The organism is Arthrospiribacter ruber, assembly GCF_019343195.1.
Classification (GTDB): domain Bacteria; phylum Bacteroidota; class Bacteroidia; order Cytophagales; family Cyclobacteriaceae; genus Arthrospiribacter; species Arthrospiribacter ruber.
In genome coordinates this window covers 230,687-288,357 of the sequence record NZ_RPHB01000005.1, presented here as the reverse complement: position 1 = coordinate 288,357, position 57,671 = coordinate 230,687, and the positions used below count along the sequence as shown (strand labels likewise).

Sequence of the window (57,671 nt, the reverse complement as noted above, 5' to 3'; positions counted from 1 at the left end):
TCAGGAGAGTATATCTGGGGCAAAGGTACTGCTTCCAAAAATCTACTTAAAGAAATTTCTTTAGTTGCCCCCACCAATTTTTCAGTAATCATTTATGGTGAAAGTGGAGCGGGTAAGGAAAATATTGCCAGAACCATCCATAACCTCAGTGAGAGAAAGGACATGCCATTTGTCGCCATTGATTGTGGTGCTTTGACACGGGATTTGGCCGGAAGTGAATTGTGGGGACATGAAAAAGGTGCATTTACAGGTGCACTCAGTTCCAAAGAAGGACAATTTGAATTGGCCGATGGAGGAACAATTTTTTTGGATGAAATCGGCAATCTTTCTTATGATATTCAAGTGGGCCTGCTCAGATTGGTCCAGGAGAAAAAACTGAGAAGAATTGGAGGAGTGAAGGATAAAAGTATTGATGTCAGGATTATAGTTGCCTCCAATGAAAACCTTAAAGAAGCAGTGGCAAAAGGTAAATTCCGTGAGGATCTTTTTTACCGATTCAATGAATTTACTATCAATGTGCCTCCATTGAGAAAAAGAGGAAAAGATATCATGCTTTTTGCAGAACACTTTCTCCAACTTGCCAATATTGAATTGAAAAAAGAAGTGAAGGGCTTTTCGCATGAAGTAGCCGAGCTTTTTGTAAAATATGAATGGCCAGGTAACCTCAGGGAAATGAGGAATATCATCAGAAGATCCTTGCTTTTGTCTGATGGGGAAGAGATTCAGATTACTGCCATACCTCATGAAATTGTTCATGCCCACAAATTCGACTTTAGAGAGGATACAAACTCTCTGTATGTGACTGAAAATTCTTCAAATGAAACAGTAGCAGCAGACGATCCGGTAGATCTTAAGCTGATTGCAGCGCAGGCTGAGGCAGAGGCAATCAAGAAGGCATTGCTAGAAAATCAGTACAACAAAACCAAGGCAGCTAAGCAATTGGGGATAGATAGAAAAACACTCTTCAATAAAATCAAGCTCCACAATATTGCCTAACTTGATATAAAAGCATAATAGCCTGACGTATCTTGATATAAATATTACTGATTTTAGATATTCATTCGAATTAATCTATTTTTCTTTGTTTTAGACTAAAAGGCTGTTGTCCAGTATAATGAATAAAAAAGACCGTAGATTTTTTCCACGGTCTTTTTTATATAAAAATGGAGAAAGTTTTAATAATTATACGCCTCTTTACCAGTAGCCTCAATTTCTGATACAAATGGGTGTTCCAAAACAATATCTACAAGTATCTGATTCTGAAGATTCGGGATCGATTTGAGCTGAAAATTCAAGCTTAATTCATCACTTGCAAAGTTCCGTTTATTTATAAATTTTTTTGTTCAAAAGCGCATGTGCAAAATTATTGCTATTCCCCAATACGCTTTCGAAACTTGGAAGGTCTCCTCAAATCAATTATTTTAAGACAAAGATTGATTTTCCCGAGATGCCAGTTCCAGAATTTTGTCGTATTCTTCCGGAGTCAGGTCTTTGAAGAAGTATTGAACCGGGTTTACAAATTTATCGTCTTTGATGACTTCATAGTGTACATGGGGAGCCGTAGAAGAACCTGTATTTCCCACGGTACCGATCTGATCCCCTCTTTTGACTTTCTGACCGGGTCTTACAGAAAAATCATTCATGTGTGCATAACGGGTAATAAAGCCAAAGCCATGGTCTATTTCCACATATTTCCCATAGCCCCCAAATACGGTTTTGACTGCCTTGACAATACCATCACCAGTGGCATAAATCGGGGTGCCTTTTGGAGCGGTAAAGTCCACTCCTGTATGCATTTTTCTCACTTTTAATATAGGGTGAACCCTCATGCCGTATCCTGAAGCAAGAAGATTGAGGTCTTCATTAAGTATAGGCTGGATAGCAGGAACTGATGCCCAATATTCTTCTTTCCTTAATGCCAGGTCAGTGACCTCGTCATAGGATACATGCTGTACGTACATTTGCCTTTTAAGAGCGTCAATTTTGGAATTTAGGGAAATGATCATTTTCTCCTGATTGAGCGCTTTCTCCCTGATTTCGCGGTACCTGTCAGCACCTCCCACACCAGCTTGCCGTATTTCAGGGGCGATAGGTTCGGATTCAAAAATAATGCGGTAAAGGTTGTCGTCCCTTTGCTGAAGATCGGCAAGCATTTCATTCATTTTGCCTACTTCTTCTTCCAAAAGCTTATAGTAGAGCTTAAGTTCTTTATTTTCCCTCTTGAGCAAAAGCTCCTTGGGACTGTCAAAATACATGTGAAATCCAATGATAAATACAATTGCCAAAACAGAGGCCAAAGAGAGAAATCCAAGGCCATTCAGCAGGATATCCCATTTGCTTCTTTTGTATCTTTCGTATTTACAGGTTTTTGTATCGTAGTAATATTTTATTCTACTCATTACAATTTGCAGGCTAATTATTCTAATTTTGTAGCCCTTAAGGGCTTGAGTGGTTAAGCATTGAAGTCCGCAAAGATATACAATAATCAATACAATCCGAACATACTCAAAAGCTTACATGGAAGCCAAACAGATCAGAAGTACTTTTATTGAGTTTTTTAAATCCAAGCAGCACCAATTCGTTCCTTCATCTCCGATCGTTGTCAAAAATGATCCTACCCTGATGTTTACCAATGCAGGTATGAATCAGTTCAAGGATTTCTTCTTAGGCAATGAACAGGCGAAGGTCACGAGAGTAGCTAACAGCCAAAAATGCCTAAGAGTTTCAGGTAAACATAATGACCTGGAAGAAGTAGGGGTGGATACTTACCATCATACCATGTTTGAAATGTTAGGGAACTGGTCATTTGGGGATTATTTTAAGAAGGAAGCCATCGAATGGGCCTGGGAGTTGCTTACGGAGGTTTATGGTCTGCCCAAAGAACGTTTATATGTATCTGTTTTTGGAGGTGATGAAGGGGACGGGCTCCAAAAAGATATGGAGGCCTTTGATATTTGGAAAGCCATTGTACCTGAAGACAGGATTCTTTTTGGCAACAAAAAGGATAATTTTTGGGAAATGGGCGACACAGGTCCCTGTGGACCTTGTTCAGAAATACACATTGACCTGCGCACAGATCAGGAGAGGGAATCCCAGAGCGGCTATGACCTGGTCAACAATGACCATCCACAGGTGATAGAAATCTGGAACCTAGTGTTTATGCAGTTCAATAGACTTTCAGATGGTTCATTGAAGGAACTGCCTGCCAAGCATGTGGATACAGGTATGGGCTTTGAAAGGCTGGTAAGGGCGATCCAACAGAAATCCTCCAATTACGATACCGATATTTTTATGCCGTTTATCGCGCATCTTGAAGAAAGGTCCGGTAAAAAATATGGTCTGGATGAAAAGACTGATATTGCCATGAGAGTGGTGGTGGACCATATTAGAGCCATTTCATTTACTATTGCTGATGGTCAGCTTCCTTCTAACAATAAAGCAGGATATGTCATCAGAAGAATTCTAAGAAGAGCAGTAAGATATGGCTATACATTCTTGGGGTTCAATCAGCCCTTCTTGTTCGAGTTATTGCCTCTACTGGCAGAGAATTTTGGGGAAATATTCCCGGAAGTAGCTGCCCAGCAGGATTTTATTGCCAAAGTGATTATGGAGGAAGAGTCTTCCTTCCTCAGGACTTTGGACAATGGGCTCAAAAAACTGGATCAGATCGTTTTGGAACTTAATAATTCTGGAGAGGATGTAATTCAAGGAAAAACAGCATTTGAATTATATGATACCTATGGTTTTCCTCTGGATCTCACTTCTCTTATTGCCAGGGAAAATGGCAAATCGGTAGATGAAAAGGGTTTTGCTGCTGAAATGGAAGTCCAGAAAAACAGGTCCCGAGCTGCTGCCGAGCAAGAAACCGGTGACTGGGTACTGGTAAGAGAAGAAGAAGGTGTGACCTTTGTAGGCTATGACCAACTCACCTGCACCAGTGCCATTGTCAAGTACCGGACAGTAAAGGACAAAAAGGGTGACCGTTATCAAGTGGTATTGGACAAAACACCTTTCTATGCCGAAAGTGGTGGACAAGTAGGAGATCAAGGTTGGCTTCATTATGGTGGGGAGCACGTCAAAGTGCTGGACACCAAAAAGGAAAATGACCTTATTGTACATTTTGTGGACAAATTGCCCGAGGACCCTGCATTAGAATTCTGGGCCGAAGTGGATGCCGGACTTCGAAGCAAATCGATGAAAAACCATACCGCCACTCATTTGCTACATGCGGCTCTCAAAAAGGTGTTGGGGGATCATGTACAGCAAAAAGGTTCTTTGGTCAACGATCAGTTTTTGAGGTTTGATTTTTCTCATTTTGCGAAAATGACAGATTTGGAAATCGCGGAAGTGGAAACTATTGTCAATGCAAAAATCAGAGAGAATATAACCCTGAACGAACAAAGGAATGTGCCTATAGAAGAAGCCAAAAATCAAGGGGCAACGGCACTGTTTGGTGAGAAATACGGAGACTTTGTAAGGGTAGTCACTTTTGACAGGGATTTCTCTGTGGAACTCTGCGGAGGTACTCACGTAAAGGCCACGGGAGAAATAGGCCTTTTCAAAATCGTTTCGGAAGGTTCTATTTCCGCAGGGGTTAGAAGAATAGAAGCCATCACCGCGCTCAAGGCAGAAGAATTTGTCAATGTCCAGTCCACGCTTCTGAAAGAAGTGCAAGAAATGCTGAAAAATCCAAGAGACCTGAAGAAATCCATAGAATCTCTTCTATCTGAACGAAATGAACTTAAGAAAGAAATAGAGCAGCTTCACGCGCAAAAAGCCGGAGCATTGAAATCTGAGTTGTTGAAGACTGCCAAAGAGGTAAATGGATTCAATTTTATTTCAGCCAAAGTAACACTTCCATCGGCGGATTCATTGAAGAAACTGGCCTTTGAACTTAAAAATGAAGTGCAGAATATTGTAGCTGTACTTGCAGCGGATATAGAGGGTAAGCCACAGATTGCTGTAGTGATTGATGAAGCAATGGTGCAGGAAAAAGGATTCAACGCTGGAAATGCAGTCAGGGAATTGGCAAAAGAAATCCAGGGTGGTGGAGGAGGTCAGCCATTCTTTGCTACTGCTGGAGGGAAAAACCTGTCAGGATTGGATAAAGTGGTGGAAAAAGCCAATGTGATATTCGCCTCCTGATGCCATTTGGATAAATCCATTTGGTTTTAGTGGATTTAGGGCGCATTTTTGAGAATTAAAATGTGAAGTTAAATGACAAGCAACTGAATATTTTGAAAACATCCGTTTTGGGGCAGACTTGATAATGTTGACCAAGATCTAAAATGAGTTGTTAATTTGATTCAAAAGTTAAAGTGCTTAGAAGCTGATAACTGAAAAATATTAAGAAAGAAACAAGTGACTATGCTTTCAGCAAAAATAAAAGATAAATATGAGTTGGTAGTAGGGCTTGAAGTTCACGCCCAGCTACTTACCAAAAGTAAAATGTACGCTACAGATTCCACCGAATTTGGAAATATGCCCAATACACAGGTGTCTGTTCTGACTCTTGGGCATCCAGGTACATTGCCAAAAGTAAATAGAAGAGCAGTAGAGTTTGCCATCAAGATGGGATTGGCCTGCAACTCCACCATTACAAGGAAGAATATTTTTGCAAGAAAAAATTATTTCTACCCAGATCTGCCCAAAGGGTATCAGATTACTCAGGACAAAGGGCCTATCTGCGTAGGAGGTGAGGTACCCGTTACTTTATCTGACGGTTCCAAAAGATCCATCGCACTGACAAGAATCCACATGGAGGAAGATGCCGGGAAATCCATGCACTTGGCTGGAGAAGTCGATACATTGGTAGATTTTAATAGGGCAGGAGTTCCTCTTATAGAAATCGTGTCCGAACCTGATATCAGGTCTTCAGAGGAGGCCTATGCCTATTTGGTAGAAATCAAAAAACTGGTCAAGTACCTGGATATCTGCGATGGCAACATGGAGGAAGGCTCGCTTAGGTGCGATGCCAATATTTCTGTGATGCTGAAGGGTGCCAAAGAGTACGGGAAAAAGGTAGAGGTCAAAAACATGAACTCATTCCGGAATGTAGCCCGCGCCATTGAACATGAATTTGAAAGGCAGGTGGCCATGGTTGAAGAGGGGGTAGAGATCATTTCCGAAACCAGGACTTTTGACGCTGCTACTGGCTTGACTGCGAGCATGAGGACCAAAGAGGACCTGAATGATTACCGGTATTTTCCAGAACCTGATCTTAGCCCAGTGGTGGTTTCTGAAGAATGGCTGGAAAGCATCAAAGTAGCGATGCCTTCTCTGCCGAGAGAGCTTCATCATAAGTTCGTTAATGAATTCGGCCTTCCTGAATATGACGCCGGAGTATTGACAGATAGCAAAGAGATAGCACGTTATTTCGAAAAATTGTGTAAGAAGACTAAAAATTATAAAGCAGCATCCAACTGGATGATGGGACCGGTCAAATCCTATCTTAATGAATTGACCTTGCATATTGAGGATTTTCCGGTTACTCCGGAACAATTAGCAGCATTGATTGCATTAATAGATGAAGGAAAAGTTAATTTCTCAGTAGCCTCACAGAAAATCTATCCTGAATTGCTGAAAAATGCCAACAAGTCACCTTTACAGATAGCCCAAGAACTCAATCTTATCCAGGAAAGTGATGAAGGAAGCTTGAAACCTATTGTAGAAAGTGTTCTAGCTGAGAATGAAGCGAAAGTAGCTGAATATAAATCCGGCAAGAAAGGACTTATGGGGATGTTTATGGGGCAAGTAATGAAAAAGTCTCAAGGCAAAGCTGACCCTAAGGTAGCGACTAAGTTATTATCAGAAATATTAGACAATTAAATATGATGGGAATTGTTAAAAATATACTGCTTTTATCCATAGGTATAGCCATGCTGGCCTGTGAACAAAGCAGTAAAAGAGAATTTGACGGATCGGTAATGATCACGGGGAAATTAGAAAATGTCCCAAATGGATCTGTTGTTCTAGCTTACATCAGTGATGATGCGCCCCAACAGATTGCTGAAATACCCGTATCCGGATCCGGTAAATTCGAGTACAACTTGATCTTAGATGGACCTGGTTTTTACCTACTCAATCTGATGGGCAGCAAAGAGGTGAAATTGGCGCTATATGATCAGGATGTGGATGTTTTCTACAATTTTGCTGATGATACCAGTCTAAAAATTGAAGGCTCTGATGATTCCCAATATGTACAGGAAATCAATGCCCTGATGCAGGAATACCAAGGAACTATCAATTACCTGAACAATGTCTACATGGAAGCCATGAAAGAACGTGATCAGGAAAAAATAAAAAAAGTACAGCAGGATGCCCTGGAACTTGAACAAAATCATGCTGCAAAGGTAAAAGACCTGGTCCGCAGTATGGATGGAAGTTTCGCCGCCTTGCAGTCATTTTCTATGATCAATCCAAAATCGGATTTTGAATTTTTGGATGAGACAGTGACTAAAATGTCCGAAAGGTATCCTGAATACAAAGAAGTACAGCAGCTTATGGCCCAATTGGAAGAAATGAGGGCATTGGCAGTAGGTCAGCCGGCACCTGAAATCTCGCTTCCTGATCCAGATGGAGATATTGTAAACTTGTCAGACTTGAGAGGTAAATATGTCCTGATCGATTTTTGGGCTGCATGGTGCAGGCCTTGTAGAGAAGAAAATCCTAATGTAGTCAGGCTATACAATGAATACAAAGACCAAGGGTTTGAAGTTTTTGGCGTTTCATTGGACAGAACCAAGGATGCTTGGGTAAAAGCCATCGCCGATGACAATCTGACTTGGACACATGTTTCTGATTTAAAATATTTCAATTCCGAGGCAGCTTCCCTGTACCAGATCAATGCCATACCAGCTACATATATGCTTGATCCTGAGGGGAAAATAATCGCAAAAGATTTAAGAGGCCAATCCTTGGAAAACAAATTAAAAGAGATTTTCAATTGATATTTGAGGATTTTCACATAGTCTTAAAAGCCGGCTTTTTGAGTGGTTTTTTTATGTGAAAAAATAATTTTAATTTCCTCAAATTTCAATGATGCAAATAATTGGAATTTTCATTTACATTTGCGCCATTGATCGAGTAGGTGAGCAAAATAACTGACTTTCAGGCCCAGATATTAAAATTCCTTAATTGATCAAAAAAACTGATTCTATGGAATGCTTTTTGCTTTTTGTGGAATCGATCAGCAAAAAACCAAAACACAATAAAGATCAAAAATGAAAAAAAGAACCATCCAATCACCCCTTAGCAGGTTGTTGACCTTAGCTTTGTTTTGCTTGTTAGCAATGGGAGCTTGTAAGAGCAAAAAGAAAGTAGCTGCTACTCCTCCTCCTGCACCTGTTGAGGAACCTGCCCCAGCCCCAGCACCAGCCGAGCCGCAACCTTCCGCTGAGGAAGTAGCAGTTGGCAAATTGGAAAATTATTTCAACAGCATTTCCAATTCATCCAATGTAGACGCTGCAAACAGAACAATTTCAGAAGCTTTGGGAATGTTTTCAAACCAAGACACCCCTGTTTTGATTGTTATTTATGAAGAAGGCGGAATTAAGGATTATGATGAGCCTACTACCATCAACAAATACCTTAATTATCTTAAAGACACCAAAAAGAACCTAAACTTCATCTCTGACATTAGACTTGACAATAACGGTAGGGTCTCTGAGCTTGAACTTCGTAGAAAAAAATAATTCTGAAATCATTTATCACCATGAAAAAATATATCCCTTTATTCCTGTTGTTGTTTTTTGCAACCACAGCTGTATCCTTAGCACAGTCTGATAACATCAGCCCTGCAAGAAAACAGGCAATTGACTCACTTGCTTTGGAAAAAGTAAAAGATTTGTCAAAATACATTTCTATCATAGGAAGCAAAGAAACGCAATTCTCTGAAGCCAATAGAGTGATGGACAGAGCCGAAGAGCTTTTTGCTCCAGGTGCTGAGATGGGCGTTTCTTCTTTGAGCAGAAGAGAAATCGCTTACTACAAAGTAAGAAGATACTTTGAAAGATTGATGGCACTCAACTATGACAGGGTAAACATCACTTGGTATGACATCCACTATATTTCTGACCTGGAAAGACAACCTGACGGTAGATATGTAGGTGTCGTTACTGTTTATCAGAGATTTGAAGGTACTTCCCTAGAGAGTGGTCTCAATTATAGAGACACAACCAAAAAGGATATCACCATTTACGTAGAGAAAAAACAAACTCAAATTACCGGTAGAACCATCGAGTTTTGGGACGTAATGCTAGGTGATATCAGAGTGACTGAAACCTCCGCATGAGAAAATTAATCCTATTAGTATTAGTAACAATATTATCCTATGAGTTGGCACCGGGGCAAGGTTTATACAGCCCCGGCCAACCAAAGGATGATGGAAGATTCGCCGCTTCCACCAAGCAAGTAAATCAATTTTTTAGACGCTTCAATGCTGAAGAATCTGTAGAAGGAGATAAACGCTATTACGAAGGTGATCCCTTATACAGGGACAGAGAATTGAGGGGAAAATTTATAAGTATTCTTTTTGATAACGAAACGTCTTCTATTAATTCTGACACAAAAAGACAGTTTTTAGAAGAAGTTTTATCCGAAAATTATCCTCAATTTATTCATTTCCATAGAGATGGATGGTTTGCAGAAGTAAGTGCCATTTTCACCCATAAAGGCAAGCGTGAAAATGTAACCCTTTTCCTTAAAATCCAACCGGAAGGTTTGGGATATGAGTGGGTGATTGATAAGGTAGTTTTTCAGCCTTTCAAAGATATTTTCAAAAAGCCGGAAGGTGATGCCAAAGGTTTTCTGCATCCATTGAGTCATGAGCTTGGTTTCATGAATCTCCGTAAAGCATTTCAGGACTCTGATACACCGGAGGCTTATACCCCCAAAGAGTATAATCCCGATTATTTGACACTTTTTTTGTACGAGATGAAAAAAGGTAGCATCAAATTTGAAACAATCAATGATGTGAAGTTTCATTTCTTCCAGATCAATAACTGGTACTTTGAGCTGAATCAGTTCAATAGACCGGGAAATAATACAGGTTGGCTAATCGGGAATCTGGTTAGGTTGCAACCTGGAGACAAAGAATCTATACTCAGATACATCTATGACCAGAAATAGTCCTCTATTCCTGCTTTTTATTATTTTTCTTGGCTCTTCTACTCTTGTAGTAGGTCAGGACATAGCCGGCTACAACAAATCCGAAATCAAAGATCTAAGCCAGAAAGTGGAAGATCAGGTCAAATTCCTGGAGTATTTTCTTAATACTGTGGGAAGTAAAGATACACCTGCTAGGGACAAGGATGTCATTATCAGGGAAAGTTACATGAAGATTTTCCGTGATGGCAAAGTTCAAGTAGAAGATGACCTTCTTTTGGATAGAAAAGTGATTACCAACAAAGACATTACTGCTTATCTGAAAGATATTGAGTTTTTTTTCAGAGATGCTAATTTTAAATTTAGAATAAGGGAAGTCAAGCCTTTTGAAAGGGACAATGGAGAACTTTCTTTTTTGGTTTCCATGGACAGAACTTTAGAGGCCATTGGGCTGAATAAGGAAAAAATTACCAATACCAGAGAAAGGTTTATTGAAGTCAACGTGGACAAAAAGTCCAATGAGCTGAAAATTGCCAGTATGTATACCACCAAACTGAGCAGAGATGAGGAGTTGCTCGAATGGTGGAGGACACTTTCCTTTACATGGGAATCTTATTTCAGGTCTAAGGTTGGCCTTAGTGAAGAAGATTCAGTCACTTTGGATCACTTATACAAAATAAGCTCGATTGACAGTATCAATTTGGCTGGAAATCAATTTGTGGTTGATCTTGAGCCTATTGAAGCGCTACGTGACCTAAAGTACATAGATATCAGCAATACCAGAATTACTGAGCTGAATCCTATCAGTAATGTAACATTCCTTACTTATCTGAATATTTCAAATACCGCAACCAAAGACATACAGTTTATCAAATATTCTGATAAACTTACCAGTCTTGATATTTCAAATACTCAGATACAGGATTTGGACGAATTGGGTAACTTAAAGCAACTACATACTCTAAGGGCAGTTAAGACACCAATCATGAGTTTTGGCGTTTTGAACTCATTTGAATCTTTGAGAAATCTCAATTTAAGTGAGAGTGGCTTTAATAATGTCGAGAATATAAGTGAATTGACTGAGCTTAAGTATTTGGATATCAGCAATAATTATCTGATCAACTTTGAAATGCTCAGCCTATTGGAAAATCTGGAAGAAATTAACCTTCAGGAAACCAATATTGCGGATTTGAGCCCTTTGACTAATTTACAGAAGCTAAGGGTGATCAATATCAACCAAACTGAAGTAACTGACATTTCACCTTTAAATGATAAACCATCCTTACAGCGAGTTTATGCTGATAGAACGGGTATCTCAGAAAACAGTGCTGATGTGTTCAGCAGAAGAAACAGAAGAGTGTTGCTTATGCATCACGTGGAAAATCTACAAACTTGGTGGGATGGTCTACCTGAAGGATGGCGGACTGTTTTAAGAGAAATCAATCCTGATCTGAATAGAGAAATACCTACAGTGGAAATTTTGGCTTACACGGTGGGTATGGACTCTTTGGATCTCTCCGGATCCGAAATCAAAACGCTTGGACCTGTATTGAAATTTAGAAAAATCAATTACCTCAAGTTTGATGACACTGAAATACAGGATTTGAACCCACTTGCCGATATGAAAACCCTGAACCATATTTCAGGAAGAAATACCCAAGTGAAATCACTACAGGCTTTGAGTAACTTGAATGAACTTACGCACATTGACTTTTCCAAAACAGAAGTAAACTCTATTGAAGTCTTGCATGGACTTGAAAAACTCGAATACCTGAATGTAGATGCTACAGCCATTGAAGAGGACGAAGTGCCGGTGTTTATGGAAATAAACCCTGATCTCCATTTGATATACAGATCTTCTATTCTGGAGAATTGGTATGACAACCTTGAAGAAAGGTGGAAGGACGTATTGAAATCTTATTTCAACAGTAATGATGATCCAGATATGGAAACCTTGCACGTGTGGACTTCCAGTCCTAGGCTTTCTATAGAAAGATCTTCAATCTCTACGCTGAGGCCTTTACTTATTTTCGTCAATCTTAGGGAATTGAATGTTTTCAATGTGCCGGTGACAGATTTTTCTGTCTTATCTCAAATGACTCTACTAAGGGAGTTGTCCATTGTCCAGTCTCCATTTACAGACCTGTCGGTCTTGCGACCATTAGAGGAACTTAGAGTTTTGGATCTGAGTAGTACAGGAATTGATGACCTAAGGCCTATATCCAATCTGAAAAGTATTGAAGAATTAAAATTGGCAGGAACCAACATAAAGGTTTTGAGAGGGTTGGAGGGCTTTAATAATTTGAAACAGCTCGATATTTCAAATACCAATGTAAGGAACCTGAAGCAGGTACAGGGTCTGGGAAGCTTAGAAAAATTGGTGTGTTTTAATACAAGAATCAATAAGAGGATCATTGATCTTTTCAGAAGGCAGAATCCGGATTGCGAAGTTTTATACTATTAAAGCTTTTTTCGGACTTCTCGATTACGGGAATAATTTAACTTTAAAAATAATGGTGACAGCATCTCAATCAGAGGTGCTGTTTTTTTTCGTAGTAGTACTGATATTTTTTTTACCTTTTAAGGACCTGTTCTAAACTCAATTTCAGAATCTGTCCCATATTTTTGCACTCAAGGAACTGTTTGTTTTTGTAATGACGTGCCAGATCTTGTTTTAAACTATTTATGTTTTCAGAAATGGAAATGGTGTCGTTTTCCATACTGGTCAAAATGTCCTGAATTTCTTTTGGAGAGCTTTTGAGTCGGGTGGCGATCAATGCCCTTTCTTCTCTCTGGTATTGAAGCATAGACTCTGGGGTGATGTGTTTGATACCCAACTGGATCAAGGCATTGTTCTGTTTGAAATATTGGGGCAAGTAAATGGATTTTTTACCTTCGTAGGACTGTTGATCAAAGTCTATGGCACGTATCCTGTAATGTGTCTCTTCGAAGTCAGGTGTGACATCAATGACAAAATTGGATGAATGCATGTCCCCTAAAAGCCTGACAAAACACCTTTCGTTGAATTTGACAAATTCCTTGGCAAGCCTAATAGGATTGATGAGCGGGTCGTGGATTTGCTTGCGCATAAACTGCTCTCCGGGAATCCCTGCTATATGCTCTTCAATCAGTGTGTTTTCATGGACCAAGTAGCTAATCCGGTTGGGGGAAAGCAGGTGTTCCAGTTCCAATCCATATACCCTTGAGGCATCGGCATTTTTTACATAGAAATAATCAAAGTTATCATTGATCCTATTTACAATCCTGACCCTGAAAGGCTGTGTATTGCCGTAAATACAGAGGTCGATACGGTCTACATACAGGTGCTGCATGACAGACATGTCACCTTCAGCTTTGAGTAGGGCGTAAATATTTTTGACATTGTGGTGGATTTCTTCCCTGTCAGATTCCGAATAAAAAACCGTTTCCCATAATGTATCATTGCCCTTATAATCATATAAAGGAATAGAGCTACTGTATCTGAGCAAATCATTATAATGTATGGGAAATCCCACCTCCCTTCCATATTTCCGCAGGTATTCTCTAAGTCCTGCACTTATAGGGAAGATGATTTTTTTCTTGCTGATCAGAGCCATAACAAGACGGATTAAGAGGCAAGTTCTTTTTCTTTTCTTGTCAGGTATCTGTCAAAAATGAATGGACCAAAAGGAAGTACTGAAGCGACTAGGGCAAAAAACGTTTTGGTGAAATCCCAGCCTACTTTTCTCGCAGTGGGAAAGACAACATAGATGTAAATCACAAACAATATACCATGTACCCAGCCTACGTAGGTGACAGCCAAAGGCATGTCCAGTTGGTATTTTAAAGGCATTGCAATGAAGAGCAAAACCAAAAATGAAATTCCTTCTATAATACTGGTGATTTTGAATCTTTTGAGCCACTTGGCTTTCTCGCTTGGATTAGTCATTATTATTTGCGGGTTGTAATATTGAAAAGCACTTGAAGTTCTGACCAAAGTGCTTTTTTCAAAGACACATCATCTGCGATAAGTTTAAGGTCATCTGCAAAAAGGTATTCGGTGTCATTTTCGTGTAAGATGGTATAATTTTTCTTTTTCAGGGACATCAGGTCATGGTGAATGTCTCCAAAAATTATGATTTTATTGGGGCTGAGCTGCTGAAGATAATCTGCATCTACCAAATGAAGACTCATGTCGCTGCACAGGGCGATATCCTTAAGTGAACAGTTTACTGCATTTAGTATTTTCATCAGCAATTCCTGAAGCTGAGGTGCCAGTGATTTGCCTTCATATACTACAAGTATGCCCTTCTCAAAACCACCTTCGTACTCAAGTGTCAGCGACTCTTCCTCTTGCGTATTGAGTTCAGGGGAAGATGCTTCAGCAGAAGCATGGATGGAATGGGAGTTTTCAATAATAAACTTCTTATCCTCAGGCAATAAATAAATGTCCTGTTCCAGAAACATACCCAAATGATGTAAGTTTTGATCTTCCATGTGCCTAAATTCCGTAAAAAAACGGGCTTTGCAAAGTTATGCAAGAGCTTAATCCAAAATTTTAAAAATAGGGATATCGGCAAGGCTTCTGTTAATATTAATCATAGACCCAAAAGTGAAATCAATACTTAATGCTTTTAGGAAAGGAAATTTCAAATGGTTAAGTTGAAAAGAATCCCGGTAAAGAGTTTGTACCGGGATTAGGGTTATTTCTTTTCTACTTTTTCGTCGAGATTGAATATGGATTTCAGTTCTACGGCATCTTTCGGATCCATTCTTTTTGCAAGGACAAGTCTAAGCTGCCTTCTTCTCAAAGCACCTTCGTACAGTTCCACCTCCTCAGGGGTATTTGGAATTACCTCAGGAACTTCTATAGGCCTTCCGTTCTGATCCACAGCCACAAAAGTGAAAAAGGCTCTGTGGGTCTGTATTTTCTTATTGGCAGGAATATCCTCTGCCCAGACTTCTATAAAAACTTCCATGGAAGAGTTGAATGCTCTGGTAACCTGAGCTTTAAGGGTGACAACATTTCCCAAAGCAATAGGGTGCTTGAATGAAATACTGTCGGCAGCTGCGGTGACCACTATCCTGTTGGAGTGCTTTTGAGCGGCAATTGCGGCCACAATATCCATCCAATGCATCAATTTGCCTCCCATGAGATTGTGAAGGGTATTGGTGTCGTTAGGTAGGACCATTTCGGTCATGACTACCTGAGATTGGCTGGCTTGTTTTTTCTTTGTCATAAAAAAGCTATTTTTCGTAAAAATACAGAATAAAAATTAATTCAGTTAATTTTCATCTTCAAAAATCAGTATAAAATTCTGTTATTTCCAGCCTTCTGAGCCAAGAAGGGGTACAAATGCAAAATTGCTGAATTCTTCCTGGGTGATTTTGGTAGCAGATTTCTTGGTCAGCCGAAGCATTTTTTGGGTATTTCTGTCACCTACAGGAATGACCAAAATACCCCCGACTTTCAATTGCTTTAAGAGTGAATTGGGAACTACTGGAGCACCAGCAGTAACCAGTATTTTGTCAAAAGGAGCCTGCGACGGAAGTCCCTGTGATCCATCACCAAAGTAAAAGTGCAGGTGAATCCCAAGTTTGTTCAGGAATTTTTTGGTCCTGTCAAAAAGCTTTTTTTGGTACTCAATGGTATGGACTTCAGCTCCCAAAATATGCAAAATTGAACCTTGATATCCAGACCCAGTCCCGATTTCCAAAACCTTGTCTCCCGGCTTGATCTGCAACAACTCGGTCTGAAAAGCAACGGTATATGGTTGCGAAATGGTCTGACCTTCGCCAATGGGAAAAGCCTTATCTTCATAGGCATGAGATCCAAGCGCAGTATCAAAAAAGAAATGTCGGGGAAGCGTATTGATGGCATCTAAAACTGCTTCGTCCTTGATCCCTTTTTTGCGGATGATTTTGACCAATTCCCGTCTTTGGCCTTTGTGACGGTAACTATCTTCTAACTTCAACATACTGGGTGAGGTACTTTAGAAACTTTCATTCGAAATGCTAAGTTAAGGGATAAATTGGCTTATTTTGAGCCTGGATTCAGCGCTTGGTGTTTAAAGTCTGAATTATTGGAAATTAGAAGAGAAAAAAATGTTTACAGGAATAATCGAATCCTTAGGAAAGGTAGAAAATATCACCCATGATGGAACAAATGTACATTTCGATATCAGGGCTTCCATAACATCTGAGCTTAAAATTGACCAGTCGGTATCCCATAATGGTGTTTGCCTTACGGTGGTGGCCATAGAAGGGGAAGTGTACCGGGTTACTGCAATCGATGAAACTTTGAAGAAAACCAATCTAAAGACTTGGGAAGTAGGGAAAAAAGTGAACCTTGAAAGGTGCATGCCTGCTAATGGGAGATTTGACGGGCATATTGTACAAGGGCATGTGGACCAGACAGGAAAGGTAGAGAAGATCAGTAATCAAGACGGGTCATGGCTTTTTGACTTTTCCTATGATTCAGGCTTGGGCAATGTAACAGTAGAAAAGGGATCCATAACGATAAATGGAACCAGCCTGACCTGTTTCAATTCCAAGAACGGAAGATTTACAGTGGCTATCATTCCTTATACCTATGAGTACTCCAATTTTCATGAACTGAAGGAAGGGGATGAAGTCAATCTTGAGTTTGATATAGTAGGTAAATATATTCAAAGAATAATCAGGGGATATGAGAATTAGAATTAGTCATGTGATTATCTGTTGCATTGCCAGAAATTTCAAATTCTGATAATAAGATTTGCATTTGATCAATCCCGACAAAGCGGGAAAGGTTATACATATATCTAAATCAAAGTGTATCAAGGCATTAATTCCTTATTGGCAAAGGTCCGTATATCCAATTTTTTCAATTATCCTTTTTTACTTCGGGAAAATTATTTCAACTTTGTGCCATTATGAAGGCATAATCTTTTTTTCGGCATTTGTACGAGACGGTTTGCATCAGCAGGATGTAAGCTTTTTAGTCGCATTTCAACCCTTCATTTATGACATTCCGAACATTTATATACCATTTTAAAAAGGCGGTAAAAGGCTTAGAGGAAGACTTTACCCAGATCAGCATCAAGAAAGCCGTGTTTTATCTTTCCATTCCTATGATTTTGGAGATGGTCATGGAGTCCCTATTTGCTGTTGTAGATATTTTCTTTGTGGGCAAATTGGGGATTTATGCAGTAGCTACAGTAGGTCTGACCGAATCAGTTTTAACCATTATTTATTCCATAGCCATAGGTTTAAGTATGGCAGCGACAGCAATTGTAGCCAGAAGGATAGGGGAGAAGAAGCCTAAAGAGGCCTCTAAGGCAGCATTTCAGGCAATTATGGTCTGTTCTGTATTTGCTGTTGCTGTAGCGGTATTGGGAGTATGGCAGGCAAAGACCATGTTGGCGCTGATGGGAGGGGAAGAGGAAGTCATAGCTTCAGGCTACCGCTACACCCAGATCATCTTTGGAGGTAATGTCTGTGTCATGCTCCTGTTTTTGATCAATGGCATTTTCCGGGGTGCCGGCAATGCTGCCATAGCCATGAAAGCGTTGTGGATCGCCAATGGATTCAATATTGTTTTGGATCCTTTGCTGATTTTTGGACTGGGCCCGATTCCTGCCATGGGACTGGAAGGAGCTGCTTGGGCCACTACGACAGGGAGAGGTATCGGTGTTTTATTTCAGCTCTATGTGCTGTTTAATGGCTCTTCCGTGATCAAGTTTTACTGGGAAAGTTTGAAGCTGAAATGGAAAACGGTTTTGACAATTCTCAAAGTTGCCTCCGGGGGGATGGGGCAGTTTTTGATTGAATCTGCTTCTTGGATTTTCTTGATGCGTATTGTATCAGAATCAGGATCTTCTGCTTTGGCAGGGTATACGATAGCCATCAGGTTAATTATTTTCGCGATTCTTCCGGCATTCGGCCTTGCCAATGCCTCAGCGACCTTGGTGGGGCAAAATCTCGGGGCCCTAGCGCCGGCAAGAGCAGAAAAGTCGGCCTGGTTCAGTGCGCATCTGACTGCCATCTTCCTGGGCTTCTGCGCCATAATTTTTATAGCTGGTGCAGGATTCTTCATCGGCATTTTCAATCAGGATTCGGATGTGATTGATGTGGGGAGAAACGGCCTGATCATCATTTGTCTTGGCTATGTATTTTTTGGTTATGGTATGGTCATGAGTCAGTCCCTCAACGGCGCAGGTGATACCCGTACTCCTACCATTATCAATCTTGCCGTTTTGTGGGGATTTCAGATTCCATTTGCTTACCTGATGGCCAAGTACCTAGGTTTAGGAGCTACAGGAGTATTTATTGCCATTGCAGTGAGCCATTCCTTACACGCTGTGGTCAGTACTTGGGTGTTTAACAGGGGTAAATGGAAATTGGTACAGGTCTGATGCTTGAATGGTAAATAGTATTGCCATTGATCATATTATTTTGGAATAAGCCTGTGAAAGGGTTTATATTTCAGTAATGATTTTAGAAGATATAGCTGACAACCTTAGACAATATGTAAACCTAAGCAAAGAGGAGTTGAGGGTTTTTTTTGATTTGGTTACTGTCAAAAGGTTCAAAAAGAATGAAATTCTTGTTCATAAAGGTCAGGAAAACAGTCCTTTTATATTTATCAGGAAGGGCTGCCTAATGACGTTCTTTACGGATGAAAAAGAGTTCAAGCATGTGATCCAGTTTGGATTGGACAAATGGTGGACAGGAGATTTGAATAGTTTTATGAATGGGGAACCTTCGATCTACACCATTAAAGCTATGGCAGATACTGAGGTGCTCATTTTGGAAAAAAAATCCTTTGAGCAACTGTGTCAGGATCATCATGCTTTTGAGAGATATTTTAGGGTTTTGTTTCAAAACTCTCTCGTCAGCCACCAAAAAAGAATCATCAGGAACATTTCCTTTTCAGCGGAAGAGAAGTATCTGACCTTTGCGAAAAACCATCCAAAGCTGGAATTATTGATCCCCCAGAAGTACATTGCTTCGTATTTGGGTATTACTCCTGAGTTTTTGAGCATGCTCAGAAGGAAGCTGGCCAAAAGGAAGTGATTTCTTAAGGTAGTTTAATAAATCCGTGCAAATGCTGTTTTTTGCAGAATGAAGTTAAACCTAGCTTAGTAATTTGGGTTTGAAAATTGAACTTAACAATAATCAAAACCCAAAAAACCATGAATAATCCTGCTGATTACATTACAGGGCTACATCACTTGACTGTCAGTGTAGGCTCTGCCCAAGAAGATATTGACTTTGTGACCCAAGTACTGGGTATGCGCATGATCAAGCAAACGGTACTGTTTGACGGAGCAGCCAGTATCTATCACTTGTACTATGCCAATGCAGACGCTGAAGTAGGCTCTGTATGGACTACTTTTCCATTCAAAAAAGCCGGTGTCTACGGCAGAAAAGGCTCTGGACAAATCGAGACATCTTCCTTCTCCGTACCTACTGCTTCACTAGAATTTTGGGTAAAGCACCTCAACAAACACAATGTCCCTCACTCTGGTATCATCGAAAGATTCGGAGATAAAATGATCACTTTCGAAGACAGATCCGGTATTGGTTTGGCTGTGGTAGGTTGTGATAATGATAACAGAAATGCTTGGGAAACTGAGGAGATTTCCAAAGAAAATGGCATTAGAGGGTTATTTGGTGCGACCATCCGCTCTCGAGATATCATAGAAATGGATTTTTACCTAACCAAAGTACTCAACTTCAGCAAAGTAGGGCAGGACGGAGACTTCCATAGGTACCACATCAAAGATGGAGGCGCTCAGAAAACCATAGAACTACACCATGTGCCTGATATGGAGCAGGGCTCTTGGACTTTTGCTGTTGGGATTCCACATCACATTGCTTTTGCTACTGCCAAAGATGAGCACAACCTTGAGTTGAAAGCTTACATTGAGGGATTTGGCTACACAGATGTGACTGAGCTTAAGGACAGAAACTATTTCCACTCAATTTACAATAGGACTCCTTCCGGAGCTTTGTTTGAATTTGCTACTTCGGATATTGGATTTGCGATAGATGAAGAAGAGAATTTACTTGGACACCAATTGCTACTACCTCCTGTATTTGAACACAGAAGAGAGGAGATTGTAAAGCCATTGGAAGAGATTGTGCTTCCTAAGTATTTGAGGGTTTGAAATTAAAATTGCGATAGCAATTAACAGAAATTACGATTGAACTATAAAAAAACCACCTTTTATAGAGGTGGTTTTTTTAATGGTCATTTGTTATAAACTCAATATTGATTTGATCGCAGCTGGTAATTTTTCCAATTGATCTGGTTGGGCATCATTGGCACGGAATGCCACATGCAGATCAGGCCTGATTAAGAGACAGCCGGATTCTGAAATTTCCCTTTGATCAGCCCATTCTCCATAGAGGTCTTCAAAGTCCAATCCTGTCCCTATCGTTTTGATTTCAATATTTAGCCCATGATTTTCATTGATTCGATTGATTACGTCGATCCATTTTTCTCCACCTATTCCTGTGAGTAAGGTAAATTTACCCTTGCCACAAATATCCAAAGTTGATATTCTGTGTCCATCTTCTCCCAACCATACATGTGGAATCCTTGCTCCAGGCCAAGTGGTAGCCTGATAATATAGTTCCTTACAGCGGCTATAATCAGGTTCGGGTGTTCCATCATTACTGATAGCTTTAGATTGGTAGCGCTGGTTCAACTCCACACCATGACAGTTGAATTCATAAGATTTGAATTGAATTGCCTTTCTTAGTTTTTCCCTTTGCTCGATGGCGGTCAAGTTATTTTCTTTCCTTTTAGCCATATTGTTGAGCATTTCTATGGGGTCATTGGTGTCGGTCAATCCCAAGGACTCGAATATTGGCCCAAATTCAGCAATACTCTTGTTGGCTCTTTGTACAATTTGTTTAGCAATTGGTGTACGCTCTTCACTATAGCTTTCCAGTAACTTTGCTCCAGCTTGGCCTTTTAGTACCATAGCCAATTTCCATGCGATATTAAATGCATCTTGTACTGAAGTGTTGGAACCTAATCCATTGGAAGGCGGATGTCTGTGTATGGCATCACCCATGCAGAAAACCCTACCTTTGGAAATCTCCGTTGCCCAGCAATTGTTGACTGTCCAAGTGGATGTGGATTCTATTTCTATAGGTATGCTGTCGTCACCCACCAGTTTTTGGACAATTTCTTTGGCCTCTTGATCACTTACTTCTCTTTTTCCTTCGGAAATATCATACCCCCATACAATAAGCCATCTGTTCCAAGGCCGTACCATTCTGACCAACCCCATGCCTATTCCTCCTACATTGGACCCTGGTTGTAATACCCAATAAAGAACCGATGGCCTGTGCGCCACATATTTGGTGAGATCCATTTTGAAGACAATATTCATACTACCTGCTACGCCCATTTCACCATCATAAGGTAAGCCTATGTCTTCTGCGACCTTACTTCTGCCGCCATCAGCACCGATAAGATATTTGGCTCGTATTTGATAGGTTTCGCTCGAAAGTCTATCTTGTACTGTAGCAGTTACACCATCTTCATCCTGCTCTAAACTGATGTATTCTGTATCGAATTTGTAATGTGCTCCATTTCTAGCAGCAGATGCCATGATAATCGGCTCCAAAAGGTCTTGAGGAATATCACAGATTTTGGTAGGGCTGGCCATGGTGTAATCTGCCATTCTTTGTGGGTGATTTCCCCAGGAATACAACCTCCCTAATTCCTCACCTGCCAAACTTTCGCAAAAAACATTGTTACCCATTAATTCCTGAGGAACTGCTTTTTCGATAACCTCTTCCTCTATTCCAAGATCTCTAAAAACTTCCATGGCGCGTTGATTGGTAATATGGGCACGTGGAGTGTTGGCCAACCAATTGTATTTGGTTACAACGATGTTTGGGATCCCATAAGAACTGAGTAGGGCAGATGTGGTAGAACCAGCCGGACCACTACCGACTATCAGCACATCGGTATGATATCGGATGTCTTTCATTTTTAAGATAAATTTTGGGTTGTTAATTGATGAAACATTTATTCAATAATTCATGTATAAATATTATATGTATATACAAACAATTTGATTTCACTTTTGTTTTACTTGAAATCACAAATACGATAAACCCATGGAAAAACTTTCTGAAATGAATTTGACCGAGTCTGTTTTGTCACAGATCAAGACTTCTGATCCCCGCAAAGAAAAAATCTTTAAATCATTCATCAAACACCTGCATGATTTTGTCAGAGATGTAGAACCTACCCAAGAGGAGTGGGCGCAGGCAATTTCATTTTTGACGGCAACAGGTCAGATCAGTGATGACAAAAGAAAGGAGTTTATATTACTTTCAGATATCTTGGGAGTATCTATTTTGGTAGATGCCATCAATCACAGGGCACAGGAAGAGGTGACTGAATCGACCGTTCAAGGGCCTTTTTGGAGAGATGATGCTGATGTCATGGAGTTGGGTGCAAATATTGCACAAGGAGATGCTTTTGATAAAGGTGAGCCGACTGTGGTGAGCGGTAAAGTACTGGATCCTGATGGAAAACCGATAGCAGGTGCAATCGTAGAGACATGGCAATCTGATGCGGATGGTTTTTATGATTTGCAACATGAAGATGTTGATAAAAATCTGCGCGCTGTGTTCAAAACTGCCGATGATGGAAGCTTTTGGTATAAGACCATTAAGCCTTGTGCTTATCCTATTCCAGATGATGGGCCGGTTGGAAAATTCCTCAGGGACATGGGAAGACATCCGATGCGTCCGGCGCATTTGCATTTTATGATCAAAGCAAAGGGATTTAGGACACTTGTGACACATCTGTTTTTGGAAGGTGATGAATACTTGGAATCAGACACCGTATTTGCAGTGAAAGACTCTCTTATTGTTCCTTTTTCTGCTTCAAATGACGAAAATGAAGCAGCCTCTTTAGGTTTCGAAGTTCCCTTTTACAAAGCGAATTACGATTTTGTACTGAAGAAAGAAAAATAAGATTCCCCATCACAAAGACCAAAGCCTATGAATCCTTTTAGCTATAAAACTCATGCAGTCAAAGTCGTATTTGGAAAGCGCACCCTAGAAGCCCTTCAAGATAACCTTCCTAAGGATAAGTCTATAAAGGTTGGTATAATTGCCAGCAAGCGAAATGTTGATTTGGTGAGTGAAATAGCCAAACTGCATGGAGCAGAGGCTGTATTTCACTTTGATAGGATCACTCAGCATGTACCGAGAACCCTGGTCGAGGAGGCAAAAGTTTTTTTTGTGGATAAAAAACCTGATATCCTATTTTGCTTGGGAGGTGGATCTGCTATTGGATTAGGAAAGGCTTTGGTACTGGAAATAGATGCCGAACTATGGGCTGCTCCGAGTACATATTCGGGTTCAGAGATGACCAATATCTATGGGGTCAGCGATAAAGGTGTCAAGACAGTCAAAAGAGATGATCGGGTGCACCCCAAGTTGGTCATATTTGATCCACATCTTTCTCTGAGGATGCCTTTGGAATTGGCTATCCCCTCTGCCTTCAACGCCATGGCGCATTTGGTGGAAGCGTTGTATGCTTCTGAAGGAAATCCGGTTACCAGATTGTTGGCCAAATCAGGACTCAATTCCTTTGTTACTGCTTTTGAGGATCTGCTTCGTGTAGGCACTCTGAGCAGCGAAATCAATGAAAAGTTGTTGTTTGGGGCTTATTTGGGAGGTAAAGTGCTTTGTGAAGTGAACATGGGCTTGCATCATAAAGCAGCACATGTTTTGGGTGGAAATTTCGGATTAGAACATTCCGATATACATACCTTGCTTTTGCCTTTTGTCCTTGAGTACCAATGGGAGCATTTAAAGCCGGAAGAGCGTGAGGATTTTGAAGAGGTTTTTGGCAATACACCTTATAAAAAAATCAGGAGAATTCAGGAAGGTTTAAATGTAGGATTTTCACTTTCTAAACTGGGATTCAAAGAAGCAGATATCCCTAAAGCGGTAAAATTTCTATTGGAAATGAATTATCCCAATCCGGCCCCTTTGGATGAAGTAAAACTTGAAGAAATGTTTAGAAAAATGCTATAAAAAAAGGCTTGATCAATTTCAAGCCTTTTTTAGTATCTGATTATTTTTTGGACCAGTCGGCCCATCCACCGGAGTAGTTAAGAATATTGTCAAATCCGTTAGCTCTCAAAATGGAATAAGCAATGGCAGACCTTGCACCTGACTGACAGTGAATGATCACCTCTTTTTCTTTGGATACTTTTTCAAGGTTTTCAGTAATCTTCCCTATGAAAAGATTTTCTGCCCCTTCAATATGACCCGAATTGAACTCAGACTTTCCTCTTACATCCAGCACATGAACGTCTTTTTCCTCCATTTTCTCTTTTACTTCCTGCTTGTCAATTGCCCGGTAGGAGGATAGCTTTCCTTGTTCAAATTCAAGCAATTGGGCAGGTGTGATGTATCCGTTGACGTTGTCCAGGCCTATTCGCATAAGTTTTCGGGTCAGTTCTTCTGTTTCACCTTCCTCTGCTATCAATACAAAATCTTCCTCATAGTCCATAAACCAACCCATCCAAGTGGAAAAGGAATTGTTGTGGGGGATATTGAAAGTTCCTTTCAAAAAGCCATCAGAATATACTTTCCAAGGTCTCGTGTCGATGAACCTGAGCTTGTCCGTTTTGGCTTTCTGATAGCTGGTTTTATCCAACTGAACAATTTCAGGAACCTCTGTGAGCAGCTTCCTTTCCACTTTATTCAGTTTTTTCATCATAGCAAAGTATTTAGGTGGCTCAGGTTGATCGCTGAGCAACTCTTTGGTAAAAGCGCTTTTGTCGTGTAGCAATTGAAGCGCCCAGTTACGGATTTTTTCATATCCTACGGTAGACATGGGAACGGCTCCGAGAGCTTTGCCACAGGCAGATCCTGCGCCATGACCGGGCCAAACCTGTATAAAATCCTGCATTTTGTTGAAATCCTGAAGTGAATCAAAAAGCAGGTGTGCTCCTTTTTCCTGGGAGTCTTTTATCCCGGCTGCCTGTTCCAACAGGTCCGGTCTTCCTACGTCTCCCACGAATACAAAATCTCCAGTAAACAACATGGAAGGTTTGTTTGTAGCCGGATGGTCTGTAAGGAGAAAGCTCAGGTGTTCGGGTGTATGGCCAGGAGTAAAAAGGGCTTCGAAAGTCACATTTCCAAGCTCTATGATGTCCCCATGTTTGAGTTTGTTGTGTGGGAATTCATATTTCCAATCCTTATCTCCTTCATCAGAAAGATATAATGAGGCGCCTGTGATGGCTGCCAACTCTCTTGATCCACAGAGGAAATCCGCATGAATATGGGTTTCTAGGACATGGGTGATTTTCAAGTTGTTTTCTTCCGCAATTTTAAAGTAGGTGTCCACATCCCTTTTTGGGTCAATGACCGCCGCGATCCCACCTGCCTGACAACCTATTACATAGCTGGCTTGTGCCAGACTTTTATCATATACCAATTCAAAAAACATAGTCTATTAATTAAGTTTAAATTCAAGTAAAGCCTAAAGATAAATAAGCCTTAATACAGAATAGGTGATAAGGGTTACTTAAGATCAAAATTCATACAAAAATAGACTTATGGAATAGCCTTGTTAAAACTTCAGGTTTAAGCTGATCAAAGGTCTGCTTGGATTGAGGTTGAAGCCCATACTGCTTGGCCCCACGGACATTCTTTGATTGATGAAATAATTCTCAGGTTTGATATCCAATGAAAAATCCAAACCGGATTTGGAAGACAAAGATTGGCTGAGATTTTTGTTAAGGTTTTCATTCTTAAACTTATTGAAAAGTACCTGCTGGGTAATCAGTGCCAAAGCTGATGGTACTCCTATGACGGCGAGTCCAGAACCGGATTCCGCCAAGGCTACCACTCCAAGTCCTAATAATGCGGCACCTGCTGTAGAATAGCCTATGGTACTTCCTTGTTTTTTGGTCAAGTAGACACCTTTCGCAGCCTTGTGTCCAAATGCTGTTCCCAATATAGACCCAGCAGCAGGAATCAGAAATGCAGCCGAAGAACTGCTTTCTTCCAATAACTCAACTGCAATGGCAAATCCCAAGCCTGTTCCAATCAAGCTTAGGATGGTGGTGTTTTCAGCATCGCCCAAGGTGTAGGGATAATTTTTGGACTGTTGGTTTCCGATAGCTAATCCGAGAATCCCCCCACCTAAGATGCCAGCTCCATAGGCATTAAGATTGGATACTTCGAAAGTCGCCAATCCGGAAACTGCCAACCAGGATCCTAAAATCCCATAATGTCTCAATGTTTCGATATGTCCCTCAGAATAGTTTTCCATTTTTTGTTTCTGGAATGCCCACTCACCGAGTCCTATACTTCCCAAAGCACCTAGCCCGGCCATGATCCTACCTCCGGAATCAGACTCTCCTGCCAAAGCCAAACCCAAGGAACCTCCATAAACCCAACCTAATAGCCTTCCTGTATTTCCCGCTCTCAAAACAGGTCTGCTGATGTCTTCAAACTTTTTAGGATTGATCACGGGACCCAAGGCCCAGAGACCACCCATGATCAAAGGAATGCCTACGGCTGGTACATTGTCGATTTCAAAAACCGCTACTGTAGCAAGGCCATACGAAAATCCATAAGCAATGCTAACGAAGCGGTCTCTACCTCTCCACTCAAACTCCCCTGGATCTGCTGCTGAAGCGGGAAGCTTGATGTTGCTGCTTTCCCTATCCCAGCTAACCCTCATTTCATAGTAGCGGTCTTTTTCTGTTTCTGAAAGCCTGTCAAAGTAAGTGTTGAGATACACTTCATAATTGTTCATGTATTCCAGTTCATCCTCGGACAGCACTTCGCCCATTTCCTGTTTGGTTTTGATTTCCTTATAAATAGGCTTGTTACTTTCCTCCCAATATCCTCTGGCTGAATAAATACCTTGGGCAAAACTTTCCGCTCCATTAAGAAAGAATATGCTGAAAAGTAATAAAAATAGGATGGCCTTGCTTTTCATAGGAGTAGGGTTAAAATAATCCGTGAATACTGAAATTACATGGTGATTTTCATGTCAGAAAATTCGTGATTCTTAAAACCATTTTTTCTGCATAAATGCCACCAACCCATGACGGAATCTTTTAGAGTTCCGTTGTGGGGTTGAATCAAATGTAATCAAAAGATTTGATCGGGAAAGCAGAGGGACATTTAATAATAAAGCAGTATTCTGATCAATGAAAAACCAGGTGTTAAACACTCAATTTTTCAACATCCTCTGGACTGATTTTTCGGTATTTCCAGATGGCTACCGCTGAAATAATGATAAGTCCTGCTACCAAATAGTAAACCCAAAGAGGTACCGGAACCGGATCTCCTTTTGCGTAGGAATGTAGCCCCGAAAGGTAATAGTTGACACCAAATGAAGTCATGATGATCGCACCAAAGGCCCACAAGCTGGCAAGGTTGTAGACCATGCCATTTTTGAATGATGGGATCAACCTCAGGTGCAAGACGATGGCATATACAATCACAGAAATCAGTGCCCATGTTTCTTTGGGATCCCAGGCCCAATACCTGCCCCAGCTTTCATTGGCCCATACCCCTCCGAGGAAGGTGCCTATGGTAAGAAGAAACAGGCCAATAGTGATGGACATCTCGTTGACCATTTGCATTTCCCTTAGACTTGACCACCATGAACTTTTTGGGTTTTTGGGCTTGAAAATGACCAACAATAGGCAGAGCAAAGCAATAATGGCAGCCAGCGCCAAAGGTGCATATCCACTTACGATTACTGCCACATGGATTTTCAACCAATAGGAGTGAAGTACTGGCATCAGGTTAGTTATCTCAGGATTGAGCCAATCCAGGAAGCTGACAAAAAGCAGTGTACCTGAAAATAGCAATCCCAAGGGAACTGTAAACTTGGATTTGTTTCCAAAAATCAAACCCATCAACAGGACTCCCCATGCCACAAAAACCAGCATTTCGAAGCCATCACTCCAAGGAGGATGTTTGGCAATAAACCACCTCAAGGAAAGATGAAAGGTAAAAGCAGCCATTCCGATCCAGGAAAGCAGTATGCCAGCAGTCCAAATGTGCCTGATCAGTGCTGTTTTTTTGAACATCATCCAAATGGCTGAAAATAACATGATCAAGCCCAGAAGCCAAAAAGGACCAAATAGGCGGGTTCCTAAGTTCAGCTTGTTGTAGAGCAGTTCAGCTTTAATGTCCATTTCCGAAGGATATACTTCGCTGCCTGCTTTTTGCTGGTAAAGGGAGATGTAACTGAGCGTTTCTTCCGCTTCTTCCCAATCCCCACTTTCGAATGCTTCTGAAATGGTCTGAAAGTAAAGAGGGGTTATGTTTTTGACAAAAATTCCATCTTCCTCCTCGAAGCCCTGCCTGTACTCCTGACTGGTAAACCAGGTGTTGTTATAATCCAACTTATTGGGAAATAGCCTTAAAAAATCTCCGGTAAGAAGTCCATAGAATATGTTGAAGCGCTCGTCAGTTTTGAGCAATTCATTGTGCCCTTCATTTCGTTCTGAGGGTTTAAGTTTATTGGCATGCTCCACCATTTCCTGAATCAGGTATTTACCTTCCTTACCCAAAAAATCACTAAAAGAAAGCCTGTCGGTGGGTTTTTTCCCAAGTTTTTGGAACACCTCGTATGATTTTTCCTTATCGATTTTGATCACGGGCTTTTCACTGTATGCCCTTGGGTCCATTTGCACGGCCAAGAGAAATTGTTCAGGATTCAATCTTAGGGTTTCTCCGTTTTCGATGATTTCTACAAAACTTTTCCCATTGATTTTTCTGACAATCTCATTGGCAAGGGTATTCAAAGGTTTCATTCTTCCATCCAGGTCCTGCACAATGAGTTTTCCATATTGACTGGCATGAAAATCAGGTACAATTTGGCTACCAGATGATTGTGCAGGCACATTTGGTCTCACCATACCCCAGCTGATGATTATCAGTAATACCGAAGCAATGATAAAGCTGGCTTTTTCCAGTTTCAGGCTGTTGGTGGCAGCAATGGTTTTTTCTTTTTGAATTTTGTTGAGCTTGAAATTGAGAATCCTGAATCTTGATCCTTTGGCAAATAAAGTCAGCAACATGCCCAAAGTCAACAAGGTGTAGCCCAGGTAGGTGATGTAGGTACCGGGACGGTCCTGATTCACAGAAAAAATGGTTCCCCGCTCGTCATTGTCATAAGAGGACTGATAAAAACGGAAACCTGCATGGTCCAGAACATTGTTCATGTAGATGCGGTAAGGAAACTCTTCTTCTCCGTCCATGACCATTACTTCACTTGCATAGCTGGAAGGGCTTTGGCTGCCCGGATACCTTTCCAGTTCGAATGCATTGAGGTAAAGCTTGAATGGAATTTTGATGGGTTTAGAACCAAAGGTCATGGCATATTGCCTGCCTTCAAAATCAAAAGTGGTCCAAGCAGGCCGGAAACTTACCATCTTTACGAATGCTTCCTGAACTTTGCTTCCTTCTTCAGTCCAGATGCTGTATTTTATGACATCAAGCAGGTTTTTGGCCTGATTTTCATCCGGCTCCGGGATGTAATTGATTTTGCTGTTTTCATGTATATCCCTTATCAGAAAAGCCCCTTCTTCCCATTGATATAGTGTCATAAGTTTCAAGGGCTGTACTTCCCCCTCCTGAACGCTGCTCATTTGCTGGGTATTCATTTCCATTACCTGTAAAGGTACCGAGGAGCCAATTTTCCAAAAGCCATCTTCTTTGAAAACCCGGATGGGATGTTCAGCATCGTTGACGGTGCTCAATGAAAGGCTTCCCATCTTGATGAACTTCCCCTTGTCCACCACATAATCTTCTCTTCCACCGGACAGGGCAGTAGAGATCCTAAGGTAAGTTTGATTTCCTGGGATAAAATCTTCAGTAGCACCTTGGATATAATCTTCAAACCTCACTTCAAAGCGCCTGTCGCCCAGTTTTGTGTTTATCTTTTTGGGCTGGAAATCTTTGGGCAAAAGCTGAAGGTTCTTTTCTATAGATCTGTTGGAGCCTTGATCTGTTTCTTTTAGCTGAAAGTAATGAGCCGTTGTATAAAAAACATCAGCTTCCTGACCTTGACGGATGTGCATGATCCCTTCCTCGCTTAGATATCTGGTCACTCCCGCACCGAATATGATGATGACAAATGCAATGTGAAAAAGCCCGACTGGCCATCTATTTTTATGAAAGAGCTTGTACTGACCAATGTGGGCAATAAAGTTGACAGCCATCCATACCATTATTATTTCAAACCACCAAGCCTCATAAACCAATCCCCTGGCCACTGTAGTCCCGTGATCATTTTCAATAAATGTAGCCACTCCCATAGCCGTGGCGAAAGCCAGTAAGAGAACTAATGTGATTTTGGTAGAGAAAAGGTGCTTGAAAATATTCATAATCAAAGGAGTATTCCGATAAATCTATTTTTCATGGTAGGCCTAAAGATCAGCATGAGGTAGGCCCAATTTTGTGTGCCTTTTGGATTTGCTACACCCTGAAACCTTTGGAATACATCCGTAGCAAAGAACTGACTGTATCCACCCTGGACAGAAAACGCATCATTCACAATCCAGCCAAGTGTCAGGTCCAACTCTGAACCAAAATATCGGCCTTCCGGTAGGGTAGAGGGAAAATCATTTCCTAAATAAAAGATGTCAACGCCTGAATAAAACAAATGATAATCAGCTTGTAAGAAGAAATTCTTATTGAATGCATATCGCGACTTGATAAAATAATCCTGTAAGCCGACAGTGTTTTCGTGTGCCCCACCTACATAAAATAAGTCCATGTATCCATTGAATATATGGTTCGTGCCATATAAGGGGTTGTAGGCATTGTTTGACGCAGTGGTAGGATCATCTCCGCTGATGTGCTCAAGGCCTGCTGATAGCGTCCAGATTTTTCCTTCCTCCCTGTTTATTGGAATAGTATGGTTATAGGCAAGACTGAAGTTATAGGCATTGAGGCTTCTTCCTGAAAGGGTTTCTCCAAATTGATGGTAATAAAATGCAGAGACCTGAGAGTTACCAGAATTGTAGCGCAAGGTCGGTACACCTAAGGTACTTCTGTACCTTACTCCTTTGTCCGTGATGGCACCAGTTTGAGGATCTGTAGTCTGCCATTCCCTTCCGTCATTCCAGAACAAGGCCGAAAAGGAGACTTTACCCCATTTGTTTTCATAACGAGCCATCTGTGCGACGCGATATTGGTTTGGGGTAAAAAAAGGCTGATCTGTCAATGCCATATTAGTCTGATTGTATCCCCCACCAAAATCGAATTTCATGTCTTCTTTTTCGTGAAGAAATAGGAGGAAATCATGTGCTCGCGCTTGCAAGGCCCAGTCCAGATTGCCTAGAAACCTGAAGTTATCATAATTCAGCTCCTGCCGGCCTATTTTCACTTTCCAGTTTTCCTTAATTTTGGCCATAGCCCAGGCTTCATGAACCGAAAGGAAATTGTCAGAGGCTTTTACCTGTGGGGTACTTCCAAATACCCGGATATCCTGTATTGACATATAGAAGCTGAAATAATCCATATCGTACCTGGCCTGAAGTCTGGCTCTATGTGCCAAGAAGGCAAAAGGTTCCTCAGATTCACTCAGCAACCTTCCGAATCCGTTTCTGAACTCCGAACGCTGGACATACTGACCATCAATGCTAAACTGTGCATGCAGATCGGAACAGAGCAAGCTTAACAAAAGCAGCCCAAAAGAAAATTTGAGGCGGTTCATTGGCTTACCTGCTGCTTACAGTTTTAACTTCTTTTTTGGCTTCCCGGGCCTTTCCCTCTTTGAGCCACTGAGGTACTACCTGCTCCAGAAATTTTTCCTTGGCAGCCTTTTCTGCAGGGATGTCCAATCCTATATATGCCTGCAATTTGTCTTTATCATTGAGATCAGGCATTTCTACTGGCTTGTTGTGACCAAGGTCAGCCAAAACCCGGGTTAGCTTGATTCTGGTTTCCTGTATGATTCCTGTGGCAGATGTGATGATCCGGCTGGATTCCAAGGGGGCATGAAAAGCACCACCATGGGAAGCGACCACAAAGTCCCATCTCCATTGTGCATGTCGCAATCCTTCCATAATTTCCTTCATCTGAGCTTCTGAAGCTCCGAGCTCCCAGGCTTTACCCGCTTCTATATGGGCCATGGCGATTAGTTTTTGCAATTTCGAAGAACCCTCCTTGACTTTCCTTTGTCTCTCATATACATCTGAGATCAGGTCCTCCTGTTTTTCTCTATGGCACACAAAGCAGGAGTTTTCTACATTGGCCAAGGGAGACCCGATGTGATGGTCGGTGAATTTCTGCCCACCTTCGTTTTTATAAGGCATATGGCAGTCGGCGCAGGAAACTCCTCTTTTGGCATGCACACTCATTTCATAAAGTTCGTAATCCGGGTGCTGGGCTTTGATCATTTTTGCCTTACTGATTGGGTGTGTCCAGTCCGCAAAGTCAATGTTGTCAAAATAACCTTCAATGGCCTCTACACTCATCCCATCTTTCCAGGGAAAAGTGAGGTAGGCTGCATCTTCTTTGCCCGGCTTGGTTTTGTCAAAGTAATACTCCACATGGCATTGGGCGCAGACCAATGAGCGCATCTGTTGATGGGAAGCCTGATTGATGTCTTTTCCCATAGACTCAAAAGCTTCTATCAATGCCGGCCGGGTAATGGTAAGGTTCATTGTATGGGGGTTGTGGCAGTCCGCACAACCAATTGGATTGATTACCTCAGTAGCAAGATGGGAAAGCTTGTGGCTGTAGTACTCAGTCACCCCCATTTCACTCATCAGTCTAGGGACATCCGTACTTTTACAAGTCCAGCAAGTAGAAGGTTGGGGGCCGCCGCCCGGCTCTTGGGGAGAACCGATTCTAAGGGTATTGTGTACATCTGTCACTGCCCAAGCATGTCCACGGGGATGATTATAATCCTTACTGAAAGCGTATCCTGCCCATAAGATGACCAATTCCGGCTGGTCATCGAGGACATCCTTAAACCCGCTTGTATTGTACATACTTTGGAAAGTAGTGTCTTTGGTCTTCAGGTATGATTGGTATTGTCGGGGGTAGTTGAGTCCCCATACCGAATCCCTAGGCTCTATGCCTTCTATGATGACCTTAGGTTGGTAAGCAAACCTGGCTTCAGTTTTCCGGTCCATTATGGTGTATGCCAACATGGCCAAAAGGAAAACGATCACTGCCGTCATTCCAAAAAGAATCCAATTTTTCATATCGCTGTGGTTTTATTTGCTGATTTTATTATCTGATTTCATCGACTCTTTGAGCCATTTTGGGATAATTTCCAAATCCGGTGGTGCATGGGCGCGTATCGGTTCTATTTGGTGACCCACCGATGCCAAAGACCTGATTTTGCCATGGGGAACTTCCCTGTGGCATTCCCAGCAGATCCGGTCTGTCCTATGCGGATGATGGTTGGCCACTGCATCCATCAGTTTGGCATCCGTCACCTGATTTTCATGGCAGCGTATACAATTGTTCTGTATGACATTGATGGAGGGTTCCAAGGCCCTGATGACCTGAGGTTCTGCTCTTAGGGTGAAAATGGTAGAATGGTAAAGCCCATCCTTGGCCTTGAAAAAATACTTACTGGCAATGTTGTCATGCGGTACATGGCAGTCATTACAATGTGCCACTTCACGGTGGGAGCTTTTGTTCCAAGTGATGTACTGAGGTGTCATGATATGACAGTTGACACAGGCCTGAGGATCATCAGAAAGATAGGAGGTGGCATTGCTTAGACGGATCATGTAAAAACCCAGACCCACAATCGCAGCGACTAAAACAGTGGCCGCAGGGCGCCATTTCCTCGGTGGTATAAGACTGAGTTTAAAAAGACGTTTTTTGAATTTCAAATATCGGCTCATTGTGCTGGGGGCTTTGATGAAACAATACTATAGTTTAAAAATAAGACAAACTATGATTAAAATCATGTGTTTAAAAAAGTTTTATTTTTTAGTTCAATAATTTGTTTTCTTAAAAAATAAAGAAAAATCAGTAAGTATGTCAAGTGTATTTCGATTAAATATTCTAAGGATCTGAAAAAAAACAAAAGGGTTTAAATCCTATTTTTAAGGTAATGCAGTGCCCGTAAAAGCTTTTTTTGTCAATTAAATATTCATTTAGCACGCTTAATTGCCGATTATCCAATTTGCAATCGGTTTTTTCCGTATTAATGTTTTGATTTTGTCATGGATAGAAGAACAGCATTAAAGTCCCTTGCAATTACGGTCTGGGGAATGATTTTCTTACCGGGCTGTGGTAATGAAGAGGCAGAACAAGGAAGCTACCTGTATAAAAACCTGCCTTTGAGCGAAAATCAGAAAAATAACCTAAAATCGATGGTAGATACTTTTCTTCCTGAGAACGATACCAAAGGTGGTGTGGAACTGGGGATTCATCATTTTTTGGATAAGTTATTGGCAAACTGCTACGATGAATCCACCCAAAATGCTTTTCTTGGAGGGCTTGACCGGTTGGAATTTCTCTCCAATGAAATGAATGATACTTCATTTTTCAAAGCAGCAGATCAGCAAAGGATAGAGGTATTGGAAGCCCTGGATAAGGAGGAAAAAATTGAAGACAAAGCTTTTTATGACCTGATCAAAGAATTGATCATTTTGGGTTATACAAGCTCAGAGTATTTTTTAACCAATTTCACGAATTATGAAATGATCCCTGGTGGATATGACGGCTGTGCCCCTTTACCTCAAGAACCTTATAAAATCTAAATTATGCCCAATCTGAATATAAAAGCTAAAGAACAAGCGACCTACGACGCTATCGTTATAGGTTCGGGAATCAGTGGAGGTTGGGCTGCCAAGGAGTTGTGTGAAAGCGGTCTGAAAACATTGGTACTGGAGCGAGGAAGGGACGTCAAACACATCAAAGATTACCCCACAGCCACCAAGCACCCTTGGGAATTTGAATTTGGAGGAAAGCTGACCCTTGAAAATCAAAAAGAGTTTGGCAGAAGAGGGGCCAGAATACATGAGTCTACGGCGCATTTCTGGATGAAAGAAGGGGAGCAGGAGACTGTACAGGAAAAACCTTTTCAATGGACACGTGGCTATCAGGTAGGAGGTAAGTCTCTCTTATGGGCCAGACAGACACAGAGATGGTCCGATTATGATTTCGAAGGGCCTGCAAGGGATGGATATGCTGTAGATTGGCCGATCCGATACAAGGATCTTGCCCCTTGGTACAGTCATGTGGAAAAATTCTCGGGAATAGCTGGCAATAAAGACGGATTACCTCATTTACCCGATGGTGAGTTTTTGAAACCTTTTGACCTTAGCTGTGTAGAGCGGCATTTTCAGAAAGTCATTTCAGAAAATTACCAAAACCGGCATTTGATTCATGGCCGGTGTGCCCATGTGACTGATCCGCAGGAAATACACATAGAGCAGGGCAGGGCCAGGTGTCAACATAGAAACCTCTGTAATAGAGGTTGTCCCTTTGGTGGGTATTTTTCCTCCAATGCCTCTACATTGCCCTGGGCAGAAAGGACAGGAAATATGACCTTGAGACCCCATTCGGTGGTTCACTCTATCATTTATGATAAAGAAAGGGGGAAAGCCAGCGGTGTCAGGATCATTGATGGCAATGACATGCAGTTTTACGAGTATTATGCCGATATCATTTTTGTCAATGCCTCTGCGCTGAACTCCAACCTGATCTTGTTGAATTCCATCTCGGACAGGTTTCCAAATGGTCTGGGCAATGACAATGGGCTTTTGGGTAAATACATTTCCTGGCACAATTACAGAGGCCAGATCTCTGCGCAATGCGAGGATTTTCAGGATGTGACGAGTACAGGTAAAAACCCATCCCATTCCTATATTCCAAGGTTTAGGAATGTATTCAAACAGGAAACCGACTTTCTGAGAGGCTATGCCGTGGGAATCGGATCCTCCTCCCGTGGGGTTCAATTTTCAAGAGAAGGAATAGGGGAAGTGTTGAAACAAAACCTGATCAAGCGGACACTCGGACCTTGGTGGGTGGCCGGATGGATGCAGGGGGAAGTGATTCCCATAGAAAGCAATCATGTCAGGCTGCATGAAAGCCTCACCGACAAGTATGGGATTCCACAGCTGGTATTGTCCTGCGATTGGACAGAAAATGACGACAAAATGGTGCTGGATTATATGGAGCAAATGTCCGAAATGTTTGATAAAGCAGGTTTTGTCAATATCAATGCAAGGGATTCGGGAGCGCCTCCAGGTTCGGATATACATGAAATGGGAGGCGTAAGAATGGGGCATGATCCAAAAGATTCCCTCTTGAACAAATGGAATCAGCTTCACCATTGCAAAAATGTATTTGTGACAGATGGGGCATGCATGACTTCTACTGCTACACAAAACCCTTCACTTACCTATATGGCCATCACCGCCAGGGCAGCCAATTATGCTGTAGAGGAATTGAAAAAAGGAAACCTTTGATCCAAAAAGAAATGAGATTGCTTGGGAGCTATTTTTACCGTATCTTATTTTCGGTTAAATAAAGATGTATGAAAAAATACCTCCTTCAATTCTTGATCTGCTTGCTTTTTTGGCATCAGGCAATTGCTCAATCTTTCAGTATTGAGGAAATTTCTCTTTATTCCTTTCCCTCAGAAATGACAGCATCCCCAGTGGACAACAAGTTTGCCTGGGCCATGAATGAAGAGGGACTGAGAAATGTATATGTTTCTCAAGCTCCTGATTTTCAATACAGAAAAGTTACGGACTTCAAGCAAGATGATGGGCAGGAAATCACTTCTTTACAATTTACCCCTGATGGACAGGGGCTGGTATTTGTGAGAGGTGGAGAGCATGGGAGCAACTGGCAAAGAAACCTTGGCATGAACCCCGCACATGCTGCTTTTATTCCAAAAGTAGAAATCTGGATGGCGGACTTTAATGGGATTGAGGCAAGAAAGCTGACCGAAGGAGATGATCCTTTGATGGCGCCGGATGGCAAGGTGCTTGGTTTTTTGAAAAATGGGCAGGTGTGGACTGTTGAACTGGATGGAACTGAGGCAAAGCAACTCTTTGAAATAAGAGGGAATGTCAATGAGTTTAATTGGTCACCGGACGGTGGGGAAATACTTTTTTCTGTCAATAGAGGGACACATTCCTTGGTTGGGATTTTTCATTTGGAAAATAAAACCATCAGATACATATCTCCTTCATTTCATAGAGACGGAATGGTAAGATGGTCTCCTGACGGAGCTAAAATCGCATTTGTAAGAAGACCTGGAGGGCAGGGAGAGCCAAAGGCAATTTTGGAACAGCGGCACCTTCCTTGGGAAATCTGGGTAGCAGATGCCCGGACAGGTGAAGGGAATATGAGGTGGAAGGCACCTGAAACCCTTAGGGGTTCCATATCTTCTACACATGGGGGAGCCAACCTTCACTGGGGCGCTGACAATACCCTTATTTATCTTTCTTATGAAGATGGCTGGCCACATTTGTATGCCATGGATGCCGAAAGTGGACCTTCCCGTCAACTGACCCAAGGAGAGTATATGGTAGAGCATATAGAGCTAAGTCAGGATAAGAAATTTTTGGTCTTTTCTGCCAATGCAGGTAAAATGGAAGAAGATATTGACAGGAGACATATCGGCATGGTAAGTCTTTCAGGTGGAGAAATGGAGCTCTTGACCCAAGGAGAGGGCATAGAGGCCATACCAGTGGTATTGTCGGACAATGATCATGTGGCCTTTGTCTCTTCCACGTATGCCAGACCACTGCTGCCGGCAGTTTCCAGGATTTCCGACCCGGAGATCAGGCTTTTGGCCGAAGACCTTATTCCGGAAGGTTTTCCCGATGAAAGCGACTTGATCAAACCAAAGCAGGTCACTTTTATGTCCCCGGATGGGGTGAAAGTTCATGCCCAGCTATTCGAAAAGGAAGACGGTAAATCCAAAAAACCGGCAGTAGTATTTGTGCATGGGGGCCCTCAGCGCCAAATGCTTTTAGGTTGGCATTACGGTGATTATTATTCCAATACCTATGCCATCAATCAGAAGCTGGCAGAGATGGGATTTGTGGTCTTATCGGTGAACTTTCGTCTGGGTATTGGCTATGGATATGAATTCCACAAACCGCCAAGGACCTACTGGCAAGGTGCGGAAGAGTATATAGATGTCAAAAAGGCCGGAGAATACCTGGCGACTTTGGCACAGGTAGATAATAAGAGAATCGGGATTTATGGTGGATCATACGGAGGTTATCTAACGGCCTTGGCTTTGGCCAAAGATTCTGATCTGTTCGCAGTAGGGGTGGACATACATGGGGTACATGAACTGTCCTCCAGACTGGAAATGCCGGAGGGATATGAAAAAGCACCGGATTTTGAAAAGGCCCAAAGAACTGCTTGGCTTTCTTCTCCATTGGCCTACCTTGACACTTGGACTTCACCAGTGCTATTTATTCACGGAGATGATGACCGCAATGTACAGGTGGCCCAGACTGTGGACCTTATCCGTAGGTTTGAAGAAAGGGGCATGCCTTATGAGGCCATTATTGTTCCGGATGATTCCCACCATTGGATGAAGTTTGAGAATTTGGTAAAAGTCAATAAGGCGACGGTGGAATTTTTGGAAAAACACTTAAAACCCTGATGAATCGTCTATTTTGTTTTTTTCTGGTTATCCTCTTTATGCTGATCCATGATGGATTTGCGCAGAAGTTGACAGAGAAAAAAGTGGCCCGGCTATTTGCTGCCTCTGAGTTGATGAAGGAGCATTTTGTAGGTTTTATACTCCAAGAGGAAAGTGGTAAAATCATTTATTCACAAAATGCAGACGTACATTTTGTTCCAGCTTCCAATACCAAGATACTTACCCTATATGCGGCCTTACATATTATAAGGGATTCCATTCCTGCTTTTCAATATGAATTTTCCGGTGATTCTTTGATTATATGGGGTACGGGTGACCCTTCATTTTTACACCCAAAACTAAATAATGGCAAAGCATATGACTTCTTAAAACGTGCTGCCCACAATTTGTATTTAGCCCAACAGCCTGATTTAAAGTTTGAACCTAGCTATTGGCGCTCTGATCCCGGCCATTTTCCTATTTATGCCAATACCATGCAAGCAAAAGCGGATCTGCAAGGTAATTTGGAGATTTCCCCAAAAATCATGGGCTCATTCCTGAAAGCGGATAGCAGCATGGTTACAGAAAAATTTGATATTTTCCGGTCGGTAAGTGACCATTCATTGATTTATCCTTCATTTCTTTCAATCCCAGCGGACTATGATGATAAGGTTCCGTTTCCCATGGACTTAGAAAAAAGTAGGTTTTTGTTGGAAGACACATTGAAAAAGGAAGTAAAACTGATCAATAGGCTTAAAAAAGGTGACATCAAAACCTTCTATTCAATTCTGGCTGATAGCCTGTATCAACATATGATGCTGCCTTCTGATAATTTCCTTGCAGAGCAGGTCCTGATCCTTTGTTCCGCTGTTTTAAGTGATACCTTAGATCCTAAAAAGGCCATTCAATATGTTGAAGAAAACCTTTTTGAGGGAATAAAACATAAGCCGGTTTGGGAAGATGGTTCCGGTCTGTCCAGGTACAACCTGATTACACCAAGGACGGTTTTGGAAATCCTTAACCGGGTAGAAGTTCTGATCGGTGACCAAGAAAGGTTAAGAGAAATGTTTCCTGCTGGCGGGCTTTCCGGCACCTTGAAAAACACCTATGAGCTTGACGGAGGAAAAGCTTTTGTTTGGGCCAAAACAGGAACTTTGAGAAATATGCACCTACAAAGTGGCTGGATAGACACCAGAAAAGGCAGGACTTATAGGTTTGTATTTATGAACAATAATTTTGTAAAACCTACCCCGGAAATAAGGAATGAGATGGTCAGGATCATGACCACTATTCATGAGCAATATTGACTGCCAAAATTATAATAAGCCTGAACCAAATCCCCAACTGAAACCCAAATGAATGTCCGCTTGCTTTGAGTCTAAAGTAAGACCCGTCAATGCCGAATAACTTCCCAAAAAAAGCCCTCCGAACCTTAGACCCAACCCGCCATTAAAACCGGAAAAGTCAAAAAAGGTCCAAGGTGAATACACCTCAAATTTTCCCAAAGTCAGTCTTGGAATAAAAGAATAAAACTCCTGAACAGGAATCTGACTGTTGTTTTCGGAATCTCCAAAGGCTTTTTGCCCATAAAATGAAAACTGAAGGAAATCAGTTAGTACCAGGTCAGTATTTAAAGCCAATACTGTCGGTAGGCTTAGGGTGTTCACCGTGCTTTCCGAAGTATTGGTAAACAATGCGCTCTGAAGAAAAAGGGCCTCTACCTGCTGAAGGTCAGAGGTTAACTCTCTGAGGTTGAAGCTGGTGTTTTCCGGTATATTCATGCCATAACTCCGGGTGATCTGATCTTTGCTGTAACTGATGTTTCCTAAATTCCTGACTGTCAGACCTGTATTTAAAAGAGTTTGTTGTTGCCGGTTTTTTAATTGATGACTGATACCCAAGTCAAACCCAATGCTGGTAGGATTTCCAAAAAGATCCTCAAAAATATTGGGGCTAAAGATATCCGCACTTTCCAGGTTTTCATTGTAGGAAAGCTCTATCTCAGAACTTGCCCCGGTGAGCAAAATTTCGGAACCTTCCACCACTATATTTCCTACAAATTGATCAACAGCGATGTTGGTGTATGTTCCAGGTCGTATAAATTTCAGATTGGCCCCCAGAGATAGTTTTTGATTTTTGGATTCAAATACGGTAAATGCCCCCATCAGGCCAATTTCCATCCAATTGTTTTGGTTGGCCCTTTGGTTGTTTTGCGTATTGAGATTGATGGAGGAAATGCTGGGTTCAAAACTTCCATCGGTGAGGTATTGACCTAAGGTAGGATCCACATTGATAAAATGTGCGGATCCCTTGAATTCGGTGGTCAATCCAAATGCAAACCTGCCCAAATTGATACCTACAGAAGGGCCTACCATGGATGCTACTGTACGGCCATTAAATGCCTGCTCGCTATCTCTGAAAGCTTCCAAAAAGAAGGCATCTTCAGAATTGAAAAAATCCCTGATTCTTAAGGTATTGTTGCTAAAAGATACCTGTGTGGAGAGAAAATGTGTTTCTACTGTTTTAGATAGATTGTTGAGATCTGCTGGGTTCATCAACGCAGAGAGCATACCTTTTCTTGGACTGCCTTGGATACCGTAATAATTCTGTTGGGCTGAAATGGAACAAGTAATAAATAAGAAAATGAAAATCAGTAATTGACGCATTATGTAATAGTTGGTTCAAACTTTAAATTAACAATAAACCATCTTGTTTGGAATTTATAACGAGGAAAAAGCACTCTTTTTTAATACATTAATATGTATATCCGCAATTATACCACTAGCCAATTTAAATAAGTGCCTAGATCAATCAGATACTAATAGATATTGGATATTCATTGATATTGGCTAGAAATCATAGGTTTGTTCCATTATTTAGGTCCTACTGGTAAGAAAGCGGATAATCATATAAATTAATTATCAAGGGTTAATTTTAAAGCCAAATCGGATATAAATTTCAGTCTCGTAACCGGAATTCTTTATTTTTTCTTGGATTAATTATTAAGATTAAAAGTTTCTAAATAGGGTTCAGAATGATATTTTTTTCATTAAAGAATTGTAAAAATAAAATTTGGTTAAAAATCATTTTGATTATTGTTTATCCCGTTGGGAAAAATTATTTTAGAGATCAATGGCACATCCCGACCAAAAATATATACAAGCGCTTGTCTCTAATGACAAAGAATTGCTTGATGAGCTTTACAAAAAGTATTTTGGAAAAATCAAATGGATGGTTCTAAAAAACAACGGTTCCGAAGAAGATGCAGCAGATCTTTTTCAGGATGCCTTAATGGGTATTTATCACAAGGCCAAGCTGGATTCATTTGAACTGACCTGTCCTTTGGATGCATTTTTGTACCTGGTCTGTAAAAAAAAGTGGTTCAATATTCTGGCGAAAAGGAAAAACCATGGGGTAACAAATATAGAGGATCAGGAATATAGTCTTGGAGAAGATAGCTTTGGGTTGGCAGAAGCTTGTCACCTGCAGGATGAGCGGCTTACCTTGTTACAATCCAAACTGGCAGAACTTGGAGAATCCTGCCAGGAACTTTTAAAACTGAGTTGGGAGGGCAATTCCATGGAAGAAGTAGCGAAAATGCTGGACTTCAGCTATGGTTATGCAAGGAAAAAGAAGTCTGAATGTCTTGCCAAACTGACTAAATTGGTACAATCTGCTCCTATTTTTAAAGCTTTAAAATGGTGATAAGATGGATCAAAGCATGATAGATAAAATAGATGCTTATGTAAACGGTGAAATGACCGAAAAGGAAAGGGTCGTTTTTGAAGCAGAGTTGGAGTCAAACCCTGAACTGAAGGAAAGTTTCGAGCTATATAGGGAAATAGATAAATCCATGACGCATCTTTTTTCTAGGGAAACAAAGGAACTGGAGGATACACTTGGGCATCTGAGAAAAAAGTATATCAAGGAAGTGCCACTCCAAGGAGAGCAAACTCCCAAAGAAGGAGTTGTCAGACATCTTGAAAAACCCAACTATGTAAGGCTATTTTTGGCTTTGGCCGCCATGTTCATTATGATCATGGCTGCTTATTTTTTGCTTTTCCAATCCACCTCAGACCATCAGGATATGGCAAAGGACTACTTTTCAGCCAACTTTGCCGAACTTTCCCAAACCATGGGAGCCACAGAGGATAAAATTCAAAATGGCATAGCGGCATACAATCAAAAAAATTACCAAGGAGCCAAAGTGTATTTTTATGAAGCATTGGAATCTTCTCCCAATGACAGTGAGGCAATTAAATATTTGGGTTTGACGCACCTTGCCCTAAAGGAGTATGATGAAGCCTTGCTTAATTTCGAAAACTTGGCCTCAATCCCTAATCTTTACATTAACCCGGGAATGTTTTATCAGGCATTGACCCTCATGTTGCGCAATGAAACCGGGGATTTAGAGCGTGCAAAAGGTCTTTTGGGCAATGTCATAGCCAATAATGCAGAAGGCAGTAGGCAAGCCAAGGAATGGCTTGATAAATTAAAGTAATTGAATTTTAATTTTTCAGGAGATTTTTTCAAAGCCATAATTTTTTTATGGTCTGGCTAATTTTTTTATTAAACCCCTGGTTTCCAATTTGAAAAGGATCAATCGGTTTCCCCAATTTTAAAATTACCGTTGAGCCTATTTATTTTTTTGATTAAAGGGTAACACATGAATATCACTCAGGATATAAAGGTGAATTATCCTAATGACAGTTAGTCAGGAAAAAAAATTAAACTTTTAACAAATTAACTTTTAGCAAAATGAAAACATTAACAAAAATTTCCGAAAAACTCATTCTATTGTTTATCATGCTTTTGGTCATGAATGTATCATGTACATCTGAAGAAGATGTGTTGCCTGTTCAGGAAGATCCTGTAGAACAACAAATCATTGGAATCGATGAACAAGAAGAGGAGGAGGAAGAGGAAGAGGAAGTCATCCTCCCGGTGCGCTTAGCCATGGAGATGGAAGGTCACGATTTCTCCGAAGGCAATTCCAAAATCTTCAACATGGAAGAGTATTCCCAAGAAAGCGGTGACGTTTTGGAGGTGAATCTGGTCAGAATAATCTCTGGAGAACCTGTTTATTACAAACTGCCAGGTAAAGGCTACAACGAAGAATCTGAATATGGTTTGTTTTATTTTCTTCCTACGGAAGAATTTAACTTCCCAAGGGTACAGGTTTCCCTGAGCAATGGCAATGGTGAAAATTACGATAAGGTAGTAGTCTTGGTGAGAAATGCTTCTTAAATGAAAAAATTGCCAGTAAACTGGCAGTTTTTCCTTGGTTTGGTAGTCTTTATACTATGACTTTATTTTCCAGTTTACCTGTTACAATAATAAATTGATATACAATAAAAAGGTGAAAAAATATAATTTAAGGTATTTTATTTTATCTTCATATTTAATTAATAATTATTGATCAAAAGGTGATTTTATGTCACCTTTTTTTATGTGTAAAATTTTTAATTTCATTGGTATTTTTTGTCATTTGATGATTTTTAGTCCTTTTTGATAGAATACTGAATCTTTAAAAAATTAAATAAGTTTTAAATGTTTTTTCAAATACTAAAAAAAGCTCTTTTATAGTTGATTTTTGTATTGTAATATTTCAGTTAAAAATATTACATAAATAAGATGATTTTTTCATTTAAAATTTTATTATTTGTAACGGTTATTGTTGAAAAATGTGCCCAGATTAAGCCCTATAATAGTCATGCTTACAAAGAATCTTTTATTGCAAATGTGCAGTGAACTCACGGGAGTTTCACTATTGTTCAAAGTCAAGCAAAATGGTTACAAAGTTTTATTTGCTTCCAAAGATTTTTTGGATTGGGCAGAGAAGAATTTTGGGATTAAAGAGCAAGACCTTATCGGTCTGTCTCTAAACCAAATTATGAAATTCAGAAAACTGCCTTACTTAAAAGGTTATGATCTCAAAGCTTCTTTAAGTGTAGTGGTGAAAGAGGAGGTAAAAGTAGTGGAGACATCCGGTTTTATTGATGTGAATGAAAGCAAGCTTGTTTTTTCAAATGTGCCTCTACTTGACCAAGATGGTAATGTGGGGCATATTTTGCATCAGCTGGAGTTTGAAGACTCAAATTCTCAAAAACTACCTGAAGAGGGCAATTATGCCGCTCAGGTTTTAAAAAACAACGACAGTATTTCTTTGCTATATGAGAAAAATCCTAACCCTATGGCAATTTTGACTTTGGAGGGAAAAATCAAATCGGTGAATGAGGCATTTTTGCAGAGAGTTTTCCCTCTTTACAAAAAGAACAAAATGATTAATGAGGTTTTTGAAATTTTTTCTGAAATCAGTGTCTCCGATATTTTGACACAGGCCAAAAATGGTGAAAAGAGCAGAATAGATCTTAAATTGGATAAGGAAGACACATTAAAATACTTTAAGGCCGAGTTCATTTCATTAAAAGATGATACACATCTTTTAACCACCTTTCATGATGTCACTGAAATCAAAAAGATGAGGAAAGACCTGGTGAAAAAGTCTATGTTAATGGAAGATTGTCTAAAATTTCAAAAACAGGACTTTGACCTTATGGACATTAGGGATGTACTGAAAACCAGCCTTTCATTTATGTTTACCCATGCAGATGCACATAAAGGCCTCATCTGGGTCAAGGATTTATCTATTGATGAAAAATTGGGGCATCAGAGCGAATACCTTCTGGATATCAACTGGCCTACCCATAGGCTTAACTTACTTTTCCTTTTTGATGAAGATCATAGACCAACTAGAAATGAACCCTATACCATGCGCTCAAATGCCTTGGCGAATGTTGGTTTGTTGGAGAATTCTGTCTCAGGATTTGGAAAAAGTATCATGGCCATTACAGGCAGAAAAGCGGATCATTTGCTTTTTGTAATTTTGCTTCAGATGGATGCAACCAAGGTCTTTGATCTGGAAGATAAGTATGTCATGAACATTATTTCCTCTTGCATTTTCTCGGAATTGGCGGGCGTGTTTTCTGGAAGGATGATCTCAGGTGACGACAGATTGTAGCCCTCGAAAAAGAACCGAACTGAATAAATGTAAAATTCTCAGGCTAATTTTTTGAATTGCCCGCCGTGTGGTTTCGGTGGGCTTTTTTATTTTTTCACCCGGTTGATAGCCAGCAATTTGATCATCCATTTTGGAAGTGGTCTGGAGGGATTTCTTTTTTTCAAATTAAGATAAATCCCAAGTTTTTTCCCTATTGGGACTTTGTGGGTTTCCACAAATTCAATCAATGTGCCGTCTGGATCTTCTACATAACTGAAATGGCCCGCTGCTTTTCCCATATCAAAACTACCGGTACTGTTTACCGTAAAGTTATATCCTAATTTTTGGGCTTTTAACTCCAGCTTTTCCATTCCTCTGATGTCAAAGCAAACATGAATGAAACCAAGGTCACCCCAGTATCTTTTTTCGAAAATATGAGTGGTCTTCCTGTTCTTTGTCTGTATCAATTCAATCTCACTTTTGCACAATAGCTGGCCGAATGCTCCAATCAATTCAGCATTGGAAGTCAACAAAACTCTAGAGTATATTTGTTTAGATTGATCAAGGTTTGGAAGATCTTCTCCCAGACAATTGTTTAGGTGATACAATATGTCGCTAAAGCCCAGAAGTTCCTGATAAAACTTCATGGATTTCTGGAGATTGCTCACTCCTGCTATAAACCCTGCTACCCCTCCTGTAAGATCTTTATTTTTTGAAAACCATGAATCACTTTCGATTACCTGAAAGAGATTTTTAAATGGATCTCTTATAAAAAAATGCTTTCTACCATCCGGTGATTTTTCTATTTTTCCCGATAAATCCAGTTTTTCATCTTCAAAAAAGCGAAAGGCTTTTTCTACATCCCGTGCTCTGATTTTGATGGCAAATATTCCCAAATCACCCAAACAGGGCATTTTTCCGGGAGGGACAGGTTCCCTGCTGGTGTATTGCCAGATTTCAAATCCCCCTCCACCTTGTAAATTCATTGCCAAAATTGCGTGTCGGCAATGTTCCTCATCACCAGTATACCTAGTCATCAAACTGGCAGTGGCAACATCTTCGAAGACAGGTACATCCATACCGAAATACTTTCGGTACCACCCCCATGCATTGTGCGCATCAGACACTCCAATACCAACTTGCTGTATTCCACTTATCAAAGGAAGATCGATTGAATTTGTATTCATAATACACCTTAATTATCTGTAGTCAAGCAATGATTTGTACATTCTCTTTAACTTATTAGGAGAACATTTGAAAAAGAAAAGGCCGAATACCAGTAGGTTTACCAACTGCACCCTTAGCCAGGAATTGCTTTCATACTTTCTAGCTGAAACTGTTATTTGCTTGGATAAAACTTTAAACCTGTATTTTTTTCTGATTCTTCTGACTAACTCAAAATCTTCCATAATACAATAATATTCATCGAATCCCCCCAATTCCCAAAAAACATCTCTATCAATGAATAAAGTCTGATCACCCCCGCCTGAAAGAACACCGTCAAACTTTGTAAACCAAGAGTTGATTTTCAATAATCTTGAATCCGAGTCAAATGAATAAGCAAAACAGCCTGCTTGGATTCCTGATTTCAATGCTTCTCTGATATCATCCGGAAATGAAGAAGGAATCCTGGTGTCTGCGTGGATAAAATACAAGATATCTCCCTGTGCATGAGTAGCACCAAAATTCATTTGGGAAGCACGTCCTTTTTTTGGGGAACGCAGGAATATATACGGAAAATTATTTACGGTTTTTTCACTTTCATCAATGCTGCCACCATCCACTATTATCACTTCAAAATCATCCAATTCAGGATGATTGGAAAAAAATGGCAAAAGTTCCTTTAGATTTTGCTCTTCATTCAGCACGGGAATTATTATACTGATCATTGGCCTCTATTTTCTGCTGACTACGTAATTTTTTATCGGACTCTGCATTACAGCTTTTACGAAATCCCCATTTTCGTAGTAAAACCTATTTTTGTTTCCATTGACTTCTACCTCATAATAATTCCCCTTCTTTTTGATTCTACTTAATAGCCCAAAGTTTTCGGCAAGAAAAATAGCATTATCAATCGGCTCTTCGAAATACAGTTTAGAAGTACTCAGATGGACAGTTTCTAAAACGGGATCTTCGTTTTCGAATTTGTACATCTTAGCATTGACCTGATACCGGCCATTATCGAGCAAAATATGACTGGAAAAATCCCCTCTGTTGGAAGAGGTGTTTGATTTTGCTTCCTGCAAAATTCCGTTTTCATATTGCGCTTCTGCATCGAAAGACACATCAATCCATGAGAAAAACCAGAACCTTACCTGACTTTGTATTTCATAGCTTTCAAATGATGCATCTATCTTTTTTATCGCCTCCATTTCTCCAATTTTGATTCCAGCTACAGTAATATCACAGAGGACGGTTTCCTGAGCGGATACACCTTTGACCCAGCAAAACCCCAATAGCAAAATCAAAAATGGTTTTTTTCGCATGTCTTTTCAGTCTTAACAGCAACCCCCTCCATCATAGAAATAGGTTGATTCCGAAATAAAGATATCATTTCTTTGAAGCTTAGCCAGCACCTTGGCTGTTTTGTCACATACGGAGAGTGGTTGATTTGGCATAAGAACATGACCTTTTTTATCATCAAAATACTCTTCGTTCCCAAAATATATCGCAGCTTTACCGGTGAATATGCAAGGACCATCCTCAGGCATTGGATCTTTGATAGCACATACTTCCACGCTTTCGAGCATGATCAATTCTTTGGTGTCATATTGTCCTGGAGCAAGTATTCTATAAGGTCTTTTGGCTCTTACTTCAACAGTGCCAAATCCAGCTTCAGTGATCATATCCAGATACTCCTGAAGGGGAAGTGAACCACTTAGGCATAGGGCTCTCAGTCTTTCGTCATTTTTCAATGAATCAGGCATGGTTTGTTCTGTCACGGGGTCACTAAGTACCAATCTGCCATGAGGTTTTAGCACCCTGTACATTTCAGTCAATGCCAATTTTAGGTCTTCTTTTGTAAAAATATTGAAAAGACAGTTTTGGGCAGCTACATCTATAGAAGCGTCCTCTACAGGAAGACTTAGGGCTGTTCCTTTTCTCAGTGAAACAAAATCTTTGCTGAACCAGGGGTTTTGCTCTTCTGCCACATTCAGGTTTTCCATGCAAGCTGCGAGCATTTCATCTACTATGTCAATTCCAACAACCCCCTCTTTTTGGCGGGAAAAATAGGCAAACTGCAAGACTTCCATCCCCCCACCAACACCGACGTACAGGATTTTTGGATTGTTGACCAAGTCTCTAGGGTGTACAGTGCTTCCGCAGCCATAGTTCATCTCCTGCATGATCTTTGGGATACTCAGTCCTGGCAATTGCCAAACGGGAGTGGTGGTGCAGCAAAGGCCGACATCCGGTTTTAAAGCTGCTTCTTTGTATACATTTACAGTGGTATCAAGGTAGTTGCTCATTCGTTTTTTTGAGTTTATAAAGTTTCCAGTCTTCTTCAGTGTCTATATCATTTAAAGTTTTCAGTTTATCGTAGCTTAAACCTTGTTCTTCAGCTTTCTGAATCGTGCTCGTCATCACTTGGTCAGTAGACCAATTAATAGATTCAAATAGGCTAGGTGTATGTTTCTTTATTCCCAATAAATAGTACCCCCCATCCTCAGCAGGGCCTATGACGAGGTCCTTGAAGTAAAGCTTATCCAGTGCCAATTGCAAGTCTTGTGCTGTAATTTCCGGACAGTCTGTACCTATGATGAGGCATTTCTCATAGCCATGATCGAAACAGTCTTTAAAAGCCTCATTCATTCTCTCACCCAAATCTTTTCCTTTTTGGGCATGAATTTTATAGATTTTTCCTTTGATGTCAAAGGGCAGCTCCTCCACATAGTCTGACAGGTAAATGAAAATATCTACCTCTTTGAGCTTACTGATTTCATCATAGGTAGATTTGATAAGAGAACGGTATATTTCCATTGCAACTTCATCTCCCAAAGTTTTGGCAAGGCGGGTTTTGACTTTTCCTGAAATGAGGTTTTTTTGAAAAACTATAATTGCATTTTTTGAACTTCTGGCCATATTATGCTGTAGTCCCTCCACAACTGGATCCTGCTCCGGCAGTACAGCCAAAACAATGTTGATTTACCACAATATTTCTATTATGTAAAGCACTTTGTTTCCAGTCTTTGATGTGCTGGGACTCAGGGCTTTTTACTTTGAGTTCAAGCATTTGGTTGAAATCACAATCATATAAGTATCCATCCCAACCAACTGAAATGGTGCTTCTGCACATGACATTGGCAGCAGCAGAAGGGTTATAGGATTCAATCAGTTTTTCCATGTAAGCTTCATAATTTCCACTTCTCTGCAAATACTCCAAAAACCTGCTGATCGGAATATTGGTGATCGTGAAAAGTGAATTGAATTCAATTTGGTATTGAGTACTTAATTTTCTTTTGAATTCAGCTTCCAAGCCTTGCTGGGAACCTGGCAAAAATGCGCCTGAGGGATTATAGACCAGATTAAGGACCAAACCTGTACCGGCCATTCCATATCCAATCCCGTTGAGCATGCGCAGCGCTTTGATAGATTTTTCAAAAACCCCATCACCTCTCTGTGCATCAGTTTTGACAGGATTAAAGTAAGGTAGTGAAGACACTACTTCTACATTATTTTGCTGATAAAATTCTGGTAGGTCATGATATTTTGGATTGGCAAGAATGATGGTCAGGTTACATCTGACGATGATATTGATATCAGGATCAATGGTCCGGATCTCAGTGACAAACCAGCGAAAATGAGGGTTCATTTCAGGAGCTCCACCGGTCAGGTCCACCGTTTTGATCTTGTTTTCACGGATGACATTCAAGCAATGACTCATGATGTCCCTTTCCATAATTTCTTTTCGGTCAGGACCTGCATCCACATGGCAATGTTTGCATATCTGATTGCACATTTTTCCCATATTGATCTGGAGGATTTCAATCTGGGTAGGCTTAAGTGGAAAAAGCCTTGACGCTTCCAGTTTATTTTCGAACCTTCCTTTAAAATCTGATGATTCAAGTAATTCAATTTCGTATTCAGTATTGGCTAGGGGATGATTCTGTGCTTTTAATGACTTCATTACATTGAGATTTCTTTGGCTTTATTCATCATTTGTGTGGAGTGTACAAGAGATGCTCCTCCTCTGATAGCAGCAGCTACGTGTACTGCTTCCATCATTTGCTCTTCGTCACAACCTTTTTCCATAGTATCAACGGTGTATGCATCAATACAATAAGGACATTGTACAGCATGTGCTACAGCCAGGGCAATCAGGGATTTTTCTCTAGCGGTAAGTGCCCCTTCTTTGAATACTTCACCGTAATAATCAAAAAATTTGTCGGCCATTGATTTTTGGAATTCACCTATTTTACCAAATTTTTTAAGGTCTTCGGGGTTGTAGTAAGTTTTCATGTGTAAAGGTTTTTTTTATGATTTTAAAATGAGATATACGACGTAATACTTATTGTTGGATTGTGATAAATTACAATTTGCATATCCGCAATTATACCACTAGCCAATTTAAATAAGTGCCTAGATCAATCCGATACTAATAGATACCTGCCTGCCGCAGGCAAGTTGGATTCGCCTCGGCGGACAAGTTATTCATGGATAACTTGACCCGGTTTATCGGGATTGGCTTGAAATCATAGGTTTGTTCCATTATTTAGGTTCTACTGGTAAGTAAGCGGATAATCATGAATTACAATATTGTAATGAACAATATATCGAACTTTTCATGTACAAACCTTATGGTACCACTTAAGTTTTTTTAAAATGTTTGTTAGGTCGTTTTACTGGTCCTTGTCAAATGCCAGATCGTGATACCTATTTTGTAAGCCAAAAATCCACTTGCAATTCCCACCATTCCGCCTACGAATACATCACCGGGAAAATGTACTCCAAGATAAATTCTGGTGTAGGAAAAAAGACCAGCCCAAGCAAATAGCCATATAACTGCTGGAAATTTTTTACCTAAAATGAAGTACATCAAAGTGGCAATGGCAAAGCTGTTTGCCGCATGGGAAGATGCGAAGCCATACTTGCTGCTACAGTTGCCGTAATGGTGTATAATGTCTACAAAATCAGGGTCATAACATGGCCTCATCCTTGCAAAAAATGGTTTCATGAAAGTGGAAGTAAATTGGTCCGCGAATAAGATCGCCAGTCCAATTGAAATCACTGCCCACCACGCTTGCTTGCCATAAGCCTTCCATATCAGGAAGAGTAAGAGTGCATAAAGAGGGATCCAAGGTTTGGTCTGCGTCAAAAAAAACATGATGGGATCCAAAAAATCGGAATGTATCCCATTGAGAAATAAAAAAAGGGCATGATCCCACTCAATAAGCTGCTCTATCATAATTTAATATTGACCCAGTCTACATCTTTTTTCAAACAGTTGAGGGTATCCCATTCTGGTGATCCTTCATCCGGCTGATGCATGTATTCCCAATTGGCCTCAGGAGGCATACTCATGAGGATACTTTCAGTACGACCGTTGGTGTCCAGCCCAAATTTGGTACCTGCATCCCAGACCAGATTAAATTCCACATACCTACCTCGTCTGAGGGCCTGCCATTTTTTCTGTCTTTCACCAAATGGCAGCATGTGGTTTTTTTCCATGAAATGTCTGTAAATCTTTGGGAAAAGATAACCTATAGATTTTACGAAGTTGAAAATGTCCAGCATCTTACCCTCATCCTGATCGTTGAGACGGTCAAAGAAAATTCCCCCGATTCCCCTGGTTTCATTTCTGTGTTTGATGAAAAAGTAATCATCTGCCCATTTTTTAAATTTAGGATAATATCCTTCATCAAACTGGTCGCAGGTTTCTTTTACCAGTTTGTGAAAATACACCGCATCAGCTTGGTCTACATAGTGTGGTGTAAGGTCTATGCCTCCACCAAACCATCGAACTCCATTGCTCATCTCAAAATACCTGATGTTCATATGGATGATGGGAACCATAGGATTGTGTGGATGAAGCACGATAGAAACTCCTGTGGCATAAAAATCTGCCTGCTCCAATTGGAGCTTTTTAAGTATCTTTTCCGGTGTAGGGCCTTCCACAGCTGAAAAGGCCACCCCGCCTTTTTCAATGATTTTTCCATTTTCAAAAATCCTGGTTCTGCCACCTCCGCCCTCTGGTCTTTTCCACAAATCTTCCCTGAATCTTCCCTGACCGTCTTCCGACTCCAGTTCAGCACAGATGTAGTCTTGGATCTTTTTGAAATCCTCGGTAATGATTGATTTATCCATTGATATAGGATTAATTTAATTGTTGATATACAGAGGTTTATTAATCTTCTATTTCCAGGGTTTCCAAGATTTCGGCCAGTTCATCAAAATCCTTTAATCCAGGTTTGATTTCATCGCCTCCTTCCATAGAAATACCTTTTGCCTCAGTTTGTTCTACAACATTCAATACATTATCTGCTGATAGTCCGAATCCGATTAATACCTGACAAGATGAAGCCAATTGCTTGATTTTATCCGTGATCTCTGCGGAAAGTTCGAGTTTTTCAGATTCCAATAAAAGGGTAATGTTGTGTTGCTGATATGAGTCCACTTTCTTTATCAGTTCCTCAAGGTCTTCTTTTGAATTGATGGATTGTTTCAGTACAATGCCATAAGGCGTATTGACCAACATTTTCAAATGTATTTCTTCCTCGATCTGAATGTGGTGAAAGCCATCATATTGCTGTAAAATAGTGAGAATTCTTTCCGGATGGGTATGAGAAAATTCCGCAATGTACTCCAGACCTGAAAGCCAATCTGTTATTTCTTTGAATTTTTCCGGAGATGTAAAGTTCTTGGTATTTTCTTCCAAGCTGAATCCCATTAGGTTGACTTGCATGCCAGCACAATAGCGTGCATCAGAAAGGTTGTTTACTGCGGATATTTTTACAAAAGTTTTAAGCGCCATTCTATAGATTATCTGATTTTTGACGCTAAGGTAAAAGTTTTCGTATGAAAAATGTATTTTTAGCCCATCCTTCAACAGTGGATTATGAATAAGTGGATTTGGGTAGTTTTTCTGGTGATACTTTCAGCTTGTGTGGAAACTGAAAATCCCAGAACAGATTTTGGTCAGGATTTTCAGCCATTGAGGGTTGGCCTATTTTGGATATATGAAGTAGACGAAACCATAGTTTTCGGGGAAGGAGATGAGGAGCATAGCACTTATTTTTTGAGAGATCAGATTGAGTACAGTTTTCAGAATGCTGCGGGAGAAGAGGTCTTTGTGGTCAAAAGAGAAAAATCCGAAGATTTGGATTTTTGGGTAGGGCAAGGCAACTATTCCCTACAAATACGTAGAAATGCATTGATCAGGCAATTTGAAAACCAAAAGACGGTTCCTTTGGTTTTTCCTGTAGAAACGGGGAAATCTTGGGACGCTATGGTATACAATTCCTCTAATCCAGATGAATATAGGGTGTCGTTTATGGGAAATGTCACAGTCGGTGAACAGACCTTTCAGCGCTCAGTAAAGATATTGCAGGAAGAAGATGATGATGAGATTACATTTCGGGACAATAGGTATGAAGTTTTCACCCGCGGCATAGGAATGGTAGAGCAGTACTATGAAGTATTTACTTATTGTTCCAGAAATGATTGTCTGGGAGAAATGATTGTCAATTCCGGTAGAAAAACACATTTGAAAATATCAGTATATGGTGGTTAAAAAGTTGGTTCCAATGCTATTGTTTGCAATTCTGTACGCCGGATTGGCCTCTGGGCAAAACAGGTATGCCGTGCATTATAAATACAAGCCACATGATGTTTTTGCCTTGGATAATCCCTCAGATTACTTAAGTCCTATGGCCGTGGAAAGAAAAAGCCGTTTCAATATTCCCTTGGATAGTCTTGATCTACCGGTATCTCCTGCTAATATAGAAAAGGTGCAGCCAATGGTCTTGGAAATCCTTTATCATTCCAATTGGCTAAATGCCTCAGTTGTCATTGCCAATCCCGAAGAAATAGAAGAAATACTGGATCTGGACATAGTAGAAGATGTGATTTTGGTGGCTCCTGGATTTGTTCCTCAAGGAAGGGTTTCTAATAAAAGTGGGGAAAAAAGCTTCAATTTGAATCTAAAGGGGATGAAAAATAAATCAGATGCTGCACCATTTGAGTTTCAAAACCAACTTCTGGGGATACCTGAGATGCACGGAGAAGGGTTTAAAGGTGAGGGCGTTACTGTGGCTGTTTTTGACGCTGGATTTCCTGGAGTAAATACCCTTCCTGCACTTTCCCATATTCTTGAAAATGGCAGGCTGATCGGGGGGAAGAATTTTGTCCATCCATGGGATTCTGATATATTTAAATATAATCAACATGGATCAAATGTACTTTCTCTCATTGCTTCCAATGACCCTCAGACGCTCTTGGCAGGTGCTCCAGAGGCCAATTATATTTTATGCATCACAGAAGAAGTCCCGACGGAATATAGGATCGAAGAGTACAACTGGGTCAAAGCAGCAGAGTTTGCGGACAGCCTGGGAGTAGATATCATCAACAGTTCTCTGGGTTATCTGGATTTTGATGATCCATCCATGGATTATACTGTAGATGATCTTGATGGGGAAACGGCCCTGATTACTAAAGGGGCCAATATTGCCTCCCAAAAGGGGATTTTGGTAATCACATCAGTTGGAAATTATGGTGCGAGAGGAGCCTCTTCTCTTACAGCTCCCGCAGACGCGAAGGGAATTTTATCTATTGGATCTGTGAACAACAACCTTGAAAGATCCGGTTTCAGTTCTCAAGGGCCTACGGCTGACGGAAGAGTGAAGCCAGAACTTACCACCAACGGGGAGCAGGTCTACCTTATGAGATCAAACGGTAATCTAGGAAGGTCCAACGGGACTTCTTTTTCTGCTCCACAGATAGCAGCATTGGCCGCGGGCTTATGGCAGGCAAGGCCCGAATGGAACAAGGATAAAATTTACCAGGCTTTGCTGGAGAGTGCAGATAACTTTGAAGATCCGGACAATGACTTTGGTTACGGTATTCCCAATTTTACAAAGGCTTATATGGGAGAAGTGCTGAACATTATTACGGTAGAAAATGAAGAAGACTGGAAAGTTTTTCCTAACCCCATCACCGGAACATCCCTTTTTGTCAATTTTGGAAATCTACATCAGGGTGAATTTTCATTGATGGACTTGCAGGGCAAATTGATTGCCAGGCATTCAGTTCAAAGATCATCTATTAAGGAGCCATTTCAGGTAGAGTTGCCTATGCTTTCCAACGGGCTATATATAGTAGAGTTGCAAGCCGGCAACAAGATCAAAAGGACAAAACTCATAAAAAAGTAGGCTAGCAAGAGTTAATTTTCTTTTTTTGCAAGTCAAAAATTTTCAACCGACCCAGCTATGTCTATCCTTATTGCACCTTCGGTATTGGCTTCAGACTTTGCCAATATTCAGAGAGAAATCGAAATGCTTAACGCCTCCGAATCAGATTATATTCATGTGGATATCATGGATGGAGTGTTTGTTCCCAATATTTCATTTGGGGTGCCTGTAACTGAAGCCATCAACAAGCATGCGAAAAAGCCCCTTGATGTGCATTTGATGATTGTCAATCCAGATCAGTATTTGGAGATATTCAGGAAAGCAGGCGCAGAAATAATCACAGTACATTATGAGGCATGCACACACCTCCATAGGACGCTTCAAGCCATTAAGCAGATTGGTGCTCAAGCAGGAGTAGCACTCAATCCTCATACGTCTGTAGATCTGCTGGAAGATGTGATCCAACAGATAGATTTGGTTTGTATCATGTCAGTAAACCCTGGTTTTGGAGGACAAAAATTTATTGACAATACCTATGATAAAGTCAGGAAACTTAAGGCCCTGATAGAAAGAAAAGGTGCCAGCACAAAAATTGAAATTGATGGAGGCGTCAACAAAGAAAATGCCCCTCTGCTTAAAGAAGCGGGTGCTGATATTCTGGTGGCAGGCAGCTTTGTTTTTAGTGCAGAAGATCCTATTTCTACTATAAAAAACCTCAAAACTATCTAATTATCAAGATGATGTACGACAGGCCTTTAAGCGTAAATATTTGCCATTTAACAAAAATTAAGGCCTTTTTAATGCAGTCATTCTTGTGAAATTGTACTTTTAATGCTTTATTGTAAATTAATCAAGATTCACATTATCAATTAAAACCAATTATTACAATGAAAAGAATATTCCTTTTGGCACTTCTGATGTTCGGTGTTTTCAGTGTGCAGACTTTTGCTCAGGAAGAAGCAGAAGATGAGTTGACTGAAGAAGAAATGATGAAGTATGCGTCTATGGAAGTAAAGGTTCAAAATTACATCCAGGAAAAGCAGACTACCATGGAAACCATGATCAAGGAAAACGAAACCCTTGGTGGAGGTGCAAGATACAATGAATTGAAAGCGGCATGGGGAGATGAGGAAAAACTAGCTGAAATCAACGCTACCGAAGAGGAGAAAGAAGCATATGCGGAAATTCAGGCATACATTGATTCGATTGGTGATGAGGTAAAAGAATACATGACCGGATTGATTATGGATGCAGAGGTACTTGGAGCTGCTACTTATAACAAAGTGAGGAGAGCCATGAGTGCTGATCCATCGGTTAAAGAGCAGATCGACGGAATGATCTCAGAATTGAGAGAGCAAGAAGGAGAAGAAGATGGTGATGTTACCGATTGAGGTTAATTTTACTAACATATTAAAGATGGCTGTCAATTTTGGCAGCCATTTTGTTTTTATGGCATTATAATTTTTACTTTAGCGAGCGTTAATTGTATTGTATGAAAAAGTTATCTCTAATTCTTGTTTTGATTTTTGGTCAGATAATGTTTTCCCAAGCACAGGAGGATATTTTTGGAATTGATTCAAAACCAAGAATGAGTAGGAAATCCAATAATGAACTCGGTAATGTAGCTAGGAATGTA

The 57,671-nt window shown here is 40.6% G+C and carries 51 protein-coding genes (2 of these 51 running past the window's edge); 27 read left to right on the top strand and 24 right to left on the bottom strand.

What is annotated here, in order from left to right; translation table 11 throughout:
* On the top strand, positions 1-996 hold the 3' portion of the coding sequence (locus EGN73_RS11995) for a sigma-54-dependent transcriptional regulator (protein WP_219289985.1). Its footprint begins 441 nt before the window's first position; only the last 996 of its 1,437 coding nucleotides appear in the window; its start codon lies beyond the left edge, outside the window; the stop codon is at positions 994-996.
* Between the two features lie 425 nt (positions 997-1,421).
* Here the strand turns inward: EGN73_RS11995 and EGN73_RS11990 are convergent, their stop codons facing one another.
* Positions 1,422-2,399, bottom strand: coding sequence for a M23 family metallopeptidase (locus EGN73_RS11990; protein WP_219289982.1), 978 nt, complete (start codon positions 2,397-2,399; stop codon positions 1,422-1,424).
* Positions 2,400-2,517: 118 nt separating this feature from the next.
* On the opposite strand from EGN73_RS11990, the gene alaS reads away from it, so the two are divergent.
* From alaS to EGN73_RS11955, 7 genes are all read left to right on the top strand, one after another.
* Entirely contained in the window at positions 2,518-5,145 is a 2,628-nt protein-coding gene (alaS, locus tag EGN73_RS11985) for an alanine--tRNA ligase (protein WP_219289979.1), read from the top strand.
* A 222-nt stretch (positions 5,146-5,367) separates the two neighbouring features.
* Complete coding sequence (gene gatB, locus EGN73_RS11980) at positions 5,368-6,828, top strand: Asp-tRNA(Asn)/Glu-tRNA(Gln) amidotransferase subunit GatB (protein ID WP_219289976.1); 1,461 nt, start codon at positions 5,368-5,370, stop codon at positions 6,826-6,828.
* A gap of 2 nt (positions 6,829-6,830) precedes the next feature.
* Positions 6,831-7,949 carry a peroxiredoxin family protein gene (locus tag EGN73_RS11975; RefSeq protein ID WP_343207105.1) on the top strand — a complete coding sequence of 373 codons (1,119 nt, stop codon included), beginning with the start codon at positions 6,831-6,833 and terminating at the stop codon, positions 7,947-7,949.
* 273 nt (positions 7,950-8,222) lie between these two features.
* The gene (locus tag EGN73_RS11970; protein WP_219289973.1) at positions 8,223-8,693 is read left to right on the top strand and encodes a nucleoid-structuring protein H-NS; all 471 of its coding nucleotides are present in this window, start codon (positions 8,223-8,225) and stop codon (positions 8,691-8,693) included.
* A 20-nt stretch (positions 8,694-8,713) separates the two neighbouring features.
* Entirely contained in the window at positions 8,714-9,292 is a 579-nt protein-coding gene (locus EGN73_RS11965) for a hypothetical protein (protein WP_219289970.1), read from the top strand.
* Positions 9,289-10,128 carry a hypothetical protein gene (locus tag EGN73_RS11960; protein ID WP_219289969.1) on the top strand — a complete coding sequence of 280 codons (840 nt, stop codon included), beginning with the start codon at positions 9,289-9,291 and terminating at the stop codon, positions 10,126-10,128. The genes EGN73_RS11965 and EGN73_RS11960 overlap by 4 nt, the downstream gene beginning before the upstream one ends.
* Positions 10,115-12,568 (top strand): leucine-rich repeat domain-containing protein, encoded by a 2,454-nt coding sequence (locus EGN73_RS11955; RefSeq protein WP_219289965.1) that lies wholly within the window; start codon positions 10,115-10,117, stop codon positions 12,566-12,568. Before EGN73_RS11960 ends, EGN73_RS11955 begins: the two co-directional genes overlap by 14 nt.
* A 109-nt stretch (positions 12,569-12,677) precedes the next feature.
* Here the strand turns inward: EGN73_RS11955 and EGN73_RS11950 are convergent, their stop codons facing one another.
* The 5 genes from EGN73_RS11950 to EGN73_RS11930 all read right to left on the bottom strand — a co-directional run bounded on the left by EGN73_RS11950 (position 12,678) and on the right by EGN73_RS11930 (position 16,061).
* The gene (locus EGN73_RS11950; RefSeq protein ID WP_219289962.1) at positions 12,678-13,700 is read right to left on the bottom strand and encodes a hypothetical protein; all 1,023 of its coding nucleotides are present in this window, start codon (positions 13,698-13,700) and stop codon (positions 12,678-12,680) included.
* A gap of 11 nt (positions 13,701-13,711) precedes the next feature.
* Positions 13,712-14,032 carry a DUF3817 domain-containing protein gene (locus tag EGN73_RS11945; RefSeq protein WP_219289959.1) on the bottom strand — a complete coding sequence of 107 codons (321 nt, stop codon included), beginning with the start codon at positions 14,030-14,032 and terminating at the stop codon, positions 13,712-13,714.
* Positions 14,033-14,034: 2 nt separating this feature from the next.
* Entirely contained in the window at positions 14,035-14,580 is a 546-nt protein-coding gene (locus EGN73_RS11940; RefSeq protein ID WP_219289956.1) for a hypothetical protein, read from the bottom strand.
* Positions 14,581-14,786: 206 nt separating this feature from the next.
* A complete protein-coding gene (locus EGN73_RS11935; RefSeq protein WP_219289953.1) occupies positions 14,787-15,323 on the bottom strand; it encodes an acyl-CoA thioesterase in 537 nt (178 codons plus the stop codon).
* An 81-nt stretch (positions 15,324-15,404) separates the two neighbouring features.
* Positions 15,405-16,061 carry a protein-L-isoaspartate(D-aspartate) O-methyltransferase gene (locus EGN73_RS11930; RefSeq protein ID WP_219289950.1) on the bottom strand — a complete coding sequence of 219 codons (657 nt, stop codon included), beginning with the start codon at positions 16,059-16,061 and terminating at the stop codon, positions 15,405-15,407.
* 127 nt (positions 16,062-16,188) lie between these two features.
* On the opposite strand from EGN73_RS11930, the gene EGN73_RS11925 reads away from it, so the two are divergent.
* The 4 genes from EGN73_RS11925 to EGN73_RS11910 all read left to right on the top strand — a co-directional run bounded on the left by EGN73_RS11925 (position 16,189) and on the right by EGN73_RS11910 (position 20,237).
* Positions 16,189-16,782 carry a riboflavin synthase gene (locus tag EGN73_RS11925; RefSeq protein WP_219289947.1) on the top strand — a complete coding sequence of 198 codons (594 nt, stop codon included), beginning with the start codon at positions 16,189-16,191 and terminating at the stop codon, positions 16,780-16,782.
* 305 nt (positions 16,783-17,087) lie between these two features.
* A complete protein-coding gene (locus EGN73_RS11920) occupies positions 17,088-18,479 on the top strand; it encodes an MATE family efflux transporter (RefSeq protein WP_219289944.1) in 1,392 nt (463 codons plus the stop codon).
* A gap of 76 nt (positions 18,480-18,555) precedes the next feature.
* A complete protein-coding gene (locus tag EGN73_RS11915; protein ID WP_219289941.1) occupies positions 18,556-19,140 on the top strand; it encodes a Crp/Fnr family transcriptional regulator in 585 nt (194 codons plus the stop codon).
* Positions 19,141-19,259: 119 nt separating this feature from the next.
* Positions 19,260-20,237, top strand: coding sequence for a VOC family protein (locus EGN73_RS11910; RefSeq protein ID WP_219289938.1), 978 nt, complete (start codon positions 19,260-19,262; stop codon positions 20,235-20,237).
* Positions 20,238-20,327: 90 nt separating this feature from the next.
* Here the strand turns inward: EGN73_RS11910 and EGN73_RS11905 are convergent, their stop codons facing one another.
* On the bottom strand, positions 20,328-22,079 hold the full coding sequence (locus EGN73_RS11905; protein ID WP_219289935.1) for an FAD-dependent oxidoreductase: 1,752 nt from the start codon (positions 22,077-22,079) through the stop codon (positions 20,328-20,330).
* 130 nt (positions 22,080-22,209) lie between these two features.
* On the opposite strand from EGN73_RS11905, the gene EGN73_RS11900 reads away from it, so the two are divergent.
* Positions 22,210-23,076: an intradiol ring-cleavage dioxygenase gene (locus EGN73_RS11900; RefSeq protein WP_219289933.1), complete on the top strand. Its 867-nt coding sequence runs from the start codon at positions 22,210-22,212 to the stop codon at positions 23,074-23,076.
* A 27-nt stretch (positions 23,077-23,103) separates the two neighbouring features.
* On the top strand, positions 23,104-24,147 hold the full coding sequence (locus EGN73_RS11895; RefSeq protein ID WP_219289931.1) for a maleylacetate reductase: 1,044 nt from the start codon (positions 23,104-23,106) through the stop codon (positions 24,145-24,147).
* Between the two features lie 40 nt (positions 24,148-24,187).
* Here EGN73_RS11895 and EGN73_RS11890 read toward each other — a convergent pair whose 3' ends face one another.
* From EGN73_RS11890 to nrfH, 6 genes are all read right to left on the bottom strand, one after another.
* Positions 24,188-25,570, bottom strand: a complete 1,383-nt coding sequence (locus EGN73_RS11890) for an MBL fold metallo-hydrolase (protein ID WP_219289929.1) — start codon at positions 25,568-25,570, stop codon at positions 24,188-24,190.
* Between the two features lie 123 nt (positions 25,571-25,693).
* Positions 25,694-27,073, bottom strand: a complete 1,380-nt coding sequence (locus EGN73_RS11885) for a hypothetical protein (RefSeq protein WP_219289927.1) — start codon at positions 27,071-27,073, stop codon at positions 25,694-25,696.
* A gap of 229 nt (positions 27,074-27,302) precedes the next feature.
* Positions 27,303-30,482, bottom strand: a complete 3,180-nt coding sequence (locus EGN73_RS11880; protein WP_219289925.1) for a cytochrome c biogenesis protein — start codon at positions 30,480-30,482, stop codon at positions 27,303-27,305.
* A 2-nt stretch (positions 30,483-30,484) separates the two neighbouring features.
* A complete protein-coding gene (locus tag EGN73_RS11875) occupies positions 30,485-31,816 on the bottom strand; it encodes an alginate export family protein (RefSeq protein ID WP_219289924.1) in 1,332 nt (443 codons plus the stop codon).
* 4 nt (positions 31,817-31,820) lie between these two features.
* On the bottom strand, positions 31,821-33,314 hold the full coding sequence (nrfA, locus tag EGN73_RS11870; RefSeq protein WP_219289923.1) for an ammonia-forming cytochrome c nitrite reductase: 1,494 nt from the start codon (positions 33,312-33,314) through the stop codon (positions 31,821-31,823).
* Between the two features lie 12 nt (positions 33,315-33,326).
* Complete coding sequence (nrfH, locus tag EGN73_RS11865) at positions 33,327-33,968, bottom strand: cytochrome c nitrite reductase small subunit (RefSeq protein WP_219289921.1); 642 nt, start codon at positions 33,966-33,968, stop codon at positions 33,327-33,329.
* A gap of 324 nt (positions 33,969-34,292) precedes the next feature.
* On the opposite strand from nrfH, the gene EGN73_RS11860 reads away from it, so the two are divergent.
* From EGN73_RS11860 to EGN73_RS11845, 4 genes are all read left to right on the top strand, one after another.
* The gene (locus EGN73_RS11860) at positions 34,293-34,832 is read left to right on the top strand and encodes a gluconate 2-dehydrogenase subunit 3 family protein (RefSeq protein ID WP_219289917.1); all 540 of its coding nucleotides are present in this window, start codon (positions 34,293-34,295) and stop codon (positions 34,830-34,832) included.
* Between the two features lie 3 nt (positions 34,833-34,835).
* The gene (locus EGN73_RS11855) at positions 34,836-36,545 is read left to right on the top strand and encodes a GMC oxidoreductase (protein WP_219289914.1); all 1,710 of its coding nucleotides are present in this window, start codon (positions 34,836-34,838) and stop codon (positions 36,543-36,545) included.
* Positions 36,546-36,613: 68 nt separating this feature from the next.
* Positions 36,614-38,710, top strand: a complete 2,097-nt coding sequence (locus tag EGN73_RS11850; RefSeq protein WP_219289911.1) for a S9 family peptidase — start codon at positions 36,614-36,616, stop codon at positions 38,708-38,710.
* Complete coding sequence (locus tag EGN73_RS11845) at positions 38,710-39,996, top strand: D-alanyl-D-alanine carboxypeptidase (protein ID WP_219289908.1); 1,287 nt, start codon at positions 38,710-38,712, stop codon at positions 39,994-39,996. The genes EGN73_RS11850 and EGN73_RS11845 overlap by 1 nt, the downstream gene beginning before the upstream one ends.
* A 9-nt stretch (positions 39,997-40,005) precedes the next feature.
* On the opposite strand, the gene EGN73_RS11840 is transcribed toward EGN73_RS11845, so the two are convergent.
* A complete protein-coding gene (locus tag EGN73_RS11840; protein ID WP_219289905.1) occupies positions 40,006-41,355 on the bottom strand; it encodes a hypothetical protein in 1,350 nt (449 codons plus the stop codon).
* Positions 41,356-41,821: 466 nt separating this feature from the next.
* Here EGN73_RS11840 and EGN73_RS11835 point away from each other — a divergent pair, with 466 nt between their 5' ends.
* From EGN73_RS11835 to EGN73_RS11820, 4 genes are all read left to right on the top strand, one after another.
* Positions 41,822-42,394, top strand: coding sequence for an RNA polymerase sigma factor (locus EGN73_RS11835; protein WP_219289902.1), 573 nt, complete (start codon positions 41,822-41,824; stop codon positions 42,392-42,394).
* 4 nt (positions 42,395-42,398) lie between these two features.
* Complete coding sequence (locus EGN73_RS11830) at positions 42,399-43,190, top strand: hypothetical protein (RefSeq protein WP_219289900.1); 792 nt, start codon at positions 42,399-42,401, stop codon at positions 43,188-43,190.
* 257 nt (positions 43,191-43,447) lie between these two features.
* Positions 43,448-43,936, top strand: coding sequence for a hypothetical protein (locus EGN73_RS11825; protein ID WP_219289896.1), 489 nt, complete (start codon positions 43,448-43,450; stop codon positions 43,934-43,936).
* A gap of 466 nt (positions 43,937-44,402) precedes the next feature.
* Positions 44,403-45,710 (top strand): hypothetical protein, encoded by a 1,308-nt coding sequence (locus tag EGN73_RS11820; RefSeq protein WP_219289893.1) that lies wholly within the window; start codon positions 44,403-44,405, stop codon positions 45,708-45,710.
* An 86-nt stretch (positions 45,711-45,796) separates the two neighbouring features.
* Here the strand turns inward: EGN73_RS11820 and EGN73_RS11815 are convergent, their stop codons facing one another.
* The 10 genes from EGN73_RS11815 to trpF form a co-directional block, all read right to left on the bottom strand.
* Complete coding sequence (locus tag EGN73_RS11815) at positions 45,797-46,876, bottom strand: VOC family protein (protein WP_219289890.1); 1,080 nt, start codon at positions 46,874-46,876, stop codon at positions 45,797-45,799.
* A gap of 12 nt (positions 46,877-46,888) precedes the next feature.
* Positions 46,889-47,578 carry a TIGR04283 family arsenosugar biosynthesis glycosyltransferase gene (locus EGN73_RS11810; protein WP_219289887.1) on the bottom strand — a complete coding sequence of 230 codons (690 nt, stop codon included), beginning with the start codon at positions 47,576-47,578 and terminating at the stop codon, positions 46,889-46,891.
* Between the two features lie 6 nt (positions 47,579-47,584).
* Positions 47,585-48,175: a DUF6134 family protein gene (locus EGN73_RS11805; RefSeq protein ID WP_219289884.1), complete on the bottom strand. Its 591-nt coding sequence runs from the start codon at positions 48,173-48,175 to the stop codon at positions 47,585-47,587.
* Between the two features lie 12 nt (positions 48,176-48,187).
* Positions 48,188-49,159, bottom strand: a complete 972-nt coding sequence (gene arsM, locus EGN73_RS11800; RefSeq protein ID WP_219289882.1) for an arsenosugar biosynthesis arsenite methyltransferase ArsM — start codon at positions 49,157-49,159, stop codon at positions 48,188-48,190.
* Positions 49,143-49,823, bottom strand: coding sequence for a TIGR04282 family arsenosugar biosynthesis glycosyltransferase (locus tag EGN73_RS11795; protein WP_219289880.1), 681 nt, complete (start codon positions 49,821-49,823; stop codon positions 49,143-49,145). The genes arsM and EGN73_RS11795 overlap by 17 nt, the downstream gene beginning before the upstream one ends.
* The gene (gene arsS / locus EGN73_RS11790; RefSeq protein WP_219289878.1) at positions 49,774-50,817 is read right to left on the bottom strand and encodes an arsenosugar biosynthesis radical SAM (seleno)protein ArsS; all 1,044 of its coding nucleotides are present in this window, start codon (positions 50,815-50,817) and stop codon (positions 49,774-49,776) included. Before arsS ends, EGN73_RS11795 begins: the two co-directional genes overlap by 50 nt.
* Positions 50,817-51,149, bottom strand: a complete 333-nt coding sequence (locus EGN73_RS11785) for an arsenosugar biosynthesis-associated peroxidase-like protein (RefSeq protein ID WP_219289876.1) — start codon at positions 51,147-51,149, stop codon at positions 50,817-50,819. Before EGN73_RS11785 ends, arsS begins: the two co-directional genes overlap by 1 nt.
* Before the next feature lie 370 nt (positions 51,150-51,519).
* A complete protein-coding gene (locus EGN73_RS11780) occupies positions 51,520-52,095 on the bottom strand; it encodes a phosphatase PAP2 family protein (protein WP_219289875.1) in 576 nt (191 codons plus the stop codon).
* Positions 52,092-52,994: an oxygen-dependent coproporphyrinogen oxidase gene (gene hemF / locus EGN73_RS11775; protein WP_219289873.1), complete on the bottom strand. Its 903-nt coding sequence runs from the start codon at positions 52,992-52,994 to the stop codon at positions 52,092-52,094. Before hemF ends, EGN73_RS11780 begins: the two co-directional genes overlap by 4 nt.
* A 40-nt stretch (positions 52,995-53,034) precedes the next feature.
* Positions 53,035-53,661: a phosphoribosylanthranilate isomerase gene (gene trpF, locus EGN73_RS11770; protein ID WP_219289870.1), complete on the bottom strand. Its 627-nt coding sequence runs from the start codon at positions 53,659-53,661 to the stop codon at positions 53,035-53,037.
* Positions 53,662-53,745: 84 nt separating this feature from the next.
* On the opposite strand from trpF, the gene EGN73_RS11765 reads away from it, so the two are divergent.
* The 5 genes from EGN73_RS11765 to EGN73_RS11745 form a co-directional block, all read left to right on the top strand.
* Complete coding sequence (locus EGN73_RS11765) at positions 53,746-54,420, top strand: hypothetical protein (RefSeq protein ID WP_219289867.1); 675 nt, start codon at positions 53,746-53,748, stop codon at positions 54,418-54,420.
* Complete coding sequence (locus EGN73_RS11760) at positions 54,410-56,056, top strand: S8 family serine peptidase (protein WP_219289864.1); 1,647 nt, start codon at positions 54,410-54,412, stop codon at positions 56,054-56,056. Before EGN73_RS11765 ends, EGN73_RS11760 begins: the two co-directional genes overlap by 11 nt.
* A 57-nt stretch (positions 56,057-56,113) precedes the next feature.
* A complete protein-coding gene (rpe, locus tag EGN73_RS11755; RefSeq protein ID WP_219289861.1) occupies positions 56,114-56,764 on the top strand; it encodes a ribulose-phosphate 3-epimerase in 651 nt (216 codons plus the stop codon).
* Positions 56,765-56,922: 158 nt separating this feature from the next.
* Positions 56,923-57,426, top strand: a complete 504-nt coding sequence (locus EGN73_RS11750; RefSeq protein ID WP_219289858.1) for a hypothetical protein — start codon at positions 56,923-56,925, stop codon at positions 57,424-57,426.
* A 101-nt stretch (positions 57,427-57,527) separates the two neighbouring features.
* Positions 57,528-57,671, top strand: the 5' end (the start) of a protein-coding gene (locus EGN73_RS11745) for a hypothetical protein (RefSeq protein WP_219289855.1). It continues 843 nt past the right edge of the window; the window shows 144 of its 987 coding nt (coding positions 1-144); it begins with the start codon at positions 57,528-57,530; its stop codon lies beyond the right edge, outside the window.

Coding starts and splice junctions, on each gene's coding strand:
- EGN73_RS11825 (WP_219289896.1), top strand. CDS start 43,448: ATGAAAACATTAACAAAAATTTCCGAAAAACTCATTCTATTGTTTATC.
- EGN73_RS11895 (WP_219289931.1), top strand. CDS start 23,104: ATGAATCCTTTTAGCTATAAAACTCATGCAGTCAAAGTCGTATTTGGA.
- EGN73_RS11885 (WP_219289927.1), bottom strand. CDS start 27,073: ATGAAAAGCAAGGCCATCCTATTTTTATTACTTTTCAGCATATTCTTT.
- EGN73_RS11955 (WP_219289965.1), top strand. CDS start 10,115: ATGACCAGAAATAGTCCTCTATTCCTGCTTTTTATTATTTTTCTTGGC.
- EGN73_RS11835 (WP_219289902.1), top strand. CDS start 41,822: ATGGCACATCCCGACCAAAAATATATACAAGCGCTTGTCTCTAATGAC.
- EGN73_RS11915 (WP_219289941.1), top strand. CDS start 18,556: ATGATTTTAGAAGATATAGCTGACAACCTTAGACAATATGTAAACCTA.
- arsM (WP_219289882.1), bottom strand. CDS start 49,159: ATGAGCAACTACCTTGATACCACTGTAAATGTATACAAAGAAGCAGCT.
- EGN73_RS11910 (WP_219289938.1), top strand. CDS start 19,260: ATGAATAATCCTGCTGATTACATTACAGGGCTACATCACTTGACTGTC.
- rpe (WP_219289861.1), top strand. CDS start 56,114: ATGTCTATCCTTATTGCACCTTCGGTATTGGCTTCAGACTTTGCCAAT.
- EGN73_RS11930 (WP_219289950.1), bottom strand. CDS start 16,061: ATGTTGAAGTTAGAAGATAGTTACCGTCACAAAGGCCAAAGACGGGAA.
- nrfH (WP_219289921.1), bottom strand. CDS start 33,968: ATGAGCCGATATTTGAAATTCAAAAAACGTCTTTTTAAACTCAGTCTT.
- trpF (WP_219289870.1), bottom strand. CDS start 53,661: ATGGCGCTTAAAACTTTTGTAAAAATATCCGCAGTAAACAACCTTTCT.
- EGN73_RS11975 (WP_343207105.1), top strand. CDS start 6,831: ATGATGGGAATTGTTAAAAATATACTGCTTTTATCCATAGGTATAGCC.
- EGN73_RS11830 (WP_219289900.1), top strand. CDS start 42,399: ATGGATCAAAGCATGATAGATAAAATAGATGCTTATGTAAACGGTGAA.
- EGN73_RS11840 (WP_219289905.1), bottom strand. CDS start 41,355: ATGCGTCAATTACTGATTTTCATTTTCTTATTTATTACTTGTTCCATT.
- EGN73_RS11805 (WP_219289884.1), bottom strand. CDS start 48,175: ATGCGAAAAAAACCATTTTTGATTTTGCTATTGGGGTTTTGCTGGGTC.
- arsS (WP_219289878.1), bottom strand. CDS start 50,817: ATGAAGTCATTAAAAGCACAGAATCATCCCCTAGCCAATACTGAATAC.
- EGN73_RS11945 (WP_219289959.1), bottom strand. CDS start 14,032: ATGACTAATCCAAGCGAGAAAGCCAAGTGGCTCAAAAGATTCAAAATC.
- EGN73_RS11880 (WP_219289925.1), bottom strand. CDS start 30,482: ATGAATATTTTCAAGCACCTTTTCTCTACCAAAATCACATTAGTTCTC.
- EGN73_RS11855 (WP_219289914.1), top strand. CDS start 34,836: ATGCCCAATCTGAATATAAAAGCTAAAGAACAAGCGACCTACGACGCT.
- EGN73_RS11850 (WP_219289911.1), top strand. CDS start 36,614: ATGAAAAAATACCTCCTTCAATTCTTGATCTGCTTGCTTTTTTGGCAT.
- EGN73_RS11935 (WP_219289953.1), bottom strand. CDS start 15,323: ATGACAAAGAAAAAACAAGCCAGCCAATCTCAGGTAGTCATGACCGAA.
- EGN73_RS11960 (WP_219289969.1), top strand. CDS start 9,289: ATGAGAAAATTAATCCTATTAGTATTAGTAACAATATTATCCTATGAG.
- EGN73_RS11780 (WP_219289875.1), bottom strand. CDS start 52,095: ATGATAGAGCAGCTTATTGAGTGGGATCATGCCCTTTTTTTATTTCTC.
- EGN73_RS11920 (WP_219289944.1), top strand. CDS start 17,088: ATGACATTCCGAACATTTATATACCATTTTAAAAAGGCGGTAAAAGGC.
- EGN73_RS11900 (WP_219289933.1), top strand. CDS start 22,210: ATGGAAAAACTTTCTGAAATGAATTTGACCGAGTCTGTTTTGTCACAG.
- EGN73_RS11950 (WP_219289962.1), bottom strand. CDS start 13,700: ATGGCTCTGATCAGCAAGAAAAAAATCATCTTCCCTATAAGTGCAGGA.
- EGN73_RS11965 (WP_219289970.1), top strand. CDS start 8,714: ATGAAAAAATATATCCCTTTATTCCTGTTGTTGTTTTTTGCAACCACA.
- EGN73_RS11890 (WP_219289929.1), bottom strand. CDS start 25,570: ATGTTTTTTGAATTGGTATATGATAAAAGTCTGGCACAAGCCAGCTAT.
- nrfA (WP_219289923.1), bottom strand. CDS start 33,314: ATGAAAAATTGGATTCTTTTTGGAATGACGGCAGTGATCGTTTTCCTT.
- EGN73_RS11925 (WP_219289947.1), top strand. CDS start 16,189: ATGTTTACAGGAATAATCGAATCCTTAGGAAAGGTAGAAAATATCACC.
- EGN73_RS11765 (WP_219289867.1), top strand. CDS start 53,746: ATGAATAAGTGGATTTGGGTAGTTTTTCTGGTGATACTTTCAGCTTGT.
- alaS (WP_219289979.1), top strand. CDS start 2,518: ATGGAAGCCAAACAGATCAGAAGTACTTTTATTGAGTTTTTTAAATCC.
- gatB (WP_219289976.1), top strand. CDS start 5,368: ATGCTTTCAGCAAAAATAAAAGATAAATATGAGTTGGTAGTAGGGCTT.
- EGN73_RS11845 (WP_219289908.1), top strand. CDS start 38,710: ATGAATCGTCTATTTTGTTTTTTTCTGGTTATCCTCTTTATGCTGATC.
- hemF (WP_219289873.1), bottom strand. CDS start 52,994: ATGGATAAATCAATCATTACCGAGGATTTCAAAAAGATCCAAGACTAC.
- EGN73_RS11875 (WP_219289924.1), bottom strand. CDS start 31,816: ATGAACCGCCTCAAATTTTCTTTTGGGCTGCTTTTGTTAAGCTTGCTC.
- EGN73_RS11750 (WP_219289858.1), top strand. CDS start 56,923: ATGAAAAGAATATTCCTTTTGGCACTTCTGATGTTCGGTGTTTTCAGT.
- EGN73_RS11815 (WP_219289890.1), bottom strand. CDS start 46,876: ATGAATACAAATTCAATCGATCTTCCTTTGATAAGTGGAATACAGCAA.
- EGN73_RS11810 (WP_219289887.1), bottom strand. CDS start 47,578: ATGATCAGTATAATAATTCCCGTGCTGAATGAAGAGCAAAATCTAAAG.
- EGN73_RS11990 (WP_219289982.1), bottom strand. CDS start 2,399: ATGAGTAGAATAAAATATTACTACGATACAAAAACCTGTAAATACGAA.
- EGN73_RS11760 (WP_219289864.1), top strand. CDS start 54,410: ATGGTGGTTAAAAAGTTGGTTCCAATGCTATTGTTTGCAATTCTGTAC.
- EGN73_RS11860 (WP_219289917.1), top strand. CDS start 34,293: ATGGATAGAAGAACAGCATTAAAGTCCCTTGCAATTACGGTCTGGGGA.
- EGN73_RS11905 (WP_219289935.1), bottom strand. CDS start 22,079: ATGAAAGACATCCGATATCATACCGATGTGCTGATAGTCGGTAGTGGT.
- EGN73_RS11820 (WP_219289893.1), top strand. CDS start 44,403: ATGCTTACAAAGAATCTTTTATTGCAAATGTGCAGTGAACTCACGGGA.
- EGN73_RS11940 (WP_219289956.1), bottom strand. CDS start 14,580: ATGGAAGATCAAAACTTACATCATTTGGGTATGTTTCTGGAACAGGAC.
- EGN73_RS11785 (WP_219289876.1), bottom strand. CDS start 51,149: ATGAAAACTTACTACAACCCCGAAGACCTTAAAAAATTTGGTAAAATA.
- EGN73_RS11970 (WP_219289973.1), top strand. CDS start 8,223: ATGAAAAAAAGAACCATCCAATCACCCCTTAGCAGGTTGTTGACCTTA.